At 40.7% G+C, this 57,671-nt stretch carries 45 protein-coding genes and 1 tRNA gene (1 of these 46 running past the window's edge); 17 read left to right on the top strand and 29 right to left on the bottom strand.

All coding sequences use genetic code 11. The features are described from left to right. Window positions 1-2,320: the 5' portion of a VolA/Pla-1 family phospholipase gene (locus ABWV72_RS02115; protein WP_353368464.1), read on the bottom strand. 260 nt of this gene lie to the left of the window's left edge; 2,320 of the gene's 2,580 nt are visible here — the first part of the coding sequence; the start codon lies at window positions 2,318-2,320; the stop codon falls past the left edge of the window. 356 nt (window positions 2,321-2,676) lie between these two features. Here ABWV72_RS02115 and ABWV72_RS02110 point away from each other — a divergent pair, with 356 nt between their 5' ends. Further along, the gene (locus ABWV72_RS02110) at window positions 2,677-3,423 is read left to right on the top strand and encodes a YciK family oxidoreductase (protein ID WP_353368462.1); all 747 of its coding nucleotides are present in this window, start codon (window positions 2,677-2,679) and stop codon (window positions 3,421-3,423) included. 103 nt (window positions 3,424-3,526) lie between these two features. Here the strand turns inward: ABWV72_RS02110 and glnS are convergent, their stop codons facing one another. After that, window positions 3,527-5,191, bottom strand: coding sequence for a glutamine--tRNA ligase (gene glnS / locus ABWV72_RS02105; RefSeq protein ID WP_342808061.1), 1,665 nt, complete (start codon window positions 5,189-5,191; stop codon window positions 3,527-3,529). A 188-nt stretch (window positions 5,192-5,379) separates the two neighbouring features. On the opposite strand from glnS, the gene ABWV72_RS02100 reads away from it, so the two are divergent. Next, window positions 5,380-6,408 carry a LacI family DNA-binding transcriptional regulator gene (locus ABWV72_RS02100; RefSeq protein ID WP_353368460.1) on the top strand — a complete coding sequence of 343 codons (1,029 nt, stop codon included), beginning with the start codon at window positions 5,380-5,382 and terminating at the stop codon, window positions 6,406-6,408. Window positions 6,409-6,521: 113 nt separating this feature from the next. Here ABWV72_RS02100 and pulA read toward each other — a convergent pair whose 3' ends face one another. From pulA to sdhC, 10 genes are all read right to left on the bottom strand, one after another. Then, entirely contained in the window at window positions 6,522-10,844 is a 4,323-nt protein-coding gene (gene pulA, locus ABWV72_RS02095; protein ID WP_353368458.1) for a pullulanase-type alpha-1,6-glucosidase, read from the bottom strand. A 65-nt stretch (window positions 10,845-10,909) separates the two neighbouring features. Further along, the gene (locus ABWV72_RS02090; protein WP_353368456.1) at window positions 10,910-14,002 is read right to left on the bottom strand and encodes a TonB-dependent receptor; all 3,093 of its coding nucleotides are present in this window, start codon (window positions 14,000-14,002) and stop codon (window positions 10,910-10,912) included. 493 nt (window positions 14,003-14,495) lie between these two features. Further along, the gene (gene sucD, locus ABWV72_RS02085) at window positions 14,496-15,368 is read right to left on the bottom strand and encodes a succinate--CoA ligase subunit alpha (protein ID WP_216046434.1); all 873 of its coding nucleotides are present in this window, start codon (window positions 15,366-15,368) and stop codon (window positions 14,496-14,498) included. Next, window positions 15,368-16,534 (bottom strand): ADP-forming succinate--CoA ligase subunit beta, encoded by a 1,167-nt coding sequence (sucC, locus tag ABWV72_RS02080; RefSeq protein ID WP_216046433.1) that lies wholly within the window; start codon window positions 16,532-16,534, stop codon window positions 15,368-15,370. The genes sucD and sucC overlap by 1 nt, the downstream gene beginning before the upstream one ends. Before the next feature lie 132 nt (window positions 16,535-16,666). Next, on the bottom strand, window positions 16,667-18,151 hold the full coding sequence (gene odhB, locus ABWV72_RS02075) for a 2-oxoglutarate dehydrogenase complex dihydrolipoyllysine-residue succinyltransferase (protein ID WP_303501040.1): 1,485 nt from the start codon (window positions 18,149-18,151) through the stop codon (window positions 16,667-16,669). Window positions 18,152-18,163: 12 nt separating this feature from the next. Beyond that, entirely contained in the window at window positions 18,164-20,986 is a 2,823-nt protein-coding gene (sucA, locus tag ABWV72_RS02070; protein ID WP_216046431.1) for a 2-oxoglutarate dehydrogenase E1 component, read from the bottom strand. 176 nt (window positions 20,987-21,162) lie between these two features. Beyond that, window positions 21,163-21,873, bottom strand: coding sequence for a succinate dehydrogenase iron-sulfur subunit (locus tag ABWV72_RS02065; RefSeq protein ID WP_216046430.1), 711 nt, complete (start codon window positions 21,871-21,873; stop codon window positions 21,163-21,165). Window positions 21,874-21,887: 14 nt separating this feature from the next. Then, window positions 21,888-23,657 carry a succinate dehydrogenase flavoprotein subunit gene (gene sdhA, locus ABWV72_RS02060; protein WP_216046429.1) on the bottom strand — a complete coding sequence of 590 codons (1,770 nt, stop codon included), beginning with the start codon at window positions 23,655-23,657 and terminating at the stop codon, window positions 21,888-21,890. After that, entirely contained in the window at window positions 23,654-24,004 is a 351-nt protein-coding gene (gene sdhD, locus ABWV72_RS02055) for a succinate dehydrogenase, hydrophobic membrane anchor protein (RefSeq protein ID WP_216046428.1), read from the bottom strand. Before sdhD ends, sdhA begins: the two co-directional genes overlap by 4 nt. Continuing rightward, a complete protein-coding gene (sdhC, locus tag ABWV72_RS02050) occupies window positions 23,998-24,372 on the bottom strand; it encodes a succinate dehydrogenase, cytochrome b556 subunit (protein ID WP_216046427.1) in 375 nt (124 codons plus the stop codon). The genes sdhD and sdhC overlap by 7 nt, the downstream gene beginning before the upstream one ends. A gap of 403 nt (window positions 24,373-24,775) precedes the next feature. Between sdhC and gltA the strand changes: the two genes are divergently transcribed. Next, window positions 24,776-26,056, top strand: a complete 1,281-nt coding sequence (gltA, locus tag ABWV72_RS02045) for a citrate synthase (protein ID WP_353368451.1) — start codon at window positions 24,776-24,778, stop codon at window positions 26,054-26,056. Between the two features lie 221 nt (window positions 26,057-26,277). Then, window positions 26,278-26,703, top strand: a complete 426-nt coding sequence (locus tag ABWV72_RS02040; RefSeq protein ID WP_216046425.1) for a DUF3429 domain-containing protein — start codon at window positions 26,278-26,280, stop codon at window positions 26,701-26,703. Window positions 26,704-26,794: 91 nt separating this feature from the next. Here the strand turns inward: ABWV72_RS02040 and ABWV72_RS02035 are convergent, their stop codons facing one another. Both ABWV72_RS02035 and ABWV72_RS02030 read right to left on the bottom strand, forming a co-directional pair. After that, on the bottom strand, window positions 26,795-28,243 hold the full coding sequence (locus tag ABWV72_RS02035) for a phosphohexomutase domain-containing protein (protein ID WP_216046424.1): 1,449 nt from the start codon (window positions 28,241-28,243) through the stop codon (window positions 26,795-26,797). 16 nt (window positions 28,244-28,259) lie between these two features. Beyond that, entirely contained in the window at window positions 28,260-29,678 is a 1,419-nt protein-coding gene (locus ABWV72_RS02030; protein ID WP_342808058.1) for a mannose-1-phosphate guanylyltransferase/mannose-6-phosphate isomerase, read from the bottom strand. Window positions 29,679-29,990: 312 nt separating this feature from the next. On the opposite strand from ABWV72_RS02030, the gene tcdA reads away from it, so the two are divergent. Further along, window positions 29,991-30,767 (top strand): tRNA cyclic N6-threonylcarbamoyladenosine(37) synthase TcdA, encoded by a 777-nt coding sequence (gene tcdA / locus ABWV72_RS02025; RefSeq protein ID WP_353368448.1) that lies wholly within the window; start codon window positions 29,991-29,993, stop codon window positions 30,765-30,767. Between the two features lie 5 nt (window positions 30,768-30,772). Here tcdA and ABWV72_RS02020 read toward each other — a convergent pair whose 3' ends face one another. Next, entirely contained in the window at window positions 30,773-31,414 is a 642-nt protein-coding gene (locus ABWV72_RS02020) for a hypothetical protein (protein ID WP_342808054.1), read from the bottom strand. A gap of 223 nt (window positions 31,415-31,637) precedes the next feature. On the opposite strand from ABWV72_RS02020, the gene ABWV72_RS02015 reads away from it, so the two are divergent. After that, on the top strand, window positions 31,638-32,051 hold the full coding sequence (locus ABWV72_RS02015; RefSeq protein ID WP_216046420.1) for a hypothetical protein: 414 nt from the start codon (window positions 31,638-31,640) through the stop codon (window positions 32,049-32,051). A 19-nt stretch (window positions 32,052-32,070) separates the two neighbouring features. Here ABWV72_RS02015 and ABWV72_RS02010 read toward each other — a convergent pair whose 3' ends face one another. From ABWV72_RS02010 to ABWV72_RS02000, 3 genes are all read right to left on the bottom strand, one after another. Next, window positions 32,071-32,556 carry a DUF2919 domain-containing protein gene (locus ABWV72_RS02010; protein WP_342808052.1) on the bottom strand — a complete coding sequence of 162 codons (486 nt, stop codon included), beginning with the start codon at window positions 32,554-32,556 and terminating at the stop codon, window positions 32,071-32,073. 53 nt (window positions 32,557-32,609) lie between these two features. Beyond that, window positions 32,610-34,400 carry a diguanylate cyclase domain-containing protein gene (locus ABWV72_RS02005; protein WP_353368447.1) on the bottom strand — a complete coding sequence of 597 codons (1,791 nt, stop codon included), beginning with the start codon at window positions 34,398-34,400 and terminating at the stop codon, window positions 32,610-32,612. Window positions 34,401-34,623: 223 nt separating this feature from the next. Continuing rightward, complete coding sequence (locus tag ABWV72_RS02000) at window positions 34,624-35,232, bottom strand: PEP-CTERM sorting domain-containing protein (RefSeq protein WP_353368446.1); 609 nt, start codon at window positions 35,230-35,232, stop codon at window positions 34,624-34,626. Window positions 35,233-35,598: 366 nt separating this feature from the next. Here ABWV72_RS02000 and rimO point away from each other — a divergent pair, with 366 nt between their 5' ends. Further along, window positions 35,599-37,005: a 30S ribosomal protein S12 methylthiotransferase RimO gene (gene rimO / locus ABWV72_RS01995; protein WP_353368445.1), complete on the top strand. Its 1,407-nt coding sequence runs from the start codon at window positions 35,599-35,601 to the stop codon at window positions 37,003-37,005. Window positions 37,006-37,427: 422 nt separating this feature from the next. On the opposite strand, the gene rmuC is transcribed toward rimO, so the two are convergent. Next, window positions 37,428-38,906, bottom strand: a complete 1,479-nt coding sequence (rmuC, locus tag ABWV72_RS01990; protein ID WP_342808046.1) for a DNA recombination protein RmuC — start codon at window positions 38,904-38,906, stop codon at window positions 37,428-37,430. Between the two features lie 96 nt (window positions 38,907-39,002). Then, a complete protein-coding gene (locus tag ABWV72_RS01985; protein WP_303501006.1) occupies window positions 39,003-40,538 on the bottom strand; it encodes a fumarate hydratase in 1,536 nt (511 codons plus the stop codon). 125 nt (window positions 40,539-40,663) lie between these two features. On the opposite strand from ABWV72_RS01985, the gene pabB reads away from it, so the two are divergent. The 3 genes from pabB to ABWV72_RS01970 all read left to right on the top strand — a co-directional run bounded on the left by pabB (window position 40,664) and on the right by ABWV72_RS01970 (window position 44,187). Then, complete coding sequence (pabB, locus tag ABWV72_RS01980) at window positions 40,664-42,106, top strand: aminodeoxychorismate synthase component I (RefSeq protein WP_353368444.1); 1,443 nt, start codon at window positions 40,664-40,666, stop codon at window positions 42,104-42,106. Continuing rightward, window positions 42,103-42,675, top strand: a complete 573-nt coding sequence (locus ABWV72_RS01975; protein ID WP_216046413.1) for a CoA pyrophosphatase — start codon at window positions 42,103-42,105, stop codon at window positions 42,673-42,675. The genes pabB and ABWV72_RS01975 overlap by 4 nt, the downstream gene beginning before the upstream one ends. Before the next feature lie 138 nt (window positions 42,676-42,813). Continuing rightward, window positions 42,814-44,187, top strand: a complete 1,374-nt coding sequence (locus tag ABWV72_RS01970) for an L-serine ammonia-lyase (RefSeq protein WP_216046412.1) — start codon at window positions 42,814-42,816, stop codon at window positions 44,185-44,187. 32 nt (window positions 44,188-44,219) lie between these two features. On the opposite strand, the gene cysB is transcribed toward ABWV72_RS01970, so the two are convergent. Beyond that, window positions 44,220-45,194 carry an HTH-type transcriptional regulator CysB gene (cysB, locus tag ABWV72_RS01965; protein WP_216046411.1) on the bottom strand — a complete coding sequence of 325 codons (975 nt, stop codon included), beginning with the start codon at window positions 45,192-45,194 and terminating at the stop codon, window positions 44,220-44,222. A gap of 180 nt (window positions 45,195-45,374) precedes the next feature. Here cysB and ABWV72_RS01960 point away from each other — a divergent pair, with 180 nt between their 5' ends. Both ABWV72_RS01960 and ABWV72_RS01955 read left to right on the top strand, forming a co-directional pair. Then, window positions 45,375-46,076 carry a sensor histidine kinase gene (locus ABWV72_RS01960; RefSeq protein ID WP_502902108.1) on the top strand — a complete coding sequence of 234 codons (702 nt, stop codon included), beginning with the start codon at window positions 45,375-45,377 and terminating at the stop codon, window positions 46,074-46,076. A gap of 51 nt (window positions 46,077-46,127) precedes the next feature. Beyond that, window positions 46,128-46,895, top strand: coding sequence for a hypothetical protein (locus ABWV72_RS01955; protein ID WP_216046410.1), 768 nt, complete (start codon window positions 46,128-46,130; stop codon window positions 46,893-46,895). An 11-nt stretch (window positions 46,896-46,906) separates the two neighbouring features. Here ABWV72_RS01955 and ABWV72_RS01950 read toward each other — a convergent pair whose 3' ends face one another. After that, window positions 46,907-47,785, bottom strand: coding sequence for a LysR family transcriptional regulator (locus tag ABWV72_RS01950; RefSeq protein WP_353368443.1), 879 nt, complete (start codon window positions 47,783-47,785; stop codon window positions 46,907-46,909). Window positions 47,786-47,895: 110 nt separating this feature from the next. Between ABWV72_RS01950 and ABWV72_RS01945 the strand changes: the two genes are divergently transcribed. From ABWV72_RS01945 to ABWV72_RS01930, 4 genes are all read left to right on the top strand, one after another. Further along, window positions 47,896-48,609 carry a CoA transferase subunit A gene (locus ABWV72_RS01945; protein ID WP_216046409.1) on the top strand — a complete coding sequence of 238 codons (714 nt, stop codon included), beginning with the start codon at window positions 47,896-47,898 and terminating at the stop codon, window positions 48,607-48,609. Beyond that, a complete protein-coding gene (locus ABWV72_RS01940; protein ID WP_216046408.1) occupies window positions 48,609-49,265 on the top strand; it encodes a CoA transferase subunit B in 657 nt (218 codons plus the stop codon). The genes ABWV72_RS01945 and ABWV72_RS01940 overlap by 1 nt, the downstream gene beginning before the upstream one ends. 484 nt (window positions 49,266-49,749) lie before the next feature. Continuing rightward, on the top strand, window positions 49,750-51,072 hold the full coding sequence (locus tag ABWV72_RS01935) for a DEAD/DEAH box helicase (protein ID WP_303501000.1): 1,323 nt from the start codon (window positions 49,750-49,752) through the stop codon (window positions 51,070-51,072). 12 nt (window positions 51,073-51,084) lie between these two features. Beyond that, a complete protein-coding gene (locus ABWV72_RS01930) occupies window positions 51,085-51,429 on the top strand; it encodes a VOC family protein (RefSeq protein ID WP_303500998.1) in 345 nt (114 codons plus the stop codon). A gap of 313 nt (window positions 51,430-51,742) precedes the next feature. Here ABWV72_RS01930 and ABWV72_RS01925 read toward each other — a convergent pair whose 3' ends face one another. The 7 genes from ABWV72_RS01925 to ABWV72_RS01895 all read right to left on the bottom strand — a co-directional run bounded on the left by ABWV72_RS01925 (window position 51,743) and on the right by ABWV72_RS01895 (window position 57,485). Then, the gene (locus tag ABWV72_RS01925) at window positions 51,743-52,672 is read right to left on the bottom strand and encodes a PEP-CTERM sorting domain-containing protein (RefSeq protein ID WP_216046406.1); all 930 of its coding nucleotides are present in this window, start codon (window positions 52,670-52,672) and stop codon (window positions 51,743-51,745) included. A gap of 530 nt (window positions 52,673-53,202) precedes the next feature. Further along, window positions 53,203-54,156 (bottom strand): transposase, encoded by a 954-nt coding sequence (locus tag ABWV72_RS01920; protein WP_353368442.1) that lies wholly within the window; start codon window positions 54,154-54,156, stop codon window positions 53,203-53,205. A 235-nt stretch (window positions 54,157-54,391) separates the two neighbouring features. Continuing rightward, window positions 54,392-54,862 carry a Cys-tRNA(Pro) deacylase gene (gene ybaK, locus ABWV72_RS01915; RefSeq protein ID WP_216046404.1) on the bottom strand — a complete coding sequence of 157 codons (471 nt, stop codon included), beginning with the start codon at window positions 54,860-54,862 and terminating at the stop codon, window positions 54,392-54,394. A gap of 26 nt (window positions 54,863-54,888) precedes the next feature. Further along, window positions 54,889-55,506: an FMN-binding negative transcriptional regulator gene (locus ABWV72_RS01910; protein WP_353368441.1), complete on the bottom strand. Its 618-nt coding sequence runs from the start codon at window positions 55,504-55,506 to the stop codon at window positions 54,889-54,891. 79 nt (window positions 55,507-55,585) lie between these two features. Continuing rightward, the gene (locus ABWV72_RS01905; protein ID WP_216046402.1) at window positions 55,586-55,834 is read right to left on the bottom strand and encodes an EF-hand domain-containing protein; all 249 of its coding nucleotides are present in this window, start codon (window positions 55,832-55,834) and stop codon (window positions 55,586-55,588) included. A 67-nt stretch (window positions 55,835-55,901) separates the two neighbouring features. After that, window positions 55,902-56,894 carry an oxygen-dependent tRNA uridine(34) hydroxylase TrhO gene (gene trhO / locus ABWV72_RS01900; RefSeq protein WP_216046401.1) on the bottom strand — a complete coding sequence of 331 codons (993 nt, stop codon included), beginning with the start codon at window positions 56,892-56,894 and terminating at the stop codon, window positions 55,902-55,904. Window positions 56,895-57,011: 117 nt separating this feature from the next. Further along, complete coding sequence (locus ABWV72_RS01895; RefSeq protein ID WP_303500993.1) at window positions 57,012-57,485, bottom strand: VC2046/SO_2500 family protein; 474 nt, start codon at window positions 57,483-57,485, stop codon at window positions 57,012-57,014. A 96-nt stretch (window positions 57,486-57,581) separates the two neighbouring features. Here ABWV72_RS01895 and ABWV72_RS01890 point away from each other — a divergent pair. After that, window positions 57,582-57,666 (top strand) — tRNA-Tyr (locus ABWV72_RS01890). The last annotated feature ends 5 nt before the right edge of the window (window positions 57,667-57,671 follow it).

Raw genomic sequence — 57,671 nt, 5'->3', positions numbered from 1 at the left:
CTGGCAATGCAGTTGAACCATCATCATTAGTCCCGCCACCAATCACTTCTTGGAACATAAAGTTACTATTAGAAGCAAGTAATGCCGCAAAGTTATTAGGATCCGATGCATCTGTTATCGTTTGTGCTGCAAACACGAAACTCGCAAATGTAGCATTAATCTCAGCTAAACCAGCCTCATCAAGTTGCGCTTCATAAGCAATAAAGGCAGGAATGATAGCTTGCTCTGCTGGTATTTGATTTTCCGTTGCATATTCAACTAAATACCCTTGGAATTCAGCGGATGATGAAGCTAATAAAGAACCTTTAATTAGATTGCTAAAGCTAGGCGACTCGATTAAGAAACCACCAGTGCCACCTCCAGGTACATTGAATACCGCTGTTTCAAATGCATACATAGAATCAAATGCAGCAAGAGGACTGGTTTCCCCGAATGATTTATTTGACGAGGCTACGGATGGAATACCCGTTATAGAACCTAAGCTCTGTCCAATATATGAGACTTTACTGCTATCTAAATCAACGCTACCACCAGTTAAATCTACAACAGCGTTAAGTCCTAAACGCAATCCCATAGCATCTACAATACTCTGACGGTTGTTATCGCGTGTGGTTAATAGCGACGCAAGGTTCAAATAATCTGTGGTTGAACCACCAAAACCGGTGGAGGTATTCACAATTTGTCCGTCAATGGTAAATCCACGACTACCATGTAATGGATGGTCTATTGCTACTGTTGCGAAACCAGCTAGTGACAAAGCGCCAGTGATAGCTAAGAAGTCTTCTTTCTTAGAAGTGATACCATGCTGTAATATAACAACAGGCCAACCAGATTCCGGCTTACTAATAGCAGTTACACCAGAGTTAGGTAGCGCCGCTAACACAGCAATCACATTGGCATCTGGTACAGTAATCTGCACATCAAGAGTTTCAGTTCCATCGTCGTTAGACCCCTGTCTTGCAGGAATAGGACTGTAACGTGTTACGTGTCTTAAATCGTTCATACCTAAATTACTTAGGTCTAAATCTAATAACTGTCCGCCAGACGCGGCCTGACAAAGATCATTATTAGGACCAGTGCTAATAGTACCATTGGCTAAAAGCGTGGCAATTTGCTCACTGCCCAAGGTTTGTAGCGCAAGACCATTGGTACAAGCAGCTTCCCATCGACCATTTAAAGGATCAGCCGGATCACTGTAATAAGGAAGGTCAATACTTCCTGTTTTCATGGATGCGGCACAAAACGCCCCTACCTGCGGAAAAACGGCAGCAGCTGTGGAGAATAACGGAGATGAAGGATCAGAAATAGCGGAAATCATACCATCACAAGTATTTAATCCTACAGCAGTTAATCCCGCCAATTGATCTTCGCCCAAAATACTCGGCGCTAACATATCAAATGCCGTGGACACAGATGCTTCTGTTACTGGAATGACTGGCAAATATGCAGCGGCTTCGGCAGGTGAAAGACCCGCTTGCAGAGCTTGTGCGAAAGGTGCAATTTGCAGTTGTTTAACGGTATCAATAATTTGCGTAGTAGATTGAGTAGTAAAAGTATAGCTGAATATTATCTCGTCTTGACTCAGGCCAGCTTGACTGGTTAACACGGCTTCATAAGAGTTTATAATCCCTTGTAAGCTACGTTGTGAATCTGTTGCTAAAGGTAGCGTTGTCAGATCCTGACGAACCAATTCATAGGTGGTTGAAGGTTTCAACGCCTGTCCACCAGCAGTTAATTTATTTGTTGCCACCACATAGTAAGAAGTTGACTCTTTCAACGGTTTAAGTGGAATAATTGCAACGTCGTTACCACTTGCTTGAGTAATAAAGTCAACACCAAAGGTTAATTCATCGCCCACTTTACAACCGGTTATTGGTGGTGCAGTGGTGCAGTCGGGGTCATTCAAATCACCACCAATTGCGCCTTCAAATATACGCACAGCTCCGGCACTAGCTGCTGAGCTAGCATCTAAACTAACACCTGTAGGGTGTGAAGTAGAAAAAGTAAACGGATGTTGAGTAGACCAACCATCTAACGCGCCTAATGCAGCGGAAGGGTTTCCAAAATCAGGGGTTGCACCATTTGCCTGACCTGCTATCTCATCAGGCATTTCCAATGTGCCATCGTCAGTGATTTCCACTAAAGCGAAAAATAAGTCACTTGGAACATTCAATACACTATTGGCGGGGTCAAACATAATACGTGAAGCGGGAACTGTTTTAGTTGTATCCTGTTGGATTTCTTTTAGTTCGTCGCCACCACCGCAACCAGCGAGCACAAACACTGCAGCGATACTTGTGCTGATTAACAGTTTTTTCATTATTTCTCCCAAATACAGTTATTTCATTGATACACTTATAAAATGTGGTTTTTTTAGTCAACCTTCGTTCAAAGCTTGAACTGTCCACTATCTAACAAGTATGACCAGTTGTCATTGCCCCCATAGTATTGGCTTTGTTAGTTTTTTGCAAATAGGTTTGTTAATATTTTGTTAGGTAATAATTGCGGTGAACATGTAGGTTATAATTTTTGAATATAGGTCACCAAGCTAGAAACCTAGACAATATCGAAATCCCCCAGCCTTTCCCAATGCTATGCAGTTAACTCAAAAATGAATACCTCAAAAAGCCCTTAAATGTTAGAATTCGTTATCTTTGGTTTAACTCAATTTTTAAAATGCTCAATTATTCTGCACCATTAAATGCCTTACAAAATAAAACAATATTAATCACCGGCGCCGGCGCTGGTATCGGTAAAACAGCAGCAATAACGTTTGCCAAACATGGGGCAACTGTCATTCTGTTAGGTCGGACGGTAAAAAAACTGGAATCGGTTTACGATGAAATAGTCAATGCAGGATACCCAGAACCCGCCATAGTGCCCTTAGATATGCAAGGTGCCACTAAAAAACACTACCAAGATATGGCCAATACCATTATTAGTCAGTTTGGAAAGCTTGATGGTGTATTGCAAAACGCCAGCGTGTTAGGGCATTTAGAACCTTTTAAACAGATTGAAGAAGATATTTTCAATCAAGTAATGCAAATTAATTTAAACAGTCAATTTTTGATGACACAAGCATTATTAGAAGCCCTTGAGCTCGCTCCTAAAGCTTCAGTTATTTTTACCAGTTCCAGTGTTGGTAGCCAAGGCAGAGCCTATTGGGGAAGCTATGCAATATCAAAATTTGCAACAGAAGGAATGATGCAAGTCTTAGCTGATGAATACGCAGGCTCAAGTTTACGCTTTAACTGCATTAATCCAGGGGCTACTCGTACTTCAATGCGTTCAAAAGCATTTCCAGGAGAGGATGCAAGTACACTTAAAACGCCGGAAGATATTATGCCATTGTATTTATATTTGATGTCAGATGACAGTCAAGAAGAGAATGGAAAAACCTTTGTAGCCCAACCTAAATCGTAGCAAATTGAACTTATGCTTGGATGAAAATGAGTTTAAGCGAAGGTTCAAAAACAAAAGTGCGGCTAATGAAAGCCGCACTTTTACTACTGACGTTGAAACAAAATCAATCGCCGATTTTAGCCCAAGTATCACGTAAACCCACTGTACGGTTAAATACTAGATTAGATTCATTGCTGTCCTTGTCTTTGCAGAAATACCCCGTACGTTCAAATTGTACGGTTTGATTTATTTCAGCATCTAATAAGCTTGGCTCTACCCATCCATTTTTCACAATTAAAGAATCAGGGTTGATACAATCAACAAAGTTTTCTTCAGCTGCAGGATTAGGCACCGTGAACAAACGATCATAAAGTCGTATTTCAGCCGGTAAGGCTTTACTCGCACTTACCCAATGAATTACTCCTTTTACTTTGCGTCCATCAGCAGGGTCTTTACCTAAGGTATCGGGATCATAACTACAATAAATCGTTGTGACCTCCCCTGCGTCATTCTTTTCAACTCGCTCAGCTTTAATCACATAGGCATTGCGCAAGCGCACTTCTTTACCCAATACTAAGCGTTTAAATTTCTTATTCGCTTCTTCACGGAAGTCATCGGCTTCGATTAGCACTTCTCGAGTAAACGGAATAGTGCGAGTTCCTTTACTTTCATCATTAGGATGATTAGCTGCGGTAAGTTCTTCAACCTGATCAGAAGGATAATTTTCAATCACGATCTTAACGGGAGCTAATACTGCCATAGCGCGATTGGCATTTTCATTAAGATCTTCACGTATACAGGCTTCAAGCATTCCCATTTCGACCATATTATCCATTTTGGTCACGCCAATACGCTTACAGAATTCACGCACTGAAGCAGGTGTATACCCTCTTCGACGTAATCCAGCGATAGTAGGCATCCGCGGGTCATCCCAACCGTTAACAAAATCTTCTTCAACTAATTGAATCAGTTTACGCTTACTTAAAACCGTATATTCTAGGTTTAAGCGTGAAAATTCGTATTGACGTGGTTGTGATTGAATATCGATATTGTCAATAACCCAATCATACAAACGACGATTATCTTGAAACTCTAGCGTACATAGTGAATGGGTAATCCCTTCAATGGCATCAGATATACAATGGGTAAAATCGTACATTGGATAAACACACCACTTATCACCCGTTTGATGATGATGGGCAAATTTAACGCGATAAATAACCGGATCACGCATACACATGAATGCGGAAGTCATATCAATTTTAGCCCGCAAAACACAATGGCCTTCAGCATATTCTCCGGCTGTCATTTTGCCAAACTCAGCTAAGTTTTGCTCAATTGTGGTGTCACGATAAGGACTATTTTGTCCAGGCTGAGTTAGCGTACCACGCATTTCTCGCATCGCTTCTTGACTAGAAAAGTCTACATATGCCAAGCCTTTTTCTATCAATTGCGTGGCATAAGCATGCAACTGATCAAAATAGTTTGAAGAATAACGGGCATCGCCTTCCCAATGAAACCCCAACCATTGAACATCGTTCTTGATTGAATTGACATAGTCGATGTCTTCTTTATCTGGATTGGTATCATCAAACCTGAGGTTACAGGTGCCTTGATAATCTTGTGCAATGCCAAAATTCAGACATATCGATTTCGCGTGGCCTATATGCAGATAACCATTAGGCTCAGGCGGAAAACGAGTATGTATTTGTTGGTGCAACCCTGCTTGCAAATCTTTATCAATAATTTGACGTATAAAGTTGGTCGGACGAATGTCTGTCTCGGCCATTAATAGTTCCCCTGTAACACATGTATTAGACACGAAAAAAGAAGGCATTATAGCACTTTGATACAAAGGCAAAATCTTTTTAATCAAATAATTTATAAAGCATTCACCTGAAAGCTGGTGTATAAAAGTAACGAATATAAGGTTTTCCATTTACCAGCATCGCTAAAGAATAATAAAAAGTTACCACTATGAAAGTAAAAGCGACCTCTTTTGATATTGCCCACCTCGCCGGCGTATCACAATCTACTGTTTCCAGAGCCCTTCGGGATAGCCCTCTGGTTAACCAACAAACTCGAGATAAAATCAAAGCGATAGCCACTGAGCTAAATTACAAGGTGGATAAAAATGCGAGTAATTTACGCCAACAACAAAGTAGAACCCTAGCCTTATTATTGTTTGAAGATCTGACCACCGATGACTCTCTAATTAATCCGTTCTTTTTATCGATGATAGGCAGTATTACCAAAGCAAGTTCAAATGCAGGTTATGATCTGCTCATATCTTTTCAGAATATGAGTGATGACTGGCACGCCGAATTCGAAGACACGAATAAAGCCGATGGTATCATTTTACTGGGGTACGGCGATTTTGTTGATTATCGAGATAAGTTAACTCAGCTGGAAGAACAACAAACCCATTTCGTCAGATGGGGAGCCGAAGATAAAGCTCACCCTGGACTTTCCATTGGCTGTGACAACTACCAAGGCGGATTTGATGTGACACAACACTTGATTAAGTCTGGACGTAAAACCTTTGGTTTTGTTGGTGGCGCAGATAACCATGCCCCTGAATTTCAGGCCCGTTACTTAGGTCATTGCCAAGCGTTAAAAGATGCCCATCTGAAAGTAGATAAAAACTACCAAGTTGAAGCATTTTCTACTGAAAACTCTGGGTATGATGCCGCCAAACAACTTTTGAGCGCTAGTCCAGAAATAGATGCAATCTGTTGTGCCAGTGATTTAATTGCGATTGGCGTAATGCAAGCCTGTAAAGATTTAGGTAGACAAATCCCCAATGATATTGCGGTCGTAGGCTATGATAATATTCCGGTATCACGATTCACTCACCCTGCATTAACTACCGTTTCGCAAAACACGATTCGTGCAGGTGAATTATTAGTCGCCAGTCTATTGTCGCTTATAAACGGCGAAGAACCTAAGACACAATCCATGCAAGTAGAAGTGATTCAGCGTGAATCATGTGGATGTAAGAAGTAGATATAACGGCTTTAACTTGTTGCAGAAAGTAAAAAACCGCGCTAAATAAAGTCTCATATTATAGTAATAAGACGATAAATAGCGCGGCTAGCTGCTCATAAATTTATATAGTGTTATTCCACCGCGGTCACTGTTACCACAGCCGCTTCAGGGTCAGGTCCTGACACCTTAAATTGATACAAACCTGCACTCTCAATTTCTAACATTAAATTACTCGCATTATAAAGCAGGCCTAAGGGTGTCCCTAAATCGATTGAAGTACTTTCTTCTGCAGCACCTAAATTAACAGTAGACCAATCAGCAGAAGCCACTTTAAATTCATAGCTGCCAGCTTCAAGGTTAATTTGCACGGAGTATTCTCCAGCACCGTCGTAGCTTAATACATCTACTTCGCCCCACCCATTCATGCTACCTCGAATATAAACAGACGTATCTGCAAAAAACTCCGTAGAAAACACAGAAACAGTGGGTTCCTCAATATTGCTTACATCAAAAACAAAGCTATATTCACCTTCCTGCTCAATCGTTAGCGCTAGATTACTACCACTTTTAGCTAAAAACTTTTGTTGGCCAATTACGATAGAAGTATTTGCCTCGGCACTACCGTAATCAACAGTCGACCAATCAGCTGATGCCACTTTAAACTCGTAATCTCCGGCGGCAATATTCATTGTAGTAGTGTAGATACCGCCAACATCATAAGACATTGGGTTATCTTCACTCCAACCATTCATAGCGCCACGAACAAATACCGTTGTTCCGAAGAAAGGTTCTTCGTGATCAACACTAAATACAGGAGCTTCTGAGTCACTTGCATCAATAACAAATTTCAAGATAGCGTCTTGGGTTAGTGTCAATTGTAGATTCGAACCGCCTCTTGATAAGGTTTTTTCATCTCCTAACAACACAACTTGATCGGAAGAACCAAAATCAACTGTAGACCAATCGGCAGACGCCACTTTGAATTCATAAGTTCCGGCAGCAACAGCGATAACAGCTTCATAAATACCGTCACCGACATAGTTCATGCTATTACTTTCCCCCCAACCGTTGAATCCACCGCGGACAAACACGGAAGTACTGCCGTAGGGTACAACATCAGGAGCACCTGATGTGGCGTAAGCAGATAAGCCTGTGCCTTGAGCGCCCATTTGTGGTTTAACAAACACAGCAGTGGTTAAGGCTGGCACCGTAAAGGTCCCCTCTCCCTCACCTGCAGTAAAATAAGCGCCGCGAACCACAGGATCTGTAGAAGCCATTTGCACATTGTGCAATTCAAAATCAGCAGCAGTTGGGACAGTGTGGCTTTGCTCTTCGTAGCTGGTGTTAACCACCACCACTAAAGCATCGACCATTGGATCAAGATCAGCTCTGGGCATATCAGGATCGGCAGATACTCCATCATCAATACTCATCACAATCAAACCGTTAGTTTGACGGCGACCAATATTGTGAAACCCAAGACGGTCTATTATCTGATCGCCAGAGGTTAATCTAAACAAAGGACTGCCCGAGCGTATCATTAACATCTCATCAAATATTGCAGAAGCAAATTCAATTTCAGTCATGCTTGCAGCACGTTCAGGTGCAGCAAAGAAAATTTGCATTTGCTGCCATTTATCTTGATTGTCCTCGGCTAATGGTAGACCAACATTCCAGTTATTCGATTGCATGCTGAAATCTACGTAGTTAAACCAATCTCCAGCATCATAGGTATTGCGGTCCATTGATTTAGAGCGTAGGAAATCACCGCCCATTTGTAAGAACGGGATACCCTGAGACATGAGTGGTAAAGTAGCACCTACATTTTGAGCACGCACACGCTCTGCCAATGTTAAGTCATCAGGCAAGGTATATTGGAAATTATCCCATAAGGTTTCATTATCATGCTTAGATACATAATTGATAATATCAGCAGGATCTGTCGCGTAGCCACCAATGCTGCTAGTGGTAGAAGCAACACCATTAAAATCTTCCAGGACGTAATCAGTTAAGGTGCCTGCCAATGACATTTTAATTCTATCCTGGTCGAGCATCGCGGCATTATCAGCTTCGCGCTTGAAGATGTGACCTTGTCGAACCGCTTCACGTATTCGGTCATTGTATGTACCTATTTCTGTACCAGCCATATTCCCTTGATTCGCTTGCTCGTAACCACGATCTTCACGAGTCCAGCCTTCACCATAGAAATAAGTATCTTCATCCACACTTTTAACCGCTTCAAACAACCGTACCATCGTATCTTTGCTGGCTTGACTCATAATGTCGAAACGGAAAGAATCAAACTTATATTCAGACGCCCACAACGTAAGTGAGTCTTGCATTAATTTTTCCATCATCACATTGCGGGGTTCTGTATCATCGCAACAGGTTTCACGAATAATCGCGCCAGTATCTACTGCATACCTGTGGTAATACCCAGGAACAACTTTATCTAAGACAGATTTTGTGCTGAGTTCTGACGCATTGGTATGGTTGTATACAACATCCAGTGCCACACGCAATCCTAGCCCATGCAATGCCATATTCATTGCGCGCATTTCCTTAATCCGAGCAACCCCTTCAGGGTCAGAGGAATAGCTACCTTCTGGCGCATTAAAGTGAAACGGATCGTACCCCCAATTAAACTGGTCGTGATTACGCATAGCTTGAGTCAACTCTTGGGCTTTTTGCCCTTCCCCAACACCAAAACTTTCAAATAGCTCAGCTAAGGTCATATCTTCACTAATTGAGCCATCTTTACAAATATCGGCACTGGTATTTAAACGACAAAGTTGACCAAAAGTACTGTTTAAATCCACGACTTTAGTTGTGTCTTCCTCGATTGAAGCAATATCGTTAGCGGGTAATAAATGGAAATGAGTGACACCCGCTTCAGCTAACTTGCGTAAATGCTCTACTGGCAAACTGCCGTCTTCAGTAAAGGCTAAGTACTTGCCACGATTAGCTGCCGAAGTACTTTGGTCACGCACACTAAAGTCGCGAATATGCCCTTCATAGATGACCGCATCTTCAAAATTTTCAATAGTAGGAATCACATGTGAATCCCACCCATCCGGTTTAAGATCATCATCCTGCAAATTCACAAATTGAGAAAAGCGACTATTTGTGGAAAGACTAACCGAATAAGGGTCAGTGACATTTAATACCTGTATGCCGCTTGCCTTTGGATGATAAACAGTCACTTCATATCGGTATAATTGTCGATCTAATTCCGCACCGCCGGTATACGACCAAACACCAGTATCATCATCTACTGACATAGGTATGGTTGACGCCAGTGTTTTGTCCTGGTTATACAGTTTTAATTGTACATTTTGCGCAGTTGGCGCCCATACTGAAGCAGTGATTGTATCGCCATCATAGATTGGACCTAGCGTTGCTTCATCCGCATCCATATCTCCTGACGTATACACCTGATCAATTGCATTGGCCATTTGAATACCCGTTGCAGCAACTATCAGTCCCTCAGCGTTATAACCGGCCAAAACGGCTTGGGTTTTAAATACAGATTTAGCATCCTCTACAGACCAATCACCATAAAACGCGCCTAAATTCGCTAAATGAGGGGCAATGGCTTGCTGTTCATCGGTTAAGTCAGTTGCCGTCAATTCGATAGCAGTACCATTTAAACCAGTCTCTAAAGAAGCGACCAAATCAGCATCAGCCGAATAATGTAACTTCACCACAGCAACCGCGTCACTGGTATCCCAAAGTAAGGTATTAACGTCTAGCCAGTGAGCTTGTTGGCCTTCAATTTTAACTGGTTGAGGACCGAGCGAAACGATCGGATACTCGAATACGGCCTCTTCACCAGAGAACGTAAAATTCATGCGTGCGAATTTGGGATCATCTTGAGACAGCGGCATTCTTTTATCTGAGCCGCCCATTTCTTTACCGGCGTCATCAGTCCCAATATGGATAATGAAGTTTCCACACGCTCCTGCGCTACCCGCGTAGTTTTCAACAAGATCAATAACCCAATATGCACCATAATTAGGATCCACTCCGTCATGCACGCGACCATTAGCCCAATCGGTATCAGAGTCAGCATATGCACTACAAGTATCATTATTCCACGTGTGTAAACGATAGCCTTCATAGGAGGGATCAGTAGAGGAATTATCCGCACCTACCGCTGCTCGGTTATAATACAAAACCGCCTGATCCGCTTCCGGGGTCACCATAGGTTCAGGAGCAGTTGGGTCAGCTCCCACCACACAGGCATCATTGGTCTCATTAGGTACAGTGGGCGCATCACACTGAATCGGCGGTGGTGCCACGCATGCAGTGCCCGTTGAATTAGGTACATTAGGGACACTACAGGTCAGCAAGTTATTGCTTCCCGATTTAACATCAGCTCCACCACAGCCAGTTAAAATCAGTGCGGTTGCTAGCAGCATCATCTTTATTAATGCGCTTAAATTAGTAAACATAGGTCTATACTCCAATGTTATTTTCTTTTGACAGCGACGATTCGATTTAAAAAGTTTGGTTAGTTTCATAGCGAGTACGTCACCCCAAGGAAGTATTGGGTTCCAAAGTATTGAATAGTGCCGGTTTGAGATTCTCGACCGAAATAACTTTTGGTGGGTGCATCCGTTAGATTATTAATTTGAAACAACACACCTAGATTGTCATTGATGTCGTATGATGCTTGATAGTCAATAATGAGTTCGTCATCGAAGTTAACAATTTGCTCATTTACAGCAACTTGTTTTGAGACAAACGCATCACGCCAGCGCACATTCACGCGAGTTTCGAAGTCTTCGTATTCCCAGAAAAGTGTGCCATTTACTACCGTTTCAGATAGTCCGGGTAATTGTTGCGGAACACTTGTCCCACCTAAATTTGTTTGAAATTGAATTTCACTTTCAGTGTAGGAGTAACTCGCACTCACCCCTAAGCCGTCCCAAGGTGCAGGTAAATAACTATAAACTTGGGTGTAAGCCAATTCGATACCACGAATATAACCGCCTTCTCTATTGTTAACGGCCGTTGTGTAGGGTCCATTCGTGGTTGGAACCGTAATGAACAATGGCTCACCATTGGCATCTGTGGCTTGCGTTGCTTCGGCGCTTGGATCATCAGAATCTAAGAACACAGGTACTTCAATAGAAGAAGGGGTTTGGAAGCCATTGCCAGCGAAATCAAAGGGGTCGATGGTAAAGTCATTAATAAATGACTTAATATCTTTGTAAAATAACGCGACAACAATTGCTCCGTCGGTTTCATCAAAATAATGCTCATAAGAGATATCATATTGATTAGCATAAAATGGACGTAAATAAGGGCTGTTGGTTGAACTACCGGATAGCTCGGCATCACGATCAACGGAAATTTCCCCAGAATCTGGATTCATAGTCGCGTTGACATCAGCTACACGAACATTTGAATTGGCGAATAAGCGATTAATCGGAGGTCTACCCATCACTTTTGCCGCTGCAAATCTAAGTTGGTCTTGCTCGGTCAATTTAAAATTCAAGTTGAACGAAGGTAAATAGTCTGTGTATTTATCAACTAACAACTCTGGACGGTAAAAATTATTGATCAAGCCAACTTCATCGGTGATTAACTGCGCACCTAACTCAGGATCTCCCATAACTACATCAACTAAGATAGTCTCTCCGGTATCAGGATCAGTCCCTTCAATTTGAATACTGCGACTTACATCTTGTAAAAACGTAGATGATTGTTCTGTTTCAACACGACGAATACCAATGTTTCCTGTAATGGGTAAATCACCGACTTCAGTGTCAATATTTGCCATGATGTAGGCAGACAACACTTTTTCATAGACTTCGCCACTTTCTAACACCGACCATGCCGTATTAGTGGTGCCGCCTGGACTGTTGATCACACCAGGATGACCTGCTCCCCAGGTTTGAACTGGCTGTGGTGTTCCTTCGGGGAACCAAGCTGACAATGCGCTATCAAGATCCACAGAGAGGTAACTTGGGAAATAACCAAAATCCCCTTCCCAATTGACCACAGAAGCCAACTGATCATTCAACGCCAAAGGCGGTTGACTGGCGGAAAATGAAGAGTCGCTGCCATATTCATATACTGAGCGATCATTAGAGTATTCGCGGTCTGAATAACGAACCCCAACCTCAAATGAAGAAATAAATGGATTATCAACTTCATATGTAAGATCTAAACGATATGCAAATAATTCATCTTCATTTTCATAAGGATAGATACCGTATTTGGTCACATAGACATTATTTACATCTGAAAAATCATCAAATTGACTAAAGCCGATATCCGGTAAATCCAATCCATTGAGCAAATATGAAATTGAAATATCGGTATCAAATCGAGGCGTTCCACTTTCATCTTCGGCCCCTACTAATGACCACAATAGACCGTTTCTAAATTCACTTTTGGCCTTTGAATATGAAAAATCGACTTTGATATTCAAATTATCCGTAGCCTGCCAATCTGCATTTAATCCGAAATTCTGAATTTCATCAAAATCCTGATTGTCATCATTCACCAACTCAACACGAGTAAATGAATCTGTACCGCGACTAAATGTGCCGCCGATAACCGTATTATTATCCACAACAGGGTTAGTAATGACTGCGGTACCTGGTTCTAGCTTAACTCGAAAACCACGGGCAAATTCCTCAGAATCGAAACGGGAATAAAATGCATCGGTTTTTAATACAAAATTATCAGTGGGTGCCCATTCGATAGCGGCCATATAACCATCACGGGTTTCTTCGCCACCTTTGTGCTGCATCTCGAATCCTTCGCTGACGAATTCACATTCGATACATTGCTGATCTTTAGGCACATCAGAGGTAGGGTCATAATTTTCCTCATCACCTTCGAGGAAATCTACATCACGCTCAGTATTGTAGGCCAAACCTATAAACTGAGTAGATACACTAGGCTGAAATAACCTTGCGTAACCTAGCGCCAGCCCTAAAGTGTCATCTAGCATTTTAGTTTGGAAAGAAAAACTAATGCGGTGACCAAATTCTTCTGCATCGGACACTTCACCTGCCCGATCGTTATACATGCCTCGCACATTCATATTGAACTTGTAATCTTCTGAAATAGACAATGGACTAGCTGTTTGCAACTCAACTGTGCCTGCTACTCCACCTTCAATTAAGGATGCTTTGGGAGTTTTGTATACCGCTGCAGAGGAAATTAATTCAGACGGGTATTGATCAAATTCGATTGAGCGAGATCCGCTAGTGGATACTTGTTCTCGACCATTTAAAGTTGAAAAAACAAAATCACCAGATAATCCTCGGATATTTATTTCAGCAGCTTGCCCTCCCGTTCTCACCGCTGAAATACCGGGTAAACGCGTCAATGCATCTGCCATAGATACATCTGGTAAACCACCTAAATCATCAGCTGATAATTGCTCTGAAACAGTGTCACTGAAACGCTTTTGGTTAAGGGACTTTATTAGACTTGTTCTGAATCCTTTAACCTCTATTTTTTCGATTTGATCCACCTTTGCATCAGGCTGTTGCAACTCTGTTTCCTGAGCAAGGGCACTTATACTTGTGAGTGTCATACCGCTTGCAAGCAAAGCTGTTGTAATCAAACTGGGTCTGAATTTTTTCATGTGTGTTTCCCGTTCCCGTTTGTGGTTTCTATTTGAAAATTTTATCGACAATCTAAATACGATTGGCCAATAACACCAAAATTTACGATCATACAATGTTACATCTGTGTTAACAGAACACTCAATGCTGTGCATACGTATTCAATGCAGTGATGCATAGATTTTGGCTAAAAATGAAGATCTAATCAGGAAAGTTGGAACGAATGAAATGATCTTAAGCTTCTGTATTTATTTATAATATTTGAACGAGAAGATGGATTACTAGGTAACTAAAACAGATTTACTCTCATATTTAGGCACAATAATAGCAAAGGGAAAGTCAAGATCATGATTAACATTGAGACAACAGGATATTATTTAATAACGAGATTATTGTTAAATATTTGTGTTTTTTAGACGACTTTAAATAGCCATAAAAAGGTCGTTTTTTAGACTAAAATAAATAAAAAAAACCCGCCAAATGACGGGTTTTATCTAGCAAATTAAACGCAGATTACCAACCAGTAATTTCGCGTAGCCCTTTACCAATATCAGCAAGTGAACGAACCGTTTTAACACCGGCATCTTCAAGTGCTTTGAACTTCTCATCAGCTGTACCTTTACCACCGGCGATAATTGCGCCAGCGTGACCCATACGCTTACCAGCAGGTGCAGTAACACCAGCAATGTAAGATACAACAGGCTTAGTAACGTTAGCTTTGATAAATTCAGCAGCTTCTTCTTCTGCAGAACCACCAATTTCACCAATCATAACAATAGCTTCTGTTTCTGGATCTTCTTGGAACAATTTCAGGATGTCGATGAAGTTTGAACCTGGGATAGGGTCACCACCAATACCTACACAAGTAGATTGACCAAAACCTTCATCCGTAGTTTGTTTAACGGCTTCATAAGTCAATGTACCAGAACGAGAAACAATACCTACTTTACCAGGCTTATGGATATGGCCAGGCATGATACCGATTTTACATTCTCCAGGAGTGATCACACCTGGACAGTTAGGACCGATCATACGAACGCCCTTCACGGTCAAGTATTCTTTTACGAACAACATGTCGATTGTTGGAATACCTTCAGTGATACAAATAATCAATTCGATGCCCGCATCAGCAGCTTCGACAATTGAATCTTTACAGAATGCAGCAGGTACATAAATAACAGAAGCAGTTGCGCCAGTTGCTTCAACAGCTTCACGTACTGTGTTAAATACAGGCAAATCTAAGTGAGTTGTACCACCTTTACCAGGAGTTACACCACCAACCATTTGAGTACCGTAAGCAATCGCTTGCTCAGAGTGGAAAGTACCTTGACCACCAGTAAAACCTTGGCAGATAACTTTAGTATGCTTATTAATTAATACAGACATTATTTGCCCTCCGCAGCTTTAACAACTTGCTGAGCTGCGTCAGTTAGACTGCTTGCAGCTATGATATCTAGGCCAGAAGCAGCTAATACTTCACGTCCTAGTTCAGCGTTAGTACCTTCAAGACGTACAACTACAGGTACGTTTACACCAACTTCTTTAACTGCACCAATAATACCTTCAGCGATCATGTCACAACGTACAATTCCACCAAAAATATTAACTAATACTGCACTAACGTTGCTGTCAGAAAGAATAATTTTAAATGCTTCTGCTACACGTTCTTTAGTTGCACCGCCACCAACATCAAGGAAGTTAGCTGGTTTGCCACCGTGAAGGTTAACAATATCCATAGTTCCCATTGCAAGACCGGCACCGTTAACCATACAACCAACGTTTCCGTCTAGTGCTACATAGTTAAGTTCCCATTTAGCCGCTTCAGCTTCACGAGCGTCATCTTGTGATGGATCGTGCATAGCTTTAACTTTAGGCTGACGATATGCTGCGTTACCATCGATAGCAACTTTAGCATCTAGACAATGAATGTCGCCGTCAGCTTTGATTACTAGAGGGTTGATTTCGATCAGGGCAATATCAAGGTCAACAAACATTTTTGCTAAACCTAAGAATATTTGCGTGAACTGTTTAATTTGTACGCCTTTAAGGCCCAACTGAAATGCCATATCACGAGCTTGGTATGGTTGAGCACCAACGATTGGGTCAATTTCAGCTTTTAAAATCTTTTCAGGTGTTTCTTCAGCAACAGTTTCAATTTCAACGCCGCCTTCAGTAGACGCCATGAAAACGATACGACGAGAAGTACGGTCTACAACCGCACCTAAATAAAGTTCATCGGCGATATCAGTACAAGATTCAACTAAGATCTTGCTAACTGGTTGGCCGTTTTCGTCTGTTTGAAATGTAACTAGGTTCTTACCTAACCATTTTTCAGCAAAAGCTTTTATTTCGTCTTTAGATTTAACTAATTTAACACCGCCAGCCTTACCTCGGCCACCCGCGTGTACTTGGCACTTAACTACCCATTCGCTTCCGCCAATTTTATCAGCCGCCGCTGCAGCTTCTTCTGGAGAATCTGTTGCAAACCCTTCAGATACTGGCAAGCCATATTCTTTGAATAATTGCTTACCTTGATATTCATGCAAATTCATGGTGTTTCTATCCGTTTAATTTAATATAAAAGCCGCACATCAGCGACTTGATTAAAGGTGTCGATAATATACCGACATTCGGATAGATGATAACTTCCGTTATCATCTATCAATTCGATTTAGACCAAGGTTTTAAACGTCCAATAATAGACGAGTTGGGTCTTCTAGCATTTCTTTTACCGTAACCAAAAAGCCTACGGATTCTTTACCATCAACGATGCGGTGGTCATAAGATAACGCCAAATACATCATAGGTAAAATTTCAACTTTTCCATTTACCGCCATTGGACGATCTTGGATTTTATGCATACCAAGAATCGCACTTTGTGGAGGATTAATAATTGGAGTTGATAACAATGACCCAAAAACACCACCGTTAGTGATAGTAAAGTTACCACCTTGTAGATCATCCATAGCAAGTTTGCCATCACGACCTTTAAGCGCAAGAGATTTAATACCGCTTTCAATCCCTGCCATCCCCAATGCGTCACAATCTCTTAATACTGGCGTTACCAAACCGCGAGGAGTAGAAACCGCAATAGAGATATCAAAATAGTTATGATAAACAATATCATCACCATCGATTGATGCATTTACTTCAGGGAAACGTTTTAACGCTTCAGTTACTGCTTTTACATAAAACGACATGAAACCTAAACGAATACCATGGCGCTTTTCGAAGCTTTCTTGGTATTGCTTACGCAAATCCATAATTGGCTTCATGTTGATTTCATTAAATGTTGTCAACATTGCAGTAGAGTTTTTCGCTTCTAACAAACGAGTTGCAATGGTTTTACGCAAACGTGTCATTGGAACACGTTTTTCAGTGCGCTCACCGACTAAAGCAGCAGGCGCGGCTGGTGCATCTTTGGCTGCAGGTTTAGAAGCACCTTTAAGATGTTTTTCTACATCTTCTTTAGTGATACGTCCGCCTTTACCAGTACCTTTGATGTTAGCCGCGTCTACGCCTTTTTCAGCTAATAAACGTCTAACCGAAGGACTAAGTGCATCATTTTCTTCTGCTGATTCGGCTTCTGCAGACTCTGCAGCAGTTGGGGCTGCAGCACCCGCACCTTCGATGAAATTAGCGATGACTTGTTCACCAGTAACTGTCTCGCCTTCAGGTGCCAATATGTCACTCAAAGAACCGTCTGCTGGAGCAACGACTTCTAACACTACTTTGTCAGTTTCGATATCCACTAGATTCTGATCCCGAGAAACAGCTTCCCCAGGTTGTACATGCCATGTTGCTATTGTTGCGTCAGCTACCGATTCTGGCAGCACAGGAACTTTAATTTCCACTGATTTACCCTTTGTACTTGATGTAGATGGTTGACTAGCGGCTGGAGCTGCAGATGCTTTAGTACTGCTAGCGCCATCGCCTTCTTCTAGTTTTGCAATTATTTGTTCACCAAGGACTGTATCACCCTCAGCATCCATAATTTCTGTGATTATACCCTCTTCTGGGGATACAACTTCTAGCACTACCTTGTCGGTTTCAATATCAACAAGATTTTGATCACGACTGACTTTGTCACCAACTTTGACATGCCATGTGGCAATCGAAGCATCTGCTACTGATTCTGGTAGCACCGGTACTTTAATTTCTATTGTCATACTGGTTCCTAATTATAAAGTAAGTGCATCATCAACCAACGCTTTTTGCTGTTGATTGTGAACCGCGTTATAGCCAACTGCAGGAGAAGCAGATGCAGTTCTACCCGCATAGGTCAATTTTGCGCCTTCTGGAATAGATGCCCAGAAATGATGCTGGCTACAATACCAAGCTCCCTGATTTTGTGGTTCTTCTTGACACCATACCCAATCTTTTACATGTGCGTATTTCTTGGTTATGTTTGCCACCATTTCCTCACTTGGGAATGGGTAAAGTTGCTCAATTCTGACTATAGCCACATCGTGTTGTTCATTTTTACGACGTTGTTCTAACAAATCGTAATATACTTTACCTGAACACATTACAACACGCTTAACGTCAGCTGGCTTAATTTCATCAATTTCGTCAATGACATTATGGAAGATACCATCGGTCAATTCATCAAAACTAGAAACAGCCAAAGGATGACGTAAAAGTGATTTTGGTGACATCACGATTAGAGGTCTACGCATCGGACGAATAGCTTGACGTCTGATCATATTGTAAACCTGTGCAGGTGTAGAAGGCACACAAACTTGCCAATTGTGATCTGCACATAATTGTAGAAAACGTTCTAATCTAGCTGAGCTATGTTCCGGACCTTGTCCTTCATAACCATGTGGCAACAATAATGTTAGACCACATAAACGTCCCCACTTAGCTTCGCCAGAACTTAAAAACTGATCAATAACCACTTGCGCACCGTTGGCAAAATCACCAAATTGTGCTTCCCAAATGGTTAATGTGCCAGGTTCAGCGGTTGCATAACCAAACTCAAATGCGACAACTGCGGCTTCAGATAAAACCGAGTCGTAGATTTCCATTTTACCTTGAGATTCGTCAATGTTTTGTAGAGGCATAAACTCAGCCCCATCAACTTGATTATGCAACACAGCATGACGATGGAAGAATGTGCCGCGACCTGAATCTTGCCCTGTTAAACGAATATTCGTACCTTTAGATACTATATCAGCGTAGGCCAGATTTTCTGCCATACCCCAATCTATCAGTTTTTCTTCTTTTAACATGGCTTCACGATCGCCATATAGTTTCTTAACCCGAGATTGTAATTTGAACTCTTCAGGATATTTAACTATTGAGCGACCTAGCTCAAGTAACCTTTCTTTCTCAATTGATGCGTCATATTCAGCAGTCCAATCGTGCCCTAAGTAAGGAGTCCAATCAACAGAGTGCTCGGTCATTGGACGCCATTCAGGCACAACACATGCACCGTGATCTAACGCTGCTCTGTATTCACTGACCAATTTTTCCACTTCGTGCGCTTCAATGCTGCCCTCAGTCGTTAATTGATCAGCGTACAATGCGCGTGGCACAGGATGTTTTTTAATTTTTTGGTACATCAACGGCTGAGTTGCATTCGGCTCATCGGCTTCGTTGTGGCCATGACGTCGATAACATACCAAGTCAATCATCACATCACGTTTAAATGTGTTGCGATAATCTAATGCTAATTTTGTCACGAATAAAACCGCTTCAGGATCATCAGAGTTAACGTGAAAAATAGGCGCCTGAACCATCTTTGCAATATCAGTACAATATTGAGTGGAACGAGTATCTTCAGTTTTAGAAGTGGTAAAACCAACTTGGTTATTTATCACTATTCTTACTGTACCACCTACTTTGAATCCCCGTGTCTGAGACATATTAAATGTCTCTTGCACAACGCCTTGTCCAGCAATGGCAGAGTCACCATGAATAGTAATTGGTAGTACGGTAGAACCATCAGCACAGTTGCGGCGATCAAGTCGCGCTCTTACTGAACCGATAACAACTGGGTTTACGATTTCCAAATGTGAAGGGTTAAATGCCAACGCTAAATGAACGTTGCCACCGCCGGTAGCGAAATCAGACGAAAAACCAGCGTGATATTTAACATCACCAGCGCCAAGCGATTCATCGTGTTTACCGGAAAACTCATCAAATAAAACTGATGGATTTTTTCCTAAAACGTTCACAAGTACGTTTAATCGTCCACGGTGAGCCATACCAATAACAACTTCTTTAGCGCCACTTTCACCCGCGTGGTTGATTAACCCTTTGAGCATAGGTACTAAAGCATCGCCGCCTTCTAACGAAAAGCGTTTAGCTCCAGGGAACTTAGCACCTAGGTATTTTTCCATACCATCTGCAGCAACTAAGCCTTTAAGAATATTGATTTTTTCATCACGACTAATTTCAGGTTTTGCCTGTACCGATTCGATACGTTGTTGTAACCAACGTTTTTGTTCGGTATCCGTTATGTGCATATATTCAGAACCAATAGAACCACAATAAGTTCTATTTAAAGAAGTGAATAAATCCTTCAATGTCATCGTTTCTTGACCAATTGCATAAGATCCCACATTAAAATGTGTGTCGAAATCTTTTTCAGTCAAATTATGATGAGATAATTCTAAGTCGCGAACTCTAGGCTGCTTCCATAAATCCAATGGATCTAAATTGGCATGTTGATGCCCTCTAAATCGATAGGCATTAATAAGCTGGAGTACTTTGACTTGCTTATCATCACTTGTTGAAGTTTTTGAAGGTGCACTGCTAGTTGCTCTAGCCGCTGGGCCTAGTGCTGCCAACGCTTTAAATTGTTCTCTAATTAAAGAATGGTTGGTATCTAATTCAACGCCTTCTACTTTAGGCAGGCTTTCGAAAATACTTCGCCACTGCTCTGAAACACTGTTGGGGTCTTCCAAAAATGTTTCGTAGAGTTCTTCTATATAAGCAGCGTTGCCGCCAGCCATGTGTGAAGAATCCCACCATGCTTTCATCACGCTTTGTTGCATTATTGTCCCTTTAAAAAGTAAGGCTAACAACCGGATATCTAGTATGCGTAAATATCCAAAAAATAAAAGTAAATAAACCTAAAAGGTTTGATTTTTTAAGTAAAAAAGCCATCCTGCAAAGGATGGCTATTTAGACTTGCTGTCACGAATAACACCACTGGTGTTAAATGACTAAACTAAACAGCCCGTTGTAGTAGCATCGACTTGATATGGCCGATGGCTTTCGTCGGGTTTAGTCCTTTGGGACAAACACTAACGCAGTTCATTATACCGTGACAACGGAACACGCTAAAAGCGTCGTCCAAATCACTTAGTCTAGCATCAGTTGCTGTGTCACGACTATCAATTAGGAATCGATAAGCATGCAGTAATCCAGCAGGTCCAATGAACTTGTCAGGGTTCCACCAAAATGACGGACATGATGTAGAACAACATGCACATAGAATACATTCATATAAGCCATCCAGCTTAGCACGCTCTTCAGGAAGTTGAAGATGTTCACGGGCTGGCGGATGATTGTCGTCATTGATCAAAAATGGTTTAATTTTTTCATATTGCGTATAGAACTGACTCATGTCAACGACCAGATCACGTACGACTGGTAAACCAGGTAATGGACGAACCACAATTTTACCTTTTCCTAAAGCGGAAAGCGGCGTGATACATGCCAAACCATTTTTACCATTCATATTTACGCCATCAGAACCACAAACACCTTCACGGCATGAGCGACGGAATGACAACGTAGGATCTTGTTCTTTAAGGGCGATAAGCGCATCAAGCACCATCATATCTTGCCCTTCTTCCACTTCAAGCGAGTATTCTTGCATGCGTGGTGCGTTATCAACATCCGGGTTGTAACGATATATTGAGAAAGAAAGATTCATCTTCGTTACTCCAATTAATAAGTTCTAGCTTTAGGTGGAAATGCTTCACGTAATTTAGGTGTCATGTTCACATCACGTTTAAGCATTGATTCTGACTCTGGTAAATAAACAGAGTGACATAACCACTGTGAATCATCACGGTCAGGATAATCGAATCGGCTATGAGCACCACGACTTTCCGTTCTAAAGTTCGCTGCAACTGCCGTACTAAATGCAGTTTCCATTAAGTTATCTAGTTCAAGACACTCAATACGTTGAGTGTTGAAATCGCTACTCTTGTCATCTAAACGAGCGAATTTCAATCTTTCTCTAATTTCTTTCAATTCAGCAAGACCTTCGGCCATCGCATCACCTTCACGGAATACAGAGAAATTAAGCTGCATACATTGCTGTAAGTCTTTCTTAATTTGTACTGGATCTTCGCCTTTACCAACTTCTGAGCTTTCCCAGCGATTGAAACGAACCAGCGCTTCTTCAACATCAGTTTGCGATGCTTCAGCAAAATCAATCTTATCGATAGCTTCACCAAGGTGAAGACCAGTGGCACGACCGAATACAACCAAGTCTAATAGCGAGTTTCCACCAAGACGGTTTGCACCGTGTACAGATACACATGCAATCTCACCACAGGCAAACAACCCACCAATTGGTTTTTCGTTGCCATCTTTATCGATGCTGATAGCTTGGCCATCAACATTAGTTGGAATACCACCCATCATATAATGACAAGTTGGAATAACTGGAATTGGCTCTTTAACTGGATCCACGTGTGCAAACGTACGAGACAACTCAAGGATACCCGGTAATCTAGATTCTAGAACGTCTTTACCTAGGTGATCTAGTTTAAGTTTAATATGCGTACCCCAAGGACCTTCACATCCGCGACCTTCACGAATCTCAGTCATCATTGAACGGGCAACAACGTCACGACCAGCCAAATCTTTAGCATTTGGTGCATAACGTTCCATGAAACGCTCACCGTCTTTATTAAGAAGGTATCCACCTTCACCACGGCAACCTTCGGTTACTAGCGTACCAGCACCGGCTATACCTGTTGGGTGGAACTGCCACATTTCCATATCTTGAACTGGAACACCAGCTCTTAATGCCATACCAACACCGTCGCCAGTATTAATGTGTGCATTAGTGGTTGAAGCGTATATACGCCCTGCACCACCGGTAGCCAATACTACCGCTTTAGATTTAAAGTAAACGACTTCACCACTTTCAATGTCAATAGCAGTACAACCGACTACATCACCATTTTGGTTTTTGACGAGATCAAGGGCATACCATTCACTGAATACTTTTGTTTTATTTTTAACATTTTGCTGATAAAGCAAATGCAATAATGCGTGGCCTGTACGGTCAGCCGCTGCAGCTGTACGAGCGCCTTGCTCACCGCCGAAGTTTTGAGATTGACCACCGAAAGGACGTTGATAAATGCGACCGTCTTCAAAACGAGAAAATGGCAAACCCATATTTTCCATTTCAATGATCGCTTCAGGACCAGTCTTACACATATATTCGATAGCGTCTTGGTCACCGATATAATCAGAACCTTTAACCGTATCGTACATGTGCCATTCCCAGTTATCTTCATGGGCGTTTCCTAAGGCTACAGTGATTCCGCCTTGGGCAGACACTGTATGTGAACGTGTTGGAAACACTTTTGAAAGTAACGCACAGGACTTGCCTGATTGAGAAATTTGTAAAGCTGCTCGCATTCCAGCGCCGCCAGCTCCTACTACTACTGCATCGAACTCATGAACCGGAATACTCACTTCACACCCCACAAAACAAATAAACCAACTGCAACATAAACAAAAGCAATAATGTTAAGTACATATTGTAACGTTGCTCTTAAACCTGGAGCCTTGACATAATCGGTTAAAACTTGCCATAGACCAATTCTTACATGGTACATAATTGCGACTAGCGTAATGAAAGTGAAAACTTTCATAAATATGCTAGAGAACAAATCTCTCCATACTTCAAAAGTCACCACAGGAGTGGCGATAAAGAAATATGTCATGTAAAAAGAAAATAAGGTAATGATAAGTGCCGTAGCACGCAGAGTAACAAAATCTTGCACTCCATTACGTTTCAAACTCGCTTGTTCCGTTACCACAATATCACTCCTATAACGATAGTCACTAACACCCACAAACCAATAGTGGCTTGTGCGCTTAAATTACCTGACTGAATTTCTTCCCAATGACCCATGTCCATAATCACGTGACGGATACCGCCAAGGATATGATAGGTCAATGCGGATAAAGTACCGATAGCCACGAATTTACCAAGGGGCCCTGCCATAACTTCTTGCACTGTATTAAACCCATCAAGGGAAGATACAGATACAGCCCAAGCCCAGATTACGAAAATCAGAGCGAAGAACATTGCGACACCGGTTGCCCGATGTAAAATAGAAACTATAGCTGAAGGGGGAAAACTTATCGTATTGAGTTGCAGATTGACTGGTCTTTGTTTTTTCACTTTATGTGCCTGTAATCATTGTTGAGGTTTGACGCATTTAATTAAAGTTATTTTATTGTATAGTGCATAAACGAAAACTGAGTTGAACAAGTTCAACTGTTAACACTTTGTTAATTAACTATTAAACCTTTAACAACTAAGCGTTTTTTTTCATTTAGTGGCACAAAGTATATCCAGCGTTGAGCTTAATTACAATTTTTGTTCTAGATAAAAAAACTGTTTATTCAAAGTTTTCGATATTAATAGGTATTCTGAATACATTATGAGAATAAATATTAAACATTCATGTATTAAAATTGACTTGCAGCAACTTTCTAAGTACAAATAGCACACTTTTTTTCATGGCTGTTATTATTTAAGATATTTATAACAGTTTAAGAACTTAGTCTAAGGAGAACATCTTATGGCAGAAACTAAAGCCATTTTAAAGGTAGGCGACAAAGAGGTAGAACTTCCGGTACTTTCGGGAACTGCTGGGAACGACGTAATAGATGTTCGAGCTTTAGGCTCTAGCGGTTACTTCACTTTTGACCCTGGTTTTATGGCTACTGGTTCTTGCGAATCATCCATCACGTTTATTGATGGAGCTAAAGGCGTATTGCTTCATAGAGGTTATTCAATCGAAGAGCTTGCCAGAGACGCTGATTATATTGAAGTTTGTTATATGTTGTTACACGACAAAACGCCAACTTCAGAAGAATATGCTGATTTCAAAAACACTATTACACGTCACACATTGGTTCACGATCAATTAACAAATTTCTTTAGAGGTTTCCGCAGAGACGCGCATCCTATGGCCATGTTATGTGGAACAGTAGGCGCACTTTCTAGCTTCTATCATGATGATTTAGATATTACCGATCCTGAACAACGTCTTCGTAGTGCATATCGCTTAATCGCTAAAATGCCTACTTTAGTAGCCATGTGTTACAAATATAATGTTGGTCAACCCTTTGTTTATCCTCGTAATGATCTAAGTTATGCAGAAAACTTCTTAAACATGATGTTTTCTGTACCAGCTGAAGATTACAAAATCAGCCCTGCTGTTGCTAAAGCTATGGATCGTATCTTTACGCTGCATGCTGATCACGAGCAAAATGCATCGACTTCTACAGTAAGACTTGCAGGTTCTTCAGGTGCTAACCCATATGCGTGTATCGCAGCTGGTGTTGCATCTTTATGGGGACCGGCTCACGGTGGAGCTAATGAAGCTTGCTTAAACATGCTTCAAGAAATAGGCAGTGTTGACCGTATTCCAGAGTTTATCGACCGCGCTAAAGACAAGAATGACCCTTTCAGACTAATGGGATTCGGGCACCGTGTTTATAAAAACCACGATCCTCGTGCAACTGTTATGCGTGAAAGCTGTCACGAAGTGCTAGAAGAAATGAATATCGATGATCCTTTGCTAAATGTAGCTATGGAACTTGAAAAAATCGCCTTGAGCGACCCCTATTTCGCAGAGAAGAAACTTTTCCCGAATGTGGATTTTTATTCAGGTATCATTCTTAAAGCAATTGGCATTCCTACTAACATGTTTACTTGTATATTCGCATTAGCAAGAACTGTTGGTTGGGTTTCTCATTGGCATGAAATGCTTAGTCAACCTGGACAAAAAATTGGGCGTCCTCGTCAGCTTTATACTGGTGAGAACTTAAGAAAGTACACCCCAATTAAAAAATAACTTTTAGTTATGTTCAAAAATAGCGCCTTTTTTGGCGCTATTTTTTTGTAAACTGAACAATCAATAAACAACTAAACAGGCATTAACTATAAATTTACACAATGTTGCCTAAATGTTTAATGATTGACAGTTTAAATAATCGATTGTTTTTTGAAAAACGATTGAACTAGCTAAGTTAAATTTACGTAAACATCGAATAAAACGAGTATAAGTGATAAAAAATGCTTAAATACCACGCCAAAATATTAGGGTACGCAGGCCTAATTCCATTTATCATGTTGCCTTTTTTCATTCTATGGGAAACCGTTTCTTACTTTGAAGGGGTCGGTTTCTTCATTCAATACTCCGCTATAATACTGTCGTTTTTAGGTGGGGTGTTATGGTTTGACGGAATTAATAACGAACGTTCTATTAGCTTGTTGTATATTGCCATGTTGCCGTCAATTTTAGCCTGGTTAAGTGTTATTTGGTTACCTCCAAAGATAGCCCTGATTGCTTTAGCCTGTGCTTTTACTGTGGTTATTTTCTACGAATTTAAACTTTCCACCTTGGCCGTATGGTATCGATCCTTAAGAATACGCTTGACCTCGATTACCGTTGGTAGCCATTTAATGATGATTTGGTTAATTCAGCAAACGTCTCAATAATTAAAATTCAAAATCCCAAAACAATTTTGAACATAAAAAAATAGCCCTAATGGGCTATTTTTGTTGTTTATATTATCAAAAACAAGAGGTTTTAAGCTCGAATGAGCTCCAATAATTCCGCTGTTTTTTGCTCCATCAAGGCAATATCACCTGAGGATTCAACATTTAGGCGAATAACCGGCTCTGTATTCGATTTACGCAAATTAAATCGCCAGTTGCCAAATTCCAAGCCAACACCATCGGTATCGTCAATAACCTCAGCCAAAGGCTGATATTTTGCGATAACTCTTTGTAAAGCAGCATCAGCGTCTTCAAGCAAGCTATTAATTTCACCCGAAGAAGGAAAAGCAGCTATTCGCTGTTTAACTAATTCAGATAAAGGTTGAGAGCTTGTGCAGATTAACTCAGCAACGAGTAACCATGGGATCATACCTGAATCGCAATATGCAAAGTCTCGAAAATAATGATGCGCACTCATCTCACCGCCATAAACAGCATCTTCTTTTCGCATTCTTTCTTTAATGAACGCATGACCCGTTTTACTCTTTATCGGGGTCCCGCCAGCTGCTTTAACAATATCTTCGGTATTCCAATAAACACGGGGATCATAGATGATTTTACTGTCTGCATTTTTATCTAAAAATGCTTTAGCTAACAAACCTACAATGTAATAACCTTCAACAAAGTCACCTTTTTCATCAAACAAGAAGCAACGGTCAAAGTCGCCATCCCAAGCGATACCCATGTCAGCTTTGTGGGCGATGACGGCATCGGCAGTATCCGCTCGGCTTTCTGGTAATAATGGATTTGGTATACCATTTGGAAAGTCACCATCTGGTTGATGATGAACTTTGATAAATTCAATGGCAACATTTAGCTCTTTGAGTTGTTGTTCAATGGCATCTAACGCTTTTCCTGCCGCACCGTTACCCGCATTTACAACTAGTTTTAAAGGCTTAAAGTTTTTCAAATCAACGTAAGACAACATATGTTCAACATAAGCGGGTAAACAGGTACGTTGAGAATACTTTCCTGAAGTGGCAAGCTTTTCTGTTGAAACACTACCCTGCCCCTTTAAAAATGCGTCGTCGCTACAGCGCTTATCCGAAAAAAAGTTTAAACGCTCATCGACAATGGCCTGCTCATATTGTTCTGCAATATCTTTTATTGCAAATAAGCCAGTATCACCGCTGATTGGACGAGATTCGCTTTTGACTAATTTCATACCATTATAATCAATGGGGTTATGACTGGCGGTAACTTCGATTCCGCCATCCACTTTTAAATGTTTAGTGGCGAAGTAAATTTCTTCGGTCCCTGTCATCCCAAGGTCAATAACGTTTGCCCCGCCATCAACTAAACCGGCGCTAAGTGCTAACTTTAATGGCGCAGAGGTATGACGAACATCTCCACCAACCACCACGTCTTTAGCTTTTAGGTATTCGGCATAAGCTCGACCAATACGATAGGCAACATTTTCGTCCAACTGTTGCAACAACTTGCCGCGAATATCGTACGCTTTAAAACAACTAATTTGCATCTTGATAAATCCTTATTTACTTAGCAGTACGACCATATCTATCGGAAAAGCGAACAATATCATCTTCACCTAAATAACTACCTGATTGCACTTCAATAAGCTCAAGAGGCACTTTGCCTGGATTTTCTAACGCATGAACAATACCAATTGGAATATATGTCGATTCATTTTCAGTAACTAAGAAGGTTTCTTCGCCATTAGTCACTTTTGCGGTACCTGAAACTACAATCCAATGTTCCGCGCGGTGATGATGCATTTGAACTGACAATTTTTCACCAGGATTAACGGTAATTCGTTTCACTTGGAAACGGCCACCATTATCTATGGAGTCATAACTTCCCCAAGGTCTGAATACTTCACGATGAAATTCAAACTCAGGTCGATGCTGTGCTTTAAGTTCGTTAACCACGGTTTTAATGTCTTGAACTTTATTTTTGTTGGCTACCAAAATTGCATCTTTAGTTTCTACAACTACCACATCGTCCAAACCAACCACTGCAATTAAACGCTGCTCTGAATTAATGTAACTATTATTCGTATTGGTTAGCATCACATCGCCCACACAAACATTGCCTTGGGAGTCTTTTGTATCTGAGGTTTCCCACAACGACGACCAACTGCCAACATCATTCCAACCTGCATCAAGAGGAACCATAGCGGCATCGTCAGTTTTTTCCATTACCGCGTAATCCACCGAATCATCTGGACAGGTAGCGAAAATGTCAGCATCGACTCTAACGAAGTCCAAATCTTTAGATTCAGATGAAATCGCGTCTTTACATACTTTAAGCATCTCAGGTGCGAATTTTTCCAGTTCCTGCAAGTAACGACTTGCTTTGAACATAAACATTCCGCTGTTCCAATAGTAATCACCATTAGAAACGTACTTTTTAGCGGTTTCCATATCTGGTTTTTCTACGAATTGAGAAACCGCAAATCCGGTTTCAGAATGGTTTAATTGCTCGCCTCTGCGAATATAACCGTAACCAGTGTGTGCACTGTCTGGAACAATACCAAAGGTGACTAGTTTACCCTGTTCAGCCAATGCATTGGCATGTTGTATCGCTTTGTGGAAGGCTTTATTGTCTTTAATTAAATGGTCTGCAGCCAACACTAATAAAACCGGATCTTGACCTTCGCTACATGCTTGCAACGCAGCTAAAGCAATAGCAGGCGCGGTATTTCGGCCAACAGGTTCAAGTAAAATACCACCATGTTTCCTACCTTGTTGACGTAACTGTTCAGCAACTAAGAAACGATGGGCTTCATTACAAATGTAAATAGCAGGCTCTACTTGCAAACCATCGAGTCGGCTAATCGTATTTTGCAGCATGGTGTTTTCATCGGTTAATGCCAAAAACTGCTTTGGTAATGCAGCTCGAGATTTTGGCCACAATCTACTTCCAGATCCGCCGGCGAGTACAACTGGTTTCATGTATTTTTCCTTTTTTATATTTTAATGATGTCTAGATTAGCAACTCGCTAATATTGGATACTTTGAAGCTCGCCTAATTCTAGAAATCACCCGTTCCACAAACATAGTTAAACGCATGCTATAAAAGCTGCGCTTAGTAATCAACAACTGAATGTCTATTAACTGTAAATCGTCCATTTAAAGCCAATTACAAGCACAATATTAACTTTTGCCTTTCATTTTTTTAACTTCTAAACAGTGTCATAAATTAGCAATATTGATAGTACTTGTTATACTGCGCGGCAATCGAAATATCGCGAACAAATTTCATCTATGCAGGAACAAAAATCTCGCTTTGGCGGCACTGAAAGACTTTATGGTTTAACCGAAACACAGCGTCTAAAAGACGCTCATTTTTGTGTGGTCGGCATTGGTGGTGTGGGAACTTGGGCAGCTGAGGCTTTAGCCCGCACAGCAGTAGGTAATATCACCTTAATCGACCTAGATGATATTTGTACCACTAACACTAATCGCCAAATTCATGCCCTAACCGACACCGTTGGCGAAGCGAAAGTGGAAGTAATGGCTGCACGAATAAAGCAAATTAACCCTGATTGTAATGTAAATTGCATTGAAGATTTTGTCACCCCAGACAACTTAAATGAATATATGAACAATGGATTTGATTATGTCATTGATGCAATTGACAGCGTGCCTGCAAAAGCCGCTTTGATAGCCCATTGTAAACGAAATAAAATTAAGATAATTAGCACCGGAGGGGCTGGCGGTCAAATCGACCCAACCAAAATCACCATCGCAGACTTGTCAAAAACCATTCAAGACCCCCTTGCGGCGAAACTTCGCAATCAGTTAAGGCGCTTTCACAATTTCAGTCAAAATCCCAAACGTCGATTTGCCGTAGAGTGTGTCTATTCCACCGAACAACTGCGCTACCCTCAAGGTGATGGCAGTGTGTCTTGCCAAAAATCTGAGACTCAAAATAGCGCAAGACTGGATTGTAATAGCGGCTTTGGGGCATCCGTTTCAGTGACCGCATGTTTTGGTTTTTTTGCTGCATCACGAGCAATTAATAAGTTTTTATCAAGCTAAACTGCTCATGTTAGCCGGTTGCTCACTCGGGCTTTTTTAATATCTAAAATAATAGCCACGAACAACCAAATTAATACAATCGACACCATTAACCAGGTGCTCTCCGCGACCTGCATTATTTCTTCGCTTAATAGTGCAGTTGAGGTTATCAATATTAAGTAATAGGGTAAATTAAGCAATCCCGCTAACCAAACCACTTTTGACGGTCGTTTGTTAGCGCCTTGGTTAAACATAAAAAATGCCAGTGAATTAATATGTACCATGGCCAGTAATAATGAACGTAAATTAGTCGCGGAATCAGACGAACTTGACTTACTATTTAAGCGGCCTAATTGGTAATTAAGAAAAGAGCCTAAGGTTGCTGCTAAAACCATTGCTATGGTCAAATATAGAATATCCTCTAAATTAGGCTTGGATAAAATAACCAACACCACCGCGAAAAATTGACCTGGAAAATAGAACCCCACATAGACAATTGATTCAGCTAAAATAATGAAGAAAATGAGGGTGTAAAAGTACTCTCCAAAAGCTGATTTTAGATTTTCAAGAATGGTAATTCCCGCCGGAATAATATCAAAGTGCACTAGGCTAGCGATTAAACCTAACGCGAATAAAGCGGTTGTTGGCAATATAAAGGCATATTTCATATCAAAGATACGCCATCTAATCATTTTGAGATCAACACAACCACATTTCACCTTGATAAATGTTGGAATTGGAATTCATTACTATTAAAGAAAAGAAATTGGGCATATTGCCGATACCTAGATAACCGATGCTTAATTGGATTGGAAAATTAGACAAAAGGTAATTATGTCGCCACAATCAAGGTATTAGTTTAGCGACACGAATAATAATTAAGGATACTTCATGCGTATGACCCAAGACGAACTCAATCAATTAATGGCAGACAGTGCCCAAAACGCGATTGATACAACATTGGATGAATTTAAACTGGTTTTGGATGGCACAGTTGAAAGTATCGCCTTAGTGGACGATGTGATTTTAGCTTGGATTGAAAAATACAAAGATCAAGCATTAGAAAATGATGCAGTGTTCACAATATCTAATATTTACGGTGCATATATAGGTGAAATATTTAAACAGCTTGTGGGTGGAAATTGGCGCTATGATGAATCTGACAAAGATGCCCCTTACGTGGTTATGGAATATTCAGGTAAGTCTTATGCATTTGCCGGCATCTGTTATCAAAGATTGGTCAATGACAGCCAAATCAGTGTGCAAGACTACTTTCAACAAGCCGTAGGAAATAGCGTACAATAAAATAATAAAGAAAGTCAGTTTAAGAAGATACGGGCTGGTTATCGGCCCAATCTGCAATCATGTAACGTAAATGACGACTTTTGAAAATCCAATATAACACCACTAAATCAAATAAAAACAAGGTCGCTACCGCCCAAGAAAATTGCCAATGTTGGCTCAAAGAAATTTGTATTTGATGGAGCAAATCCAAAGTCACGGTTAGAATCAAACAAGGTTTAATTAGTCGTCTGATAAATTGCCATTTTGTGTCCCACCACTTTTCTCTATAAGCCACAATAATTATCGCGAGCAGCGCGCCACCACCAATTCCGAAACCAATAAACAGTTCATTCTTTTGCGGGTAAAATATTTCTAATAAGCCATCAGCATCGCGGAAATTACTTAGAGACAAAATAAAAATCACGTAGCTTTTGGCAAGAAATAAACAGCACCACCAAAAGAACCGTGGAGGTCTAATGCGTCCAGCTTCATCGTATTGACTCAAGGGTAATAATAATTTCGACATGTTACCTATTTTTAATGCTAGACACAGGCATCGCAGCCAAATGCAACAACCCTTTATTCACTCTCAGTTTGAATACCCAATGACAGAAGCATGTCATCAAGCACTTCATCTAAATCATCGAAGGTGCCGCTAGATATATATATACTCATACTTGAACGTATACTCACTTGCTGACCTTGTTGATCACCTAAAATTGTGCTTTCCAAAGCGTATCTCATACGTTCAAAAAATGATTTGGCTGAATCTTCCTCTATGTCAGTTAAACACACAATAAATTGTTCAGGTGCAAACCGACCTAAAATATCTCTATCGCGAGTTACCTGACTAAGGGTTGACGAAATTTGTTGTAACGCCAATTCACTATTTGTCGCACCTATTTGACGATTTACATCTCGGAAGTTACCTAAATCAAATAACGCTAAAGCATTAGTGCGGCCAGGCGAAGGTTCAGGTACACGACGAATTTTTGCCAGCGCAGCTTTACTATTTAATAAATTGGTAACCGAATCAAAGGACAAACTATTGAGGTATCTGCGACGTAACCAAAACACAATTGCGATGACCACGATCAAAAGCACACAGACGACTATGACGATTGTTTGAATACGTTCGTTTCTCGATTCTTGTAGACTGGACTCCAAACTTTGTATTTGACTGTGTAAATTAGCCACACCCAATATTTTGCCTGATTCTTGCTGCTCAATAGTCTTATTAATCATAACATCTGAAAATGCTTCAAAGGCTTTTTGCGCGTTTTCAACATCACCTAAAAACAACTGTATTTGCACAATAAATTTTAAGTAATCTTTGTTTCTATTGATGAATATTTTATAGCCATCGCTGGTGTTTTTTTCATCTTCTAAAAACTGTTTTAAGCAATTGATATCTTCATCTTCATAACACACCACAGCACTATACCAACGAAATAAGCTGTTAAATGTTGAGCTGTTAATTGCGTCTAAATAAATTTTCCACTTCGCCAAACTATAACGTAACTGCTCAATATTATTAGTTCTATAATGATATCCGGCCTCAGCAAAGTGCAACCATACGTTAGAAAGCGCGGTATCCACAGAGATATTTACTCTCTTAAACTCTTGGATTGCTTGTTCGGCTTTTTCAAAATTCCCGCTCGCCATTTGTGAAGAGATCACACTCATGAGAGTGGCCAACAAATTGGAACTGGTGTACGTGCTTAACCCCAATTCATAAGACTTTTGAAACTGTTCAGCGGCTAAAATTTGTTGTCCGAGTGAGGCATATAATAGCCCGATATTATTGTGAATATGCGCTAACGCCGCCTGATCATTCTTTACAGCATAGGTTTCTAATAAGGCATACATTTTACCCAGTTTTACACCTTCATCCATGTCAGCATGACAGACCGTAATCAAGCCTAATTGCGCGCTTAAATGAATGTCCTTAAATTTATTTTTGGAAAGTTGCTCCGCGCGTTCGTAAAGTTCACATCGCTCCAAGTTTTCTTGGACATCATAGATAAAACCCAGCTGATAAGTAGCGGATGCGTAATATTCCATTTCTTCATTCACATCGGCATTATTAATCAGTTCGATTAACGCTTGTTTGGCTTCCTCATGTTTGCCAACACAAATTTGCCAATGAGTCTTCATAACGGTTAATTGAAAACGTTGTGTGTCGTTTATTTCAGGAAGGTTTAAGTGCTCACCAATAGAAATATTTGCATCGTCTTCAGGACAATCATATGTATTTACTTTTGAGGAAAAAATAAAATCAGCGACTTGTTTATTTTGATTAGCGAAAACCACAGCGGAATTAAGCAGGCCAAACATGAAGAAATAAAAGCACACGGATTTTATAATCAAGATAACGTCCAACCCGCACTTTTTAAGGGAAAAGCAATTTAGCATGTTTCAATTATTCTTATTACATTCTTGGCTGAATGATTGATTATATGAAAACAATATTAAGAGTGTAAATCTTTCTACTAATGTGTACAAGACAGAATCAATTTCAATGAACTTTAAAGCGAATTCAAAGTAAAAAAGCACCATTAAAATGGTGCTTTTTGGCAATTTTGGGTAGATTTTATTTTTTAAATTTACGTACCGTAAATCCTAATAAACCTAACGCGATGATTGCAAAAGTAGAAGGCTCCGGAACTTGACCTGGGACTTGGTCGACGATAGCTTCCCACGTGCCTAAAATTTGGGCTCCTGGAAGATCACCAAAATCATCAGCTGCGAAATACACATCGCCGCTTAATGCACCATTTAAAGCATCCGCATATGCTCCAGCAGAAACAGTCCAGCTCGCTTGGCCGGTAAAGGCGAGCTCCCCTAGGGTAAATATACTTTGAGCATCATCAGTGTAACTAAAGACATTCAAACCTGGGTCACTACTGAAGTGCCTGAAGAGGCTAGGCGTACCATCACTGGTATTTAATGCACTAGTAAGGTCTCCTGATATTAACGAATGTCCTAAAGCGTTTACCGAACCGTTCGCAAAGAAATTATCGAAGTAAAAGCCTGTTGTATCAGCCCCACTGACCGTAGCAGATGAATTCTCTGCCAACGCGTTAATTGTGATGGTATTTTCAACACTCAAGTCAACTTGTAAAATCAACGCTGCACTAGCGAAACTACTAACACTTAAAACGATACTAGCCGCAATTATTTGGAATATTTTGGAGATCATTATTTCTTCCTTAACGTATAAATTACCCAACATTAGGTAATTTTTGTCTGTCCTGTTATTACCCCTGATTCTTCAGCATAAAACAGGCCAAAAAAACAAACTTCAAGAAAACAATGAGTTACTAAATATGCCATCATTCATTTTTAAAATTATGTAAAATATTCAGACACTTATAGCAATCCGTTTTAGGCTGATAAAATCACTAGACTCCCCTATCATCACTATTGTACCAATCCGTAATAAAGGCGCTATCACGCTAAATAACAATCCTGTATAATCTAATAATTAAATCAGCGGCCTATACACGCTCGCTAACGACCGAATGAATAACGCTTTACCACCCCAGATTTAGTAATAAGGCAGCAAATGACTGTAGAAATTGTAAACCCCAATAAAACCACCACATTAGAAACCCCGATAAAAGTGCTTGAAGCAGCAACAAAATCTAATGTGAAGGCAGGAACGCGCATTGGCTTTGTCAGTCTTGGATGTCCTAAAAATCTAGTCGACTCTGAACGCATTTTGACACAACTACGTACCGAAGGGTACGACGTCGTACCAACGTACAATGACGCGGAACTCGTGATTGTAAATACCTGCGGGTTTATCGACTCCGCAGTACAAGAATCACTGGACACCATTGGTGAGGCACTCACTGAAAATGGCAAAGTCATTGTCACTGGGTGTTTAGGCGTCAAAGAAGACGAAATTCGCGAAGTGCATCCTAATGTTTTGGCTATTACCGGTCCCCATGCATACGAAAGTGTGGTGGAACAGGTGCATTCTCACCTACCAAAACCCCAACACGACCCTTTCATGCAATTAGTGCCAGATCATGGGATTAAATTAACGCCAAAACATTATGCCTACTTGAAAATATCCGAAGGTTGTAACCACAGATGCACTTTTTGCATCATTCCATCCATGCGCGGTGATTTAGTCAGCCGTCCCGTAGGTGAAGTGCTAGATGAAGCCACACGTTTAAAAAATGCGGGGGTGAAAGAGTTATTAGTTATCTCCCAAGATACCAGTGCTTACGGTGTTGACGTGAAGTATCAAACTGGATTCTGGGATGGAATGCCAGTAAAAACCGATATGTTGGGGTTATGTAAAAAATTAGCAGAAATGGGGATTTGGGTAAGATTGCACTATGTATACCCCTATCCTTCTGTTGATAAAGTCATACCACTTATGGCTGAAGGCAAAATACTGCCTTATTTAGATATTCCTTTTCAACATGCGACGCCGCGAATTCTAAAGCTGATGAAGCGTCCTGCGGCAGCTGAAAAAACTCTCGAACGGATAAAAGCTTGGCGAGCGATATGTCCACAATTAATCATACGCTCAACCTTTATTGTCGGTTTCCCTGGTGAAACAGAAGAAGAATTTCAACAGCTTTTAGACTTCTTAACCGAAGCTCAGCTAGATAGAGTTGGTTGTTTCAAATACTCCGACGTGGAAGGAGCAAAGGCTAACGATTTGCCAGATCCTGTTTCCGAAACAGTTAAACAGGAGCGTTTTGAACGCTTCATGGCGCTTCAGTCGCAAATTAGCGCTGAAAAACTACAACAAAAAATAGGTTTGGAATATCAAATTCTGATTGATGAGGTGACAAGCGAAGGTGCTGTAGGTCGTTGTTTCGCCGATGCGCCAGAAATAGATGGGCAAGTTTATTTAACAGATGAATTTGACGTCAATCCTGGCGATCTAATTTGGGGCCAAATTATTCACGCAGACGAGCACGATATGTGGGCGGTAAAGGTAGAAGACTAACCCTTCGAACTTAGTAACATTCTGATCCCAACAACATTTTAAAATTAATTTGCGGGCTGTAAATCAGCCCTATCTATTTTTAATATTCATAAAACCTTGAGGGCAACTCAGTCTAATTAAATTCTCGTGATAGTGTTAATACTCGCCCTCCAAGCATATACCAAGTGTCATTATTTCAGCTAGATTGGCAGGCATTGCTTTCGTGATCAGACTCTCAGCAAAGTGCCTTGAGTAACACAGTAAATAGTGGTTTAGGATTATTTATTGTCGCAGACAGTAGCTAAATTAATGTCCCACAACAACATGCAAAAACATTATCAAAATTGCCATTTTGGTGGTTATTCATTATTGTGATTTCGCTACTCTGGATTGAGCGTAAATTCCAGCTGTAAACCTATCGCTAAAGTGCTTTGTTGCAACATTTAGGTTTCGTCTAAATCGTCTTCTGCCTGTTCTACTAATGCTTGATTGAGGCGTTTATTGGTTTGTACTCCAAGATGACGGAACTGTTCGATTTGGCGAACAAGGTTGCCTTTACCTGAGACTAACTTATTGGTTGCTGCATCAACGTGTTTTTGCACAGTCTCTACAGACTTACTGATTTTTTCAATATCGTCCACAAAGCCATGAAACTTGTCGTAAAGCTTACCAGCTTGAGTTGCGATTTTTTGTGCATTTTGGTTTTGGTATTCGTATTGCCAAATGTTATTTATAGTGCGCAGTGCCACCAATAAATTAGTTGGGCTAACTAACATAATATTATTATCTAGTGCCAGTTTTACCAGCTCTGGCGCTTGGTCGATGGCCACTAAAAATGCAGACTCTATGGGGATAAACATCAACACATAATCGAGTGTGCGAATGCCTTTTAAATCTTGATAATCCTTTTTCCCCAGCTCCTTAATATGATTACGAATAGAATTAGTATGAGCTTGCAAAAATTGTTTACGGGCAACCTCATCATCTTGACAATTAAAATAGCGTTCATAATCTGCAAGGGACACTTTAGAATCGACAACAATGTCTTTGTCGTTAGGTAAGTGCACCACTACGTCTGGCTGATACAGTTTTCCCGACTCATTCTTGAGGCTAACTTGGGTATCGAACTCGTGTCCCTCACGTAAACCAGATTCAGTCAAAATGCGCTCTAGAACAACCTCTCCCCAATTACCCTGTTGTTTATTATCGCCCTTCAAGGCCTTGGTCAAAGCTGCTGCTTCTTGGGTAATTTGTTGATTGAGTTCTTTGAGTCCTAAAATCTCAGTTTTAAGGGAAGCTCGCTCTTGCCCTTCTTTTACATACTGATCGGAAACTTGCTTTTTAAAACCTTCGATTTGCTCTTTCAGTGGCGTTAAAAGAGCGTCCAATCCGGCTTTACTTGATTGTGTAAACTTCTCTTGTTTTTGTTCAAATATTTTATTCGCCAAATTTTCAAATTGTTCCTGCAAACGCTTTTCAGCACTGGCAAGTAAATCTAGTTTGTCTTCTAAGGCTATACGTTCTTGAGCAAAGCTAGCCGCTTGAGACTCTAGTTGTGAATAGTACTTATTTGACTTGTCGTTGGCTTTTTGGGCATTTTCCTGCCAAGTAGCAAGCTGTATAGTTAATTGTTCTATTTGCAGGTTTTTTTGTTCGAGCTCACCAAATTTTCGTTGTGCCACAAGTTGTTGTTGGTGGGCCTCATCAATTCTTAACTGCATTTTTTCTAATTCGTCATGCTGTTGCAGTATTTGATTTTCTAGTTGTTGTCGATTTTGATCCTGTTGCAGTTGCTCTTGCTTCTTTTCAGCTAAATGCTTTTGACGATTAATAACATTGGTTATCAATGCCCCTAACAATAACCCTAAAAAAGCGGCACTGATTAACAGTAAAATGGTATTTTGATCTAAATCTAAATTCATATTAATGGATTCTAACTCTAAATGACTGGCTTAAATGACGAAGTTTTTGACAAGGTAGATTAAGTGCATCCTAGACAGGATGCACTTTTGTAGCTTTTATTTAGAGGATTCTAACTTCTTGTTTAAATCTTCTATTTTCACTTTCCAAATTGCAGGACCAGTCTCGTGAGCATTAGCTCCGGTGCTATCCACGGCAACGGTTACTGGCATATCTTCAACATCAAATTCGTAAATTGCTTCCATTCCTAAGTCTTCGAAAGCAACAACACGGGATTTTTTGATCGCTTTTGATACCAAATAGGCCGCGCCGCCCACTGCCATTAAATAGACAGCTTTGTGTTTAGCAATACTATCAACAGTAGCAGGTCCTCGTTCGGCTTTACCTATCATCCCCATTAAACCGGTTTTTTCCAGCATCATGTCGGTAAATTTATCCATACGGGTGGCGGTTGTTGGTCCTGCAGGACCAACAGCTTCATCGCCCACAGCATCAACAGGGCCAACGTAATAAATAAAGCGATTAGTTAGATCTACCCCTTCAGGTAAACCTTCACCGTTATCCATCATAGTTTGAATACGCTTATGAGCCGCGTCACGGCCTGTTAACATTTTGCCTGAAAGTAAAACGGTTTCACCGACTTTCCAGTCCAAAATATCTTCTTTAGTGACAGTATCCAGATTTACTCGGCGAGTATTTTCACCCACTTCCCAAGTAATATCTGGCCAGTCTTCTAATTTAGGTGGAGTCAACTCCGCAGGGCCGCTTCCGTCTAGATAAAAATGAGCGTGACGAGTAGCTGCACAATTGGGGATCATGGCAACAGGTTTTGATGCGGCGTGGGTAGGTACTGACTTGATTTTGATGTCCACCACTGTGGTCAATCCACCTAAGCCCTGTGCACCAATACCAAGATCGTTAACCTTTTTGAAAATATCCAAACGCAGTTTTTCTTCTGTGGTTTGCGCGCCCCGCTCCATCAATTCTTGAATATCCACGGGATCCATCAGGCTTTCTTTGGCTAAGACAGCAGCCTTTTCAGCAGTACCACCAATACCTATTCCTAACATTCCAGGTGGACACCAACCAGCTCCCATAGTTGGGAGAGTTTTAACCACCCAGTCAGCGATATCATCGCTTGGATTGAGCATAACCATTTTCGATTTGTTTTCAGAGCCGCCGCCTTTGGCCGCTATCATCACTTCAATACCTTCACCTGGCACCATATCGATGTGCACTACAGCGGGTGTATTATCTTTGGTATTTTTACGAGCACCTGCGGGGTCAGATACAATAGAAGCTCTAAGTGGATTATCAGGATTAAGATAAGCACGACGCGTACCTTCATCTACCATTTGCTGTACAGTCATGTCTGTTTTATCCCACTGCACTCCCATTCCAACTTTAACAAAACAGGTGACAATACCTGTATCTTGGCAAAGTGGACGTTTTCCTTCTGCAGACATACGAGAGTTAATCAGTATCTGAGCCATGGCGTCTTTTGCGGCCTGACTTTTTTCTCTGTTATAAGCAGCTTCAACTGCTTTTACGTAGTCTATTGGGTGGTAATAGGAAATAAATTGTAATGCATCTTCAATGCTATCAATTAAATCTTGTTGACGAATGAGTGCCATAGGTGCCTCTAAATCAATTGTAGGGAAGTTTTTTGTGTCTTAAATATCCGCCAATATGATACCCTCTTGGAAACAATTGCTCCATCGCTAAACGCGTATAATTTAAATTTGTTGGTAAAATTTCCATGCAGCATAGCGCTTGTAAAAGCTCTCGTATTCAAACACTTGCTATTCCTCCTTCTACAGACATAACGGAATTGTTTGCGCATTTCTGCCAATCTAAATGGTCGATTTTGCTGGATTCATCGAATAGCACACACAAAAATGCCCGCTTTGATATTTTTGTTGCCAACCCTATAGCGGCGATTACCGCCAAACAGCACTTGTGTGAAATAGAATACTTTTATGACCAAGAAAATGGGTATTCTGCTATTCAAAAAGTACTGAAAATTGAAGGTCAGCCAATTCACATTTTGCGTACTTTGCTAAAATCCACACTCCCCAAAGCGCTACCGATAGAGACTGAAACGCCAATAAGCTTACCTTTCACCAGTGGTGCTGTGGGCTTTTTCGGCTATGATTTAGGCCGATGTTATGAATCTTTGCCTAGCTTAGCGAAAGATGGCTACAGTAATTCTGATATGGCCGTGGGTGTGTACGGTTGGAGTGTTATAAAAGATAATCAAACTGGGCTTTTTTATCTGGCAGATATTCCCGGCTTACCAGCGCCTAGTAAAAGTGAAATAGAAAATCTGCTCAACGCCCCAGCCCATCCTGAAACCCAGCAAAAATATAAGTTGGAAACACGCTGGGAAGCAAATATGTCGAGGGCCGAATATGTGACTAAGCTGCAAAGGATTCTGGATTACTTGCGCGCGGGTGATTGTTATCAGGTCAATTTAGCACAACGTTTTAGTGCCCGATTTAGCGGCTCTACTTGGCAAGCATATTTAAAATTAAGAAAATCCAATCAAGCTCCTTTTTCTGCTTACATTCAACTTTTAAACAGCACAGTTTTAAGTATTTCTCCTGAACGATTTTTAAAAGTGAAAGACAATCAGGTCGAAAGCCAACCCATCAAGGGCACTCGGCCTCGGGCAACGGAGTTGAAAACAGATCTACACAATATCGAAGAATTAAGAAACTCCGCCAAAGATCGTGCCGAGAATTTAATGATAGTAGACCTATTGCGAAATGATTTGAGTAAAACCTGTGAAGATCATTCTATTCAAGTACCTGAACTTTTCGCCATCGAAACCTTCGAAGCGGTGCACCATTTAGTCAGTACCGTAACTGGCACTCTAAAAGCAGATAATGATAGCTTGAGTTTATTAGAAGGTGCGTTTCCAGGTGGTTCGATTACCGGAGCCCCGAAAATCCGGGCAATGGAAATCATTGATGAATTAGAGCCAGATAGACGCAATATCTATTGTGGTAGCATTGGTTATATAGATAGAAACGGTGATATGGATACAAGTATCTGTATTCGCACTTTATTATGTGAAGATTCACAGATATATTGTTGGGCAGGCGGTGGAATTGTACTAGATTCAAATCCTCAAGATGAATATCAGGAAAGTTTAGATAAAGTGTCGAAAATTTTACCTATTTTGGACAACGACCAGTGAACAAAGAAGAGTTTATTCGTCGATTTCAACATATTAGACAAGTCAAACCTGAAGCGGATTTTCCCTTACTGAAAGCCGGTAAACCCGCTGCTGTGCTGATCCCGATTATTGAACGGGCTGATCAGTTAACCGTATTATTTACGCAGCGCGCGATGCACTTAAAGAACCACCCTGGACAAGTTAGCTTTCCCGGCGGAAAGCTAGAAGACAGCGATATTAATTTAGCACATACAGCGCTGCGAGAAACGCAAGAAGAGATAGGACTGACGTCCGATAAAATCACTTTGATTGGCAGCCTTCCCAAATTTCGCACCGTTAGTCGTTTTGAAGTGACGCCCTTTTTGAGCTTTGTTGAGCCTGAGTTCGACCTTGTTTTAGACCGAAACGAAGTAGACAACGTGTTTGAAGTACCGTTGTTGCACCTTATGGATAAACAAAATCATCTTATTCATTGGGTTAAACGTAACAATGCTAAACACCCTATTTATTTCATAACTTGGCAAGACAAGACCATTTGGGGCGCTACAGCTTCATTTGTGAGACTGCTGTCAAATCACATCGACTACTAGCACATTTAGCAAGCTGTATAAGTTTTGTTTACGCCCTCATTAACAATTCTCGGTTAAAAGTTGCCTGTAAACACTTGCCCTCCAGAGTAACTATCAGCATAGTAATATGACATTCATATTAACTAGGAAAATACAGCAATGATCAGCGTTTTTGACATGTTTAGCATTGGTATCGGTCCATCGAGTTCACACACTGTGGGCCCCATGCGTGCAGCAAATGCCTTCTGTCAGCAACTATCTTCAGACAATTTATTAACCAACGTTGATCAAGTCTGTGTGGAATTATTCGGCTCTCTCGGACAAACCGGTAAAGGTCATGGTACTGGAAAAGCGGTTATTTTAGGATTAATGGGGTTTGATCCGGAAACCGTCGACGTATCTAAGGTGGAGGATTGGCTGTCCGAAATTGCGAGCTCACAACAAATAAATTTGAACGCTACTCACAAAGTTAAATTTCCCCGTGAAGGCGCAATTGTTTTTCATCGTCGTAAAACCTTACCCTTGCATTCAAATGGCATGACCATTCATGCCTATCAAAATAAACAACTAGTACTAAGTCAGACTTATTATTCTATTGGTGGCGGGTTCATTGTAAAACAAGAAGACTTTCAATCAGTTAAAAACATGTCCCTTGAAAAAGAACAAAAACCTTTACCTTACCCGTTCGCAAGTTCTTTGGAATTGATTAAACAATGTAAAGATAACGGCCTATCGATAAGCGCATTAATGTTAGAAAACGAGTCGACAGTGCAGCCGAAATCGGAAGTCATTGATAAGCTCTGGAATATTTGGCAGGTTATGTTGGAGTCTGTGCACAACGGAATTCAAACAGAAGGTATTCTGCCAGGAGGCTTGAAAGTGACTCGTCGAGCTCCAGCCCTTTATCGTCGTCTAGAGACAGAACAAACGGCGGATCCGATGCAAGCAATGGATTGGGTTAACCTATTTGCGTTGGCTGTTAATGAAGAAAACGCGGCCGGAGGAAGAGTTGTAACCGCTCCGACCAATGGTGCTGCTGGCATTATTCCTGCGGTTTTATGTTATTTTGACAAGTTTGTTAGGAAAGTAGAAAAACCCACGGCGGCTCGTTATTTACTCACCGCTGCTGCTATCGGCATTTTATATAAGAAGAACGCGTCCATATCAGGAGCTGAAGTTGGATGCCAAGGAGAAGTCGGTGTTGCCTGCTCAATGGCTGCAGGAGCGTTGACGGAAATAATTGGTGGCTCAGTGGATGCGGTTGAAAATGCAGCTGAAATTGGTATGGAGCATAATTTAGGGCTTACCTGTGATCCTGTTGGCGGCTTAGTACAAGTACCTTGTATTGAGCGCAATGCGATGGGAGCCATCAAAGCAATAAATGCGTCAAGGCTGGCCCTAAGAGGCACTGGTCAACACAAAGTATCCTTAGACAAAGTGATTAAAACCATGTGGGACACTGGTAATGACATGAAGTCCAAATACAAAGAAACCGCACGAGGCGGTTTAGCAGTAAATATTATAGAATGCTGAAGTAATTTTCTAGCTTGTAATGCTTTACCCGTTTATTTAACGGGTAAAGTTAGTCCTTTAAACATTTTCTCTACTTCATCGTTATTCTTTTGCATCATCGCACGTTCAACAACATCTTTGGTTAGATGCGGCGCAAAACGTTCGATAAATTCATACATATAGCTACGTAAGAAAGAGCCTTTCCTGAAACCAATTTTGGTTGTGCTATATTCGAATAAGTGGCTGGCGTCTATTTTAACCAAATCACTATCTAATTTGTCATCGACTGCCATAGAGGCAATTACACCAACCCCGACTCCAAGCCTTACGTAGGTTTTAATTACATCGGCATCAGTAGCGGTAAAGACAATCTTCGGCTCTAATCCAGCACGGTCAAAGGCTTGGTCTAATTCAGAACGGCCAGTAAATCCAAAAACATAAGTCACTAAAGAATACTCAGCAATGTCTTGAATGGTGATCGTTGTCTTCTTAGCTAATGGATGATCACGATTGACAATAATACTGCGATTCCAGTGGTAACACGGCAACATCACTAAATCATTGTACAAATGCAGTGCTTCTGTAGCTATGGCAAAGTCAGCCTCACCTTTTGCTGCCAAGTCACTTATTTGTGAAGGTGTACCTTGATGCATATGCAGTGACACTTTTTTGTATTTACCCATAAAGCCTTTTATCACATCAGGCAACGCATAACGTGCTTGAGTATGAGTAGTAGCGATATTCAGTTTACCTTGATCCGGCAAAGTGTGCTCTCTCGCTACCGCTTTTATGCTTTCTACTTTCGCCAAAATTTCACGTGAAATATTGATCACATCTTGGCCAGCATCGGTGACATGAGTTAGATGTTTACCACTACGTCCGAAAATCTGGACGCCGAGTTCATCTTCTAACATGCGAACTTGTTTGCTTATCCCCGGTTGCGAGGTGTATAAATTTTCTGCCGTAGCCGAAACATTCAGATTGTTGTTTAAGACTTCAACAATATATCTTAGTTGCTGTAATTTCATTTTTATTAACCAAGTGCCTTTAAGTACATATGCATATATTCAAAATATATATACTGTAGGTTACATTAATTCCATAAAATTTTAATAAAAATCTGCTTTTTTATTCCAGTAATGCAAAAATTTTGGTAAATATCCCCTAGTTCAGGGATACTTAATTTTTTGTAGCCCAGTTCAACGAGTATTACAGTGACAGCAAAAGAGCAACAATTGATTGACTTTTCGACGGTACTGGCTGCGGCAGTGCACGATATGAAAAGCTCACTAAATCTTTTACAACAATCTATTGATGGTCTTAATAAAACCATCACAGCAGATAATCACTCAGCTCAGCAATTTTTATCGACAGCTCACTATGAATCTTCACGCTTAAATACGGGTTTAGTACAACTTTTGTCTTTATATAGGGCGGAAATGGAAAATCTGCCGATAAATGAAGATGAGTGTTTTATTGACGATTTATTAGAAAATATTTTTATTACCCATGAGCACTACCTGGGACATAGAAATATGACGCTGGAAATCGAACAAACTCCGGGACTAGTGCGTTATTTAGACCAAGATTTAATTACTCTTTTGTTAAATGACATTTTGGTCAATGCTATACGATACGGCAGTAAGAAATTGCGAGTTTCGGCTTATGAACAGGATGATTGGTTATACATTAAAGTCGAAGACGATGGTGAAGGTTATCCTTGTAAAATGTTAGCCAACAATGAACTCAAAATGCAGGATTTTAAAATAAGTAATGGGCGAACAGGTTTAGGATTGTTTTTTGCCAGATTGATAGCTTCTGCTCACCGTCGAGGTGATAAAAAAGGCGAAATAGCGTTATCTAATGGCGGAAATTTAGGCGGCAGTGTATTTACACTTAAGTTGCCTTAACATCCGGTTTTATCATTCAAAAAGTCAGTTGTTACAGGATTTAAAGGCTAAATGATTTTTCCTATCATAATAATATTAATTGTTTCATTAGTTGTGGTTGCAATTGTGGTGAACGCATTGCAACAGCACAAAGAAAAAGTTGAGGCTGAAAAACGGACTGAGATTGCCAAACAAAAATCGGTAATTGATGAGACTGAAGATATTTTAATGACGGTGGATACTATCCCAGTATCGCAACGCTTAGTTGCCGTGCTGCAAAACCGTATTCTTAACGCCTTGAAAGTTATTTATGAATTAAATCCAACCATGCCTGAATTAAAGCAACGGATTAAACAATCCCAAGATCGCTTAAAAATGGTTGATATGGACACACCTCCTCCGTCACACGAAAACTTCGTGTTACCCGATAGTGATAAAATGGTGATTCAGTATATTCAAGCGGTTAAAAAGTTTCGTTCCTTATTGCGCTCAGAACATGCCAAAGGAAAGGTAGATACTCAGTTATACACGTTAGAAGATCGACAACTTTCGGCTCTACAAATTAAAGTAAATGTTGAAACTTTAGCGAAACGAGGAAACTCGGCCTTGCAATCGAATATGTTGGGATCTGCTCGTCAGTATTTTGAAAAAGCCATTGCCGCTCTGGAAGCACAAAATCAGCCTGATCAATACAATATTGAGCGCAAAGCTTCCCTTGAAGAACGATTAAAAGTTATTCAAGACAATCTGCGCAACGCCAATGCAAAAGATAGACAGAAAAAGCAAGAAGAAGAACGAGACGAATTGGACGAATTGTTCGCCCCCAAGAAAAAGTGGTAAATCCCCTTTTATTATTTTTCAACCAGCAGTTGCCACAACGTTTCAGCAGGCACCGACAGGGACTTTCTTGACGCTTTAACCATGCCGATTCGGCGCACTAAGTTTTCTCCTGCAATGGGTAAACAGACAAGTTCGTTGTGGCTAAATTGCTGCTGACAAATTCCCGGCACTACTGATACCCCAAGATCTTGTTTAACACATTCGCCTAAAGTCGCCAGTTGATTCGCTTCAGCCACAATATGTAAATCGATTCCATTGTGTTGGGCAAAGGTTTCAATCCAATTACGCACAGATGATCCCCTGTTCAACACAACAAACGGATATTCACACAACTGCTGCCAAGTCACATCTGCACAACTTGAAAGAGGATGATTCGAGGCAACAACGGCGACAAATTTGTTATTCATCAAAGGATAAAAATCTAAACCATCCAATTGTTCATTTTCAAAGGTAAATCCAATTTCGGCGCGACCTTCTCGCACCGAATCAATCACATCTTCCATTACTACATCACGTATTGTCAGATTAATATCTTTCCACTTTTGGTGAAATGACTTCAAAACCCCAGGTAAAATGCTACTTGCAAAAGACGGCATCGCGGCAATAGTTAGTCGCCCCCGCTGCATAGCAAAGAGGTCTTGCATATCTGCAATGGCCGTTTCCCAATCATGCATTAAGCGCTTAGCCATAGGCACAAACTCGCGACCTTCATGACTTAATTGCACTTTACGTGTTGTTCGTGAAAACAACGCACCCCCTAAAAATGTTTCTAATTTTTTAATCGAGGTTGATAAAGCAGGTTGCGAAAGGTGCACTTTTTCTGCGGCTTCTGCAAAAGTGCTAGATTGGGCTAATGTTATAAAACACTGGAGTTGTTTATAAGACAACATGATTTACACCAATTGATAAATTTAATTTATTAATATGCATATTAAATCAATTTTACTTTAGTTCAAGTTGGATTAATACTAAGTTAAATTTATGTAAAAAAGAGGCTTTTATGAGCGGATTTAATAAAGTTGTTACCAGCTATGAAGACGCATTAGCCGGCTTAAAAGACGGTATGACCGTGATTGCTGGCGGATTTGGTTTGTGTGGTATACCCGAAGGGCTAATCGCACAAATAAAAGCGATGGGAACCAAAGACTTAACTGTTGTTTCCAACAACTGTGGAGTAGACGGTTTTGGTCTTGGATTGTTGCTTGAAGACAAACAGATTAGAAAAATGGTTTCCTCTTATGTTGGAGAAAACGCCCTATTTGAAAAGCAATTATTAGACGGAGAGTTAGAAGTAGAATTGACTCCACAAGGGACGTTAGCTGAAAAGATGCGTGCCGGCGGAGCTGGAATCCCTGCATTTTATACTGCTACCGGCTACGGCACTCCCGTAGGTGAAGGCAAAGAAGTCAAAGAGTTTAATGGGCGTCCTTATATTTTAGAAGAATCTATCACCGGCGACTTTGCCATCGTCAAAGCCTGGAAGGCTGATATTTTTGGTAATTGCATCTATCGTCATACAGCTCAGAATTTTAACCCTATGGCAGCAACAGCGGGAAAGATTACGGTTGTTGAAGTGGAAGAAATCGTTCCACCCGGAGCAATTCCACCCAGCCAAATTCATACTCCCGGTATTTACGTAAACAGAGTAATCCAAGGCAAATTCGAAAAACGAATTGAACGCCGTGTAGTTGCTAAAACCCAAGGAGAAATCTAATGGCTTTATCTCGAGATCAAATAGCTATGCGCGTCGCTCAAGAATTTCAAGACGGAGATTACGTGAATCTTGGTATTGGTATTCCAACACTTGCAGCCAACTATGTGCCTGAAGATATTGCTGTAATGTTGCAATCTGAGAATGGTCTATTAGGAATGGGGCCAAATCCAACTGAAGAGCAATTAGATGCCGACATGATCAATGCAGGCAAAGAAACTGTAACCGCAATTACTGGAGCATCCATTTTCAATTCAGCTGAAAGTTTTGCGATGATCAGAGGCGGTCATGTAGATTTTACGGTATTAGGTGCATTTGAGGTAGATACCAGTGGCAACATTGCTTCTTGGATGATCCCTGGCAAGCTAATAAAAGGCATGGGGGGAGCAATGGATCTTGTAGCGGGAGCGAAAAACATCATCGTCACTATGACCCACGCAGATAAATACGGTAACTCAAAACTGTTGGAAAGCTGCACATTGCCGCTGACTGGAGTGAACTGTATTAATAAAATTATTACTGATTTAGCTGTGGTTGAAGTGAAAGACGGTGCTTTTCATTTATTAGAGCTCGCTCCAGGGGTTTCGGTTGATGAAGTTAAACAGAAAACAGCTGGAAAACTCGTTGTGAGTAACGATGTAAAAGAAATGACATTTTAGTTTAGTTTTAGTGTGTAGTTGAAGGATATGTTTCCTGCCCTCAACTACACAGTTTTATTCGTATGAAACGTTTTTTAGATTTTTATATATCAGCTTTCAAAATTCCAAATAACTTTAAGTCATCACACTGAATGACAATTCCCCAGACTTTTTTAGACTTCACATAAAACTCCCCTTCAGTTGTTTGCATTTGTAGATTGATAGATTAAAATCACTTCAACTTGCTTCTCTATTTGTACAACACTGTTAATCGGAGATTCAAAGTAAAGAATGGCATTTTAAGCGCTGTAAAAATAACTCCGCGAACCGATTAGGATTTATGGTTAGCTTGCAATGACATAATCAAATAGGGTAACTGAGCACGGTAAGCGCATTCGCAAACTCAATACCCTAATTATCATTGAGATAAGTTTTCAGATGAAAATTACATCTGTGTGTTAATATCTCCATTTGATCAATTCCAAGCCCTAAAAGAGAACAAACTTTGCAATTTAATGACTTTCCCCTAGACCATCGAATTTTAAAAGCCCTAGAAATAAAAGGCTTTCAAGAAGTAACTGAAATTCAGGCGAAAGCCATTGGACAAGGCCTGCTTGGCAAAGATTTGCTAGCATCTTCTAAAACGGGTTCGGGGAAAACGCTCGCGTTTTTAATTCCTGCGCTACAACGGGTACTTAAACAACGAGCCCTGAGTCGAAAAGACCCAAGAGTGCTAATTTTAGCGCCGACAAGGGAATTGGCAAAACAAGTATTCATGCAGCTCAAATGGTTAATTGCCAATCAGAATATTTTTGCGACTCTCATTTTAGGTGGTGAAAATTTTAATGATCAAGTTAAGGCGCTAAAACGAAACCCGCAGTTTGTTGTAGGTACAGCTGGCAGAGTAGCTGATCATGTAAAAGGGAAAAGTCTATATTTGAATGGACTAGAGTTACTTATCCTTGATGAAGCAGATCGCATGTTAGATTTAGGTTTTGCGGAGGAATTAAAGTTAATTGACCGTTGTGCTGATCACCGCAAAAGACAGACAATGATGTTCTCTGCCACATTAGATTCAGCAGAATTACATTATCTAACCGAAAGAATGTTGAATGCGCCACAACGAATAAGTGTGGGTGACTCAAGAGAACAACACCTCGATATTGAACAGCAATTTTATTTGGCAGATCATTTAGATCATAAAATTTCATTGCTCAAAAAATTGCTGGAAAATACGGATAACAAACAAGTAATTGTTTTTACCGCAACCAGAGAAGACACTGAGAAACTGTCTCTATTATTAGCGGCAGATGGCATAGATAGCGCAGCTTTGAGCGCTAGTTTAACCCAGTCTCAACGAAGTAACATTATGAATGCCTTTAGTCGTGGTCAACATCAAGTATTGGTCACCACCGACGTAGCCTCACGAGGTTTAGATCTCCGAAAAGTCGAATGGGTAATCAATTTTGACTTGCCCAAATTGGCAGACGAGTACATACATCGCATTGGACGCACTGGACGAGCTGGTAGTAAAGGCAATGCAGCATCTCTTGTTGGTCCTAAAGATTGGCAGAGTTTTATTACCATCAAAGGAATTTTACAACAAAGTATTAGTTTCAGTGAGCTTGAGGGACTTGAAGGCAAATTCAAGGGACTTAAACCGCTTAAACAACGAGCTTTAAAAGGTGCGCCACAGAAAAAAGCCAAAAAAGTCGCGCCGCAAAATGCCCCTAAACCGCAAAAACGGATCCGCGCCCAAGAAGGGGTTGATGTGGGTCATATTCCCATGCGTAAGAAAGCTAGACCCGTAGAACCTGAAGATGAATAAAGCAGAAGCCCTATGCAAGTTGAAGATATCAAAGTATTTATACCCAGTTTAGATTATCAAAAATCGGTCAGTTTTTATAATCAATTGGGATTTACCAGTGAATACGTTACAGATGATCTCACCTTGTGCAAAAATGGCGAATGTGAATTTTTCATACAGCGTTTTTATAATCAACAATTAGCCGAAAATTTGATGTTACAGATATGCGTATCTGATATTGAGGAAGCCTACACTTTAGCCAAAAAGTCACAATACAAAACCAAATTATCAGAGATTCAAGCCGAATCGTGGGCCAAGGTTTTTTATCTGTGGGGCCCCGCTGGAGAATTACTGCACATAACTCAACTGAATCATTAAAGGGAATAGCTTAACCTAAATCAGTCCGTCGAAATTAATGCTCTTTGTCTGTTTTCGCAGCCAGTATCCTGCCAGAAACAGTCTTTCAAACTTAATTATTTATAGCTAGGTTGGTAAAGTTGGAAGAACATAGATCCCTCAAAGCTCCCTTTTGCACTCAAGCGACAGATACAACAATTTATTTCTACTTTGTGGCGTTTATAATTTTTGAAGCTTTGCGTTGCGAAGCTTTTTAGGGAAACCCATAACGTAACTAAAAAGAGCACACGCATATTCCAGCGTGTGCCCTTTGTCACTATCAGACTAACGTTTACTATTTACGGCGTTTAAGCATCAATAAACCGGATGCTAACAGTAATAAAACGCCTGGTTCAGGCACTTGACCTGGGTCCGGTGGTGCAGCACCGGCTGGTAAATTCACATGAAAGTGAACAGCGCTCAGTGCATCTTGAAAACCACTATGGGTCAAGTTAATAGTATTGCTGCCTAATGATAAGAAAGACGTTATATCAATCTCAACTAAATCCCAAAGACCGCCATTACCTACCGATGAGCCAGGTGTAGCGGGAACTGAAGCGCCATCGAAAAGACCTGCGATATCAACGCCATTAATGAAAAATTGGCCGTCGTTGCCTATCCCAAAATCTTGTCCATCACTTACCCCCATTACTAGAGAAGCGGTTCCACCAGAATAATTAATACCAGGCAAAGTCACGTCCCATCCATCAGGATCATAAGAGTTTGGGAAATTCGCATCATTGCCATCGAATGTCACTATATCTCTGTTGTTTGTGGTATCACCATCGTCGTAATAAACGACCAAAGATGCTCCATTTGAATTGTCAGGCGAGAATCCTGACAAAGCATAGGTACCATCGCCACTGACTAAGCCAGTCACATCCGCGCGGTAGGCTTGGCTGTTATCCTGTCCCCAGAAATTATCATCAGAAAAACCGATATTAGTGCCTGAAATAGCACTGCCATTGAACATAACGTTAGCATTAAATGTTGAATCGCTTGATGATGTAGGACCATGCCAGTATAGATAGGCTTGACTGACCGTGCCTGACACACCAGATAGTGCAATATCACCTACTCCTGTGCCACGCAATCCCCCTACGCCAGCATAGGCGAAATCGGTTTCACGTTGAGTTTCGAATAGGTTGATTAAATTAGCTGAAGCAGCCGTACTGCAAGCCAATATAGCCACCCCTATACTGAGTTTAGAGAAACGATTTATCATATTTTTATTCCTTGTTAATTACATAGGCTCACTTAGATCTACTACTTAACATTTGTAAAACTACGTAATTGCTTTAGCATACCTTGTGCCAAATTTTCAACCATGTTGAAAACTAAGCGTTTTAATTCCCCACTAGTTAACAAATTGTAAATTTTGTAAAAAACCCTGACAAAAAGAAGGGAAGAAAATATCTCAAAACGATTAATTATCTCAAATCTGGACAGCCTATCTCAAATCTGGACAGCCACCTTTCAAAGTTATCTCAAATCTGTATCTTTCAAATCTGGACAGCCACCTTTCAAAGTTATCTCAAATCTGGACAGCCACCTTTCAAAGTAGTGAAAGATCGTGGCTCATAACTATTAATGGATTTTATCGAAAAGGTTTTAATACGCTCATTATCTAGATAAATACCTATGGAATCATCGGTTTCTGGGAAATGGGCGCTATTGAGCTGAATTTAGTGCAGGGGGAGGCCTGTCTCTTGTGCAAAGAAACAATTGAAATGAAAAGCGGCTTTAGTGGAATCGTTAACCTACAGAATTCTTTTGCCGACGTTTTCGCTTATAGCGTTTCAAGGTGTCTGATTGCCCTGCAGCCACGCTAAAATTGGTTTCAAAGGTCAAAAACATATCTTGCCAGGTGTGTTCATCCAACCCTAAACGTTGCAATATGGGTGATTCACTCATATCAATTGCCCCTCTTTTATTAGGATTAAGACTGCGACCAGATAGGTCAACCAACTTAAGATATTCGACTAAATCGAACATTAGTCCCTGCGGTTGTGGCTGTTTTGGGTTGCCAACAAAGGGCATTAACGTAGATGGCTGATAACCTTTCTTAAAATCATGAATACGGCGTTTAATACTGGTGTGGTTAGAAGACTCTGGGGTTGTTGCCATTTTTGCCCGGATAGGGTTTAAGTCTACGTACACCATACAGGCTGCTAAGGCATGTTCATCTAACAGTGCTTGTGATTTGAATCGCCCTTCCCAAAAGTGACCGGTACAGTCATCCTCTTGATTAGCTTGTCGAGCAATCGGCTCATTCAATTCTCGCATAAACCAGCTAATGTCGGTTAAGCGATTATGATAAACGGACAAGGTTGACTGGAGTGTGATTTGTTCAGCGTCTGTGAACACGGGAGTTTCTTTTGAGGTTAACCTTTGTGAGAGCAAGGTTCCTTTGTGAAGCTTGTGCCAGCGCTGAGCAATCTCTGTATCCGTCCAATGTTTAGCTTTGTCAGCATTAACATGAAACACCACATGGGTGTGATTGCTCATCACTGCATAGGCACAAACTTCGATGGCAAAGACGGTGGTCAAAAACAATAACCTGTCTTCTACCCACTGGCGACGATGTTCATAGCTTTTCCCTGTCAGTTTATCTTCTCCACACAAAAAAGCGCGCCGGACACATCGGGATACACAATGATAATAAGGGGTATCTGAAAGATTGATTTGTCGCTTCCTTGCCAGTGGCATAATTCACTCCTTGAATTAATCATACTAAAGCATAGTTGATTCTATTTTCCTAAGAGTCTAGTTCTAGTCTAGTTTGTGGCTGTCCATGTTGGCTCTCCATGTTGGCTCGCTGTCCATGTTGGCTCATGCTATATGGCTGTCCATGTTTAAAATATTGGCTCATGCTATATGGCTGTCCATGTTTAAAATAATATGGCTGTCCATGTTTAAAATAAAATAGTAAACCAAAAGGGATTTACTGCTGCCTAATCTCTGCGTATTTTGCATTGAGTAAGGTGATGATATCATCAGCAGCCAATTCAATTTCCAAGCCTCGACGGCCTGCACTGACATAGATTGTCGAAAACCTTTGAGCACTATCATCAATAATGGTTTTTAGGCGTTTCTTTTGACCTAAAGGGCTGACACCACCCAATACGTAACCGGTGGCTCGCTCCACATCAGCTTTGTCCGCCATATTTACCTTTTTTGCACTTAACGCTTTTGCCATCAACTTCATACTCAGGCTAGTATTAACCGGTAAAATGGCCACTGCCAATTCCTTTCCATCAAATTCAACAACCAAGGTTTTAAATACTTGTTGTTGGGCTAATCCCAGCTTCTCTGCAGCCTCTAAGCCAAATGATTTAGTGTCTGAATCATGCTGATATTGATGGACGGTATATTGAATTTTACGTTTTTTGGCAAGATTAATTGCAGGTGTCATTTTTCAATACTCATTAATTAAAAGGTTTAGGTCTCACCATTACCCAGACTGCGTTCTTCCATGTATTCAGCCAATAGCTTAGCAACAGGATCCGCGCTATTATTTAAGCTCAAAAAGACCCCGAGTTGATCCTCATGTTTAAGATGTTGGCCAAGTTTTTCTTTTCCCTGAATGTCATCTATTTCCAGTTTGAAACCTACCACGGCCTGACGAAGACGTTGCTGGTAATCTTCAGGCATTGTGCTGTCATCTTTTAACAAACTAGGCTCATAGTGAGAAATCAATTGGCGCATTCTTAAGGCAGTATCATCTTCATCTAATAACTGCACCACCCCATAACAATGAACAGCCACATAATTCCAAGTAGGGACAGCGGGTTTTGTCGCATACCAGCTAGGAGAAATGTAAGCGTGCGCCCCATTAAAGACAACAAGCGCTCGGTTATTGTCGATAGTTTTCCAGTGAGGGTTGGCTTTGGCCATATGGGCAAACAAACATAGTTTACCATTTTCATCCACATCACAAACAAATGGCAGATGGGTAGAATTCAAATCAGTAGATACAATTAATCCAAAACTATTTTGTGCGATAAAACTTCGCATCGCATCCAAGTCTGATAACTGAAATTTTTTCTCAACATACATGGGCTTCTCCACAAATATCATCTTTGAACATAAAAAAGCCCCTTGCGGGGCTTTCAAAAACTGCAATTTGTAAATGGAATTAATATTCCCACCAAGCCTCTTGCCACCAATCTAGAAATTCTTCGAAGTCGATGAATCCATCATTATTCTCATCAATCAATGAGAAGCCTTCTTGAACGTGACTCGCTTTTGTTTTTGGCGAAAGGATGGTTAAAAGCTCTATAAACTCAGGTAAATCAATTTGACCATTTTTATCGTGGTCAAAAAAGTCAAACTCTTTGCGAATCTCAGCAATTTTGCTGTCATCCAATGGTGTTTTGTCGGTCATATTTAAGTCTTATAATACTTTCTAATTTAATTCAAACGGCAGTTTAACGCGTTATAAGTGTGTCTGTCTACGCTGACTTACCTGCAGCTAAACGTCTTTCTCTGCGCTCAGCCGCTTTACGTTGTCGACGCAACTTTGTCGCCTTTCGAGCTTCAGATCCCACATGTTCTTCGTTGCGCTCTCTAGCTAAATTCACCTGCTTTTCACGTTCACGAAAACGCGCAATCTGCTCATCTGTGTGTTTACCAAAACATTTAGGACAACTCACGCCTGGTTCATATTCTGGTGTTTGTTTATCTTCTTCAGTTATGGGTAGACGACAAGCATAACAAGCTTCGTAGTGACTTTTTTGTAATTTATGATCAACTGCAACACGGTTATCAAATACAAAACAATCGCCTTTCCACATAGTATTTTGCTCAGGGACTTCTTCCAAATATTTTAAAATCCCCCCTTCTAAGTGATACACCTCTTCAAATCCCTGCTCCTTCATAAATGCAGTGGATTTTTCACAACGAATTCCCCCCGTGCAAAACATCGCTACTTTTTTATGCTTTTTAGGATCGAGATTATCTGCTACATACTGGGGAAACTCCCGAAAAGAGTCAGTTTTAGGGTTGACTGCATTTTCGAAAGTACCAATTTCAATTTCGTAATCATTACGAGTATCAATCAGTAAGACTTCAGGGTCAGATATCAATGCATTCCAGTCCGCAGGCTTCACATATGTGCCTACAGTTCTTTTTGGATCAATACCTTCTACTCCCATAGTGACAATCTCTTTTTTGAGTTTCACCTTGGTACGATAGAATGGCTGCACGTCATCTAGAGACTCTTTACAGGAAATTGGATTAATACGGGGATCACTGTTGAGGTACGCAATTAGACTATCAATTGCTTCACGGGTCCCAGAGACAGTTCCGTTAATACCTTCACTAGCAAGTAACAAGGTACCTTTAATATTGTGACTTTCTAACACGTCAATGAGTGGCTGACGCATTTCTTTATAGTTTTCAAGCGCAACAAATTTATACATTGCGCAAACAATGAATTTAGACATATTTAACCTTTTTGCGAATTGGAACGTAAAACCAAAGCATTTTTTGCGGCGCGGATTATACCAACTACAGATAATTTTGCAAAAACCGTAAATTAATTAGGGTTAATAATTAGCTAATTAACTCATCTCATTTAAGATATCGTAGAGTTTGGTTTCATCTACATCTATTGTGTTGGCCGAGTGTGCAGCGTGGAATCGTTGTTGGGTATGATAACCACAATTAATTTTCACTTCAGGTTCAATTCGTTTGGCATCATTGAATATGGATAATGGTTGGGGATGCATTCGCTGCCAGAGGATAGCGTCACTCACATTTTGCGCCATTAATTCACTTGTTGTACGTGCTAATGACCAGTCTTGCTGCTCTGCTTGGAGTGGAGTTTGTGGGTAGTAGTGTTTTGAAATGCTACTGGGAAAATGGCTAGGTTCATCAGCGCCACCGTTTACATTAGGCCGTTGCAGGTAGTCATCTTCCAACATCGCCAATAACAATGCGAATTTATCCCCTTGCTCTAGAGCACGATTAAGGGTTCCCGACCATTCGAGGTCAGAAATGGCCACTTTAGATTGTGGGGATATTTCAGCAGTCAAAGTATTTTCCTTTTAATCTATTTTTATCGTTAATTAAAAAAAAATCTTTAATTCTATTTACACACTGAAATTTCCTGTTAGTATACGCGCCTCTTTGGAGGGGTACCCAAGCGGTCAACGGGAGCAGACTGTAAATCTGCCGGCTCAGCCTTCGCAGGTTCGAATCCTGCCCCCTCCACCACATTT

The sequence above is a fragment of the Aliiglaciecola sp. NS0011-25 genome (genome assembly GCF_040370605.1).
Classification (GTDB): domain Bacteria; phylum Pseudomonadota; class Gammaproteobacteria; order Enterobacterales; family Alteromonadaceae; genus Aliiglaciecola; species Aliiglaciecola lipolytica_A.
The sequence above is the reverse complement of the archived record's forward strand: the minus strand, read 5'-3'. Positions and strand labels throughout refer to the sequence as shown.

Excerpts from the sequence above, each read along its gene's own strand:
- ABWV72_RS02030 (WP_342808058.1), bottom strand. The coding sequence starts at position 29,678 with ATGAAACCAGTTGTACTCGCCGGCGGATCTGGAAGTAGATTGTGGCCA.
- ABWV72_RS01910 (WP_353368441.1), bottom strand. The coding sequence starts at position 55,506 with ATGTATGTTGAGAAAAAATTTCAGTTATCAGACTTGGATGCGATGCGA.
- ABWV72_RS01950 (WP_353368443.1), bottom strand. The coding sequence starts at position 47,785 with ATGTTGTCTTATAAACAACTCCAGTGTTTTATAACATTAGCCCAATCT.
- ABWV72_RS01955 (WP_216046410.1), top strand. The coding sequence starts at position 46,128 with ATGATTTTTCCTATCATAATAATATTAATTGTTTCATTAGTTGTGGTT.
- trhO (WP_216046401.1), bottom strand. The coding sequence starts at position 56,894 with ATGTCTAAATTCATTGTTTGCGCAATGTATAAATTTGTTGCGCTTGAA.
- ABWV72_RS02010 (WP_342808052.1), bottom strand. The coding sequence starts at position 32,556 with ATGTCGAAATTATTATTACCCTTGAGTCAATACGATGAAGCTGGACGC.
- ABWV72_RS01905 (WP_216046402.1), bottom strand. The coding sequence starts at position 55,834 with ATGACCGACAAAACACCATTGGATGACAGCAAAATTGCTGAGATTCGC.
- ABWV72_RS02015 (WP_216046420.1), top strand. The coding sequence starts at position 31,638 with ATGCGTATGACCCAAGACGAACTCAATCAATTAATGGCAGACAGTGCC.
- ABWV72_RS02065 (WP_216046430.1), bottom strand. The coding sequence starts at position 21,873 with ATGAATCTTTCTTTCTCAATATATCGTTACAACCCGGATGTTGATAAC.
- tcdA (WP_353368448.1), top strand. The coding sequence starts at position 29,991 with ATGCAGGAACAAAAATCTCGCTTTGGCGGCACTGAAAGACTTTATGGT.
- gltA (WP_353368451.1), top strand. The coding sequence starts at position 24,776 with ATGGCAGAAACTAAAGCCATTTTAAAGGTAGGCGACAAAGAGGTAGAA.
- ABWV72_RS01940 (WP_216046408.1), top strand. The coding sequence starts at position 48,609 with ATGGCTTTATCTCGAGATCAAATAGCTATGCGCGTCGCTCAAGAATTT.
- ABWV72_RS02090 (WP_353368456.1), bottom strand. The coding sequence starts at position 14,002 with ATGAAAAAATTCAGACCCAGTTTGATTACAACAGCTTTGCTTGCAAGC.
- ABWV72_RS01985 (WP_303501006.1), bottom strand. The coding sequence starts at position 40,538 with ATGGCACTCATTCGTCAACAAGATTTAATTGATAGCATTGAAGATGCA.
- ABWV72_RS01930 (WP_303500998.1), top strand. The coding sequence starts at position 51,085 with ATGCAAGTTGAAGATATCAAAGTATTTATACCCAGTTTAGATTATCAA.
- glnS (WP_342808061.1), bottom strand. The coding sequence starts at position 5,191 with ATGGCCGAGACAGACATTCGTCCGACCAACTTTATACGTCAAATTATT.
- rimO (WP_353368445.1), top strand. The coding sequence starts at position 35,599 with ATGACTGTAGAAATTGTAAACCCCAATAAAACCACCACATTAGAAACC.
- cysB (WP_216046411.1), bottom strand. The coding sequence starts at position 45,194 with ATGAAATTACAGCAACTAAGATATATTGTTGAAGTCTTAAACAACAAT.
- ABWV72_RS02110 (WP_353368462.1), top strand. The coding sequence starts at position 2,677 with ATGCTCAATTATTCTGCACCATTAAATGCCTTACAAAATAAAACAATA.
- ABWV72_RS01925 (WP_216046406.1), bottom strand. The coding sequence starts at position 52,672 with ATGATAAATCGTTTCTCTAAACTCAGTATAGGGGTGGCTATATTGGCT.
- ABWV72_RS01945 (WP_216046409.1), top strand. The coding sequence starts at position 47,896 with ATGAGCGGATTTAATAAAGTTGTTACCAGCTATGAAGACGCATTAGCC.
- odhB (WP_303501040.1), bottom strand. The coding sequence starts at position 18,151 with ATGACAATAGAAATTAAAGTACCGGTGCTACCAGAATCAGTAGCAGAT.
- sucA (WP_216046431.1), bottom strand. The coding sequence starts at position 20,986 with ATGCAACAAAGCGTGATGAAAGCATGGTGGGATTCTTCACACATGGCT.
- ABWV72_RS02100 (WP_353368460.1), top strand. The coding sequence starts at position 5,380 with ATGAAAGTAAAAGCGACCTCTTTTGATATTGCCCACCTCGCCGGCGTA.
- ABWV72_RS01970 (WP_216046412.1), top strand. The coding sequence starts at position 42,814 with ATGATCAGCGTTTTTGACATGTTTAGCATTGGTATCGGTCCATCGAGT.
- pulA (WP_353368458.1), bottom strand. The coding sequence starts at position 10,844 with ATGTTTACTAATTTAAGCGCATTAATAAAGATGATGCTGCTAGCAACC.
- ABWV72_RS02035 (WP_216046424.1), bottom strand. The coding sequence starts at position 28,243 with ATGCAAATTAGTTGTTTTAAAGCGTACGATATTCGCGGCAAGTTGTTG.
- ABWV72_RS02040 (WP_216046425.1), top strand. The coding sequence starts at position 26,278 with ATGCTTAAATACCACGCCAAAATATTAGGGTACGCAGGCCTAATTCCA.
- sucD (WP_216046434.1), bottom strand. The coding sequence starts at position 15,368 with ATGTCTGTATTAATTAATAAGCATACTAAAGTTATCTGCCAAGGTTTT.
- ABWV72_RS01920 (WP_353368442.1), bottom strand. The coding sequence starts at position 54,156 with ATGCCACTGGCAAGGAAGCGACAAATCAATCTTTCAGATACCCCTTAT.
- ABWV72_RS02020 (WP_342808054.1), bottom strand. The coding sequence starts at position 31,414 with ATGAAATATGCCTTTATATTGCCAACAACCGCTTTATTCGCGTTAGGT.
- pabB (WP_353368444.1), top strand. The coding sequence starts at position 40,664 with ATGCAGCATAGCGCTTGTAAAAGCTCTCGTATTCAAACACTTGCTATT.
- ABWV72_RS02000 (WP_353368446.1), bottom strand. The coding sequence starts at position 35,232 with ATGATCTCCAAAATATTCCAAATAATTGCGGCTAGTATCGTTTTAAGT.
- ybaK (WP_216046404.1), bottom strand. The coding sequence starts at position 54,862 with ATGACACCTGCAATTAATCTTGCCAAAAAACGTAAAATTCAATATACC.
- sucC (WP_216046433.1), bottom strand. The coding sequence starts at position 16,534 with ATGAATTTGCATGAATATCAAGGTAAGCAATTATTCAAAGAATATGGC.
- rmuC (WP_342808046.1), bottom strand. The coding sequence starts at position 38,906 with ATGAATTTAGATTTAGATCAAAATACCATTTTACTGTTAATCAGTGCC.